The following is a 55275-nucleotide window of genomic DNA, read 5'->3' as shown; positions in this document are numbered from 1 at the left end:
GATCCGGCTGCCAGGCGGCGGACGGCTCACCGCGATCGCGATTGCGATGCTCGTGATCCTGGTGCTCTGCGCGTTGCTGCTGCATTTGACCCGGTTCGGCGCCAACGTCTACGCGCTCGGCGGCAGCCGTGTGGCGACAGCCCTGATGGGCATTCCGGTCGGGCCGATGACGATCCGCATCTATATGCTGTCGAGCGTGCTTGCGGGCCTCGCCGGCATCGTCTTCTCGTTCTACACCGCGGCCGGCTACTCGCTCTCGGCCGTCGGCGTCGAGCTCGATACAATCGCGGCCGTGGTGATCGGCGGAACCTTGTTGACGGGCGGACAAGGCTCGGTCATCGGCACCTTCCTTGGCGTCCTGATCCAGGGCATGATCCAGACCTACATCAACTTCGACGGCACGCTGTCGAGCTGGTGGACCAAGATCGCCACGGGGGTTCTGTTGTTCGTCTTCATTGCGTTGCAACAAGGTCTGATGGCGCTCGCGCGCCGCTCATCCGTCAAGCCCGCAGGGGCCAAGCCGATGGGGGCGCCGACATGACGACGTCGCACATCGTCTCGATTCCGACCCGGCGCGCGCATTCCAACCATGCCGAGGTCGCCCGCAGCATCGGCATCGACATCATCTCCGGCCGACTGGCCGAGGGGGCGCGGCTGCCGGGTGATGCCGAGCTGACCGCGACCTTCGGCGTCTCACGGCCGGTGCTGCGCGAGAGCGTGAAGACCCTCGTTGCAAAAGGTCTGCTGTCGACCAAGGCCCGCGTCGGCACCGTGGTGCGCGGACGCTCGGACTGGAACATGTTCGATCCCGACGTGCTCGCCTGGCACCTCGACGCGGGCATCGACAAGCGCTTCCTCGCCGACCTCGCCGAGATCCGGTTGGCGATCGAGCCGCGCGCCGCGGCGCTCGCGGCGGAACGCCGTACGGATGACGACGTCGCGGCGATGCGCAAGGCGATGGCGCAGATGGAGCGCGAGCCATCGACATCGGTGGCTTTCGCCGAGGCTGATCTTGCGCTGCACATCGCGGTCGCCAACGCCTCGGGCAATCCCTTCATGCGCTCGATCGGCGCTGTCATCGAGGCCGCGTTGCGCGCCTCGTTCGTCCTGAGCGCCCCGATCGAGACCGCCGATCGCGACACCGTGCTGGTCTGGCACCAGCGCATCATCGACGCGATCGCCGATGGAGACGCCGAGGGCGCCTCCGAGGCCATGATCGAAGTCATCTACAACGGCCGGCGGCGCCATGCCCAGTCGGCTGCACGAACGGACCGGGAATGAGCAACGACAACGAGAAGAAGACGCTGCGGAGCCAGGCGTGGTTCGGCCGCCAGGACAAGATGGGCTTCTATTATCGCTCGTTCCTGAAGAACAGCGGCACGCCGCAGGATCGCTTCGAGGGCCGTCCGGTCATCGGCATCTGCAACACCTGGTCGGAGCTGACACCCTGCAACGCGCATTTCCGCGTCATCGCCGAGCATGTCCGCCAGGGCGTGCTCGATGCCGGCGGCTATCCGCTGGAGTTTCCGGTCTCCTCGCTCGGCGAGGTGACGATGCGCCCCACCGCGATGCTGTTCCGTAACCTCGCTTCGATGGATGTCGAGGAGGCGATCCGCGCCCACCCGCTCGACGGCGTCGTGCTGCTGATGGGCTGTGACAAGACCACGCCGGCGCTCTTGATGGGCGCCGCCTCGGCCAACCTGCCTGCGATCGGTGTTTCAGGCGGGCCACAACTGCGCGGCGTCTATCGTGGCCAGATCATCGGCTCCGGTACCAACATCATCTCGATGAGCGAGCAGCTGCGTGCCGGCGAGATCACGCTGAAGGAATTCCACGAGGCCGAGGCCGGCATGAACCGCTCCGCCGGCAGCTGCATGACCATGGGCACGGCCTCGACGATGGCCTCGATGGTCGAGGCGCTCGGCATCGGCTTGCCGGAAAATGCGGCGATTCCGGCTGCGGATGCGCGGCGCAACCTGCTGGCCCGCATGGCCGGACGGCGCATCGTCCAGATGGTCGGCGAGGATCTCAAGCCGTCGGATATCCTGACGCGCCAGGCGTTCGAGAACGCGATCCGCACGCTGGCCGCGATCGGCGGCTCGACCAATGCCGTCGTGCATCTGCTCGCGATCGCCGGCCGTGTCGGCGTCGAGCTGACGCTCGATGATTTCGATCGGCTCTGCCGCGACGTGCATTGCCTGGTCGACCTGATGCCGTCGGGCCGCTTCCTGATGGAGGACTTCTATTACGCCGGCGGCCTGCCGGCGGTGCTGCGTGCGCTCGGCGAGCGCGGCCTGCTGCACAAGGACGCGCGCACCGTCAACGGCAAGACGTTGTGGGACAATGTCGCCGAGGCTCCGAACTGGAACGCCGAGGTCATCACACCGTTCGAGACCCCGTTCAAGACGGAAGCCGGCATCGCCATTCTCACCGGCAATCTCGCCCCCAACGGCGCTGTCATCAAGCCGTCGGCGGCCTCGCCGGAACTGATGAACCATACGGGACGCGCGGTCGTGTTCGAGAGCGTCGAGGAGATGCATGACGCGGTCGACGACGACAATCTCGACATCGATGCGTCCTGCATCATGGTGCTGAAGAACTGCGGGCCGAAGGGCTATCCGGGCATGGCCGAGGTCGGCAACATGCCGCTGCCTGCGAAAGTGCTGCGTCAGGGCGTGCGCGACATGATCCGCATCTCCGATGCGCGCATGTCCGGCACGGCCTACGGCACGGTGGTGCTGCATGTCGCGCCGGAGGCTACCGTCGGCGGGCCGCTGGCGCTGGTGAGGAACGGCGACATGATCACGCTCGACGTCGCCGCGCGCCGGCTGCATCTGCATGTCAGCGACGAGGAACTGGCCGCACGCCGCGCCGCCTGGACGCCGCCGAAGCCGCATGCGGCCCGCGGCTATCAGAAGCTCTACATCGATCACGTGCTGCAGGCCGATCGCGGCGTCGATTTCGATTTCCTCGTCGGCCGCACCGGCTCGCCCGTGCCGCGCGACAATCACTGAGAGGGGCCCATGACCGCTTCCGCCAAAAAGCTCTACAAGGGAGTCTTCCCGGTGGCGCCGACCGTGTTCGACGCCGACGGCCGTCTCGACCTCGAAGGCCAGAAGCGAGCGATCGACTTCATGATCGATGCCGGCTCGCACGGCATCTGCATCCTCGCCAATTTCTCCGAGCAGTTCGTGCTGACCGATGACGAGCGCGATCTGGTGATGACCACGGTGCTGGAGCATGTTGCCGGCCGCGTGCCGATCATCGTCACCACGACGCATTTCTCGACCTTTGTCTGCGCCGAGCGTTCGCGCCGGGCGCAGGAGAAGGGCGCTGCCATGGTCATGGTGATGCCGCCCTATCACGGCGCGACCTTCCGCGTGCCGGACACCTCGATCTATGAATTCTATCGCGGCGTCTCCGACGCGATCTCGATCCCGATCATGGTGCAGGACGCACCGGTCGCCGGCACGCCGCTATCGGTGCCGTTCTTGGCGCGCATGGCCAAGGAGATCGAGAACCTCGCTTATTTCAAGATCGAAGTGCCGCGTGCGGCCGACAAGTTGCGCGCGCTGATCGAGGCAGGCGGCCCGGCGATCGAAGGTCCGTGGGACGGCGAGGAGGCAATCACCCTGATGGCCGATCTCGACGCGGGCGCCACCGGCGCGATGACCGGCGGCGGCTATCCCGATGGCATTCGCAGGATCATCGATCCGTATTTCGCGGGCGACCGCGAGGCCGCGGCGGCGGCCTATGAGCGCTGGCTGCCGCTGATCAACTACGAGAACCGGCAGTGCGGGCTTGCCACCTGCAAGATCCTGATGAAGGCGGGCGGCGTGATCCGCCACGACACGCTGCGAGCGCCGCAGCCGCCAATTCATCCGGCGACCCAGAAGGGACTGATCGAGATTGCGCGCCGGCTCGACCCAGTCGTGCTGCGCTGGGGACGCTAGAGATGAGTGAGCTTCGTGTCGCCATCGTCGGCTTCGGTAAGATCGCCAGGGATCAGCACGTGCCGGCGATCGCCGCCACCGAGGGCGTGACCCTGACGGCGGTGGCGAGCCGCAACGCCTCTCTGCCAGGCCTGCCGCATTTCGGCACCATCGAGGAGCTGCTGCGCGAGGGGCCGGAGATCGACGCCGTCTCGCTATGCACGCCGCCGCAGGTGCGCCGCGCGCAGGCGCAGGCCGCGCTCGAGGCCGGCAAGCACGTGATGCTGGAAAAGCCGCCGGGTGCGGCGGTCAGCGAGCTCGATCCATTGATCGCGCTCGCGGCTGCCAAGCAGCGCACGCTGTTCGCGACCTGGCATTCGCGCTATGCGCCGGCCGTCGAGCCGGCGCGCGCGTGGCTGTCGTCGCGTCAGATCCGCAGCGTGCGGATCGACTGGAAGGAGGACGTGCGCGTCTGGCATCCCGGACAGGCCTGGATCTGGGAGCCGGGCGGGCTCGGCGTGTTCGATCCGGGGATCAACGCGCTGTCGATCTTGACCCGCATCCTGCCCGAGCCGGTGTTCCTGACCGAGGCCGAACTGTCGTTTCCGTCCAACCGCCAGGCGCCGATCGCGGCCAACCTGTCACTGTCGACAGCCAGCGACCTGCCGATCGCGGCCGAGTTCGACTTCCGCCAGACCGGGCCGCAGAGCTGGGACATCCGGATCGAGACCGACGCCGGGCAGTTGAAGCTGTCGCTCGGCGGCGCGCGGATGACCGCGGACGATCAGCCGATGGTCGACGAGAAGGAACGCGAATATCCCGGCCTCTATCGTCGCTTCGTCGAACTGACGAAGACCGGCGCGAGCGACGTCGATCTTGCGCCGCTGCGGCTGGTGGCCGATGCGTTCCTGCTCGGCCGCCGGCAATTCGTCGAGCCGTTCGAGGACTAGAGCGATGGCAGAAGCGCGGATCACCAGGGATGTGTTTGGCAGCCTGCCGGACGGCCGCGAGGTCGAGCGCGTCACCTTGCGTGGGGCTCACGGCTTCGAGGCGCGCATCATCACCTACGGCGCGGCGCTGCAGACGCTGCTGGTGCCGGATGCGCGGGGGCTTGTCGATGACGTGGTGCTCGGTCATGACGACTTGCTGAGCTACGTCAAGCTCCGAAAGTTCTTCGGTGCGACGGTCGGGCGTTACGCCAACCGCATCGCCAAGGCGCGCTTTTCGCTCGACGGTCAGGATCTGCGCCTCGACGCCAACAATGGTGCACATGCATTGCACGGCGGCCCCGACGGCTTCGACCGCAAGCTCTGGCAGATCGTCGCGACCGAAGACGGCGCCCAGCCCTCGGTCACGATGCTCTATGTCAGTCCCGACGGCGAGGCCAATTATCCGGGGCGGCTCGACGTTCGTGTCACCTATCAGTTGACCGGGCCGATGGAGTTGGCTGTCAGCTTCAGCGCCCGGACCACCCGGACGACGGTGGTCAACCTGACCAACCACAGCTTCTTCAATCTCGATGGCCTGGCCGCCGGCAGCGACATCCTTGATCATCGTCTGACCGTCGAAGCCGACCATTATCTCGCGATCGACGAGACCGCGATCCCGCTGGAAGGGCCGCCGCACGCCGTCGCCGGCACGCCGTTCGATTTCCGCGAGCCGCATGCGGTCGGTGCCCGCATCCGCGCTGACGACCCGCAGATCAAATGCGGTCGCGGCTACGATCATAATTTCTGCCTTCGACAGCAGGCGGGGGTGCGCTTGGCCGCCCGGCTGGCGTCCCCGCGTTCGGGGCGCGTCATGGAGTTGCTCACCGATCAGCCCGGCCTGCAGGTCTATTCCGGAAACTATCTTGACGGGACCGTGACCGGCAAGGGGCGTGTCTATCGTCAGTCCGACGCGCTCTGCCTGGAGCCGCAGGTCTGGCCGGACAGTCCGAACCGCCCGGATTTTCCCAGCGCGCGTCTTGCGCCCGACGACGTCTACAAGCACGAGACGGTGTATCGCTTCTCGACCGCGGGAGCGTCCGCATGATGGAGCAGGTGCCGACCACGATCCTCTGCGACGAGCGCTGCCATCTCGGCGAGGGGCCGACCTACGATCCCCACACCGACACCGCCTGGTGGTTCGACATTCGTGAAGGCCTGCTGTTCGAGGCCAAGATCGGCAGCGGCGAACTCCGCCGGCATGGCCTCGGCAGGATGGCGAGCGCGCTCGGCCGTATCGATGCCAACAGGCAGTTGATCGTGGCCGAGGACGGGCTCTACATCCGCAGCATCGCCGACGGTGCGCTATCCCTGTATCTGCCGCTCGAAGCCGACAATCCGGCGACGCGGTCGAACGACTCCCGGGTTCATCCCTCCGGGACGTTCTGGATCGGCACCATGGGCCGCAACGCCGAGTGCGGCCTGGGCTCGATCTACGCGCTGCATCGCGGCGAGATCATCCGCCTGTTCCCCAACGTCACCATTCCCAACGCGATCTGCTTCTCGCCGGATGGCACGATCGGCTATTTCGCCGACACCGACGAGAACGTCCTCTATCGTGTCGCACTCGACCCGGAGACGGGCCTGCCGCGCGGTGAACCGGAGGTGCTGCTGCGCCATGCCGGCGTCGGTGGGCTCGATGGCGCGGTCGTCGATGCCGAGGGACGCATCTGGAACGCACGCTGGGGCGGCGGTTGCGTCGATGTCTACAGCCCGCAGGGCGAGCATCTCCGCAGCATCGCGGTTCCGGCCAGCCAGGCGAGCTGCCCGGCCTTCGTCGGCCCCGGTCTGTCGCGCCTGCTGGTCACGTCGGCCTGGCAGGACATGGACGCGGCGGCCAAGGCGGCCGACCCCGGCCATGGCCAGACTTTCCTTCTCGAGGTCGGCGCTCACGGTCGCGCCGAGCCTGACGTCAAGCTGTCGATCTGAGAGGAGGAACAATCGAGTCGAGCGTCGTTCAGCCTAACAGCCATCTGGTATCAAGATACGCAATCGCGTATTCCTAGTTCAAATCTGAAAATCTTAGAGGGAGTGAAGCATGCTGAATTTCAAGACCATCATGGCCGCCGCGCTGGCCGGCCTCGGCGCCGTGGCCCTGTCCGGCGCTGCAATGGCCCAGAGCAAGCCGACGATCGGCATCGCGATGCCGACCAAGTCGTCGGCGCGCTGGATCGACGACGGCAACAACATGGTCAAGGTGCTGAAGGAGCGCGGCTACAACACCGACCTGCAATATGCCGAGGACGACATCCCGAACCAGCTCTCGCAGGTCGAGAACATGGTCACCAAGGGCGCCAAGGTGCTGGTCATCGCGGCGATCGACGGCACCACGCTGTCCGACGCGCTGAAGCAGGCCAAGGAGAAGGGCGTCACCGTGATCGCCTATGACCGCCTGATCCGCGACACGCCGAATGTCGACTACTACGCGACATTCGACAATTTCCAGGTCGGCGTGCTGCAGGCGCAGTCGATCGTCGACAAGCTCGGCCTGAAGGACGGCAAGGGCCCGTTCAACATCGAGCTGTTCGGCGGCTCTCCGGACGACAACAACGCCTACTTCTTCTACAACGGCGCGATGTCGGTGCTGCAGCCCTATCTCGACTCCGGCAAGCTCGTGGTGGCGTCCGGTCAGAAGGGCATGGACAAGGTCGCGACCCTGCGCTGGGACGGCGCCACCGCCCAGGCCCGCATGGACAACCTGCTCAGCGCCTATTACGGCAACAAGCGTGTCGACGCGGTGCTGTCGCCCTATGACGGCCTCTCGATCGGCATCATCTCGTCCCTGAAGGGCGTCGGCTATGGCAGCGGCAACCAGCCGATGCCGGTCATCTCCGGCCAGGACGCCGAAGTGCCGTCCGTCAAGGCGATCCTGCGCGGCGATCAGTACTCGACCATCTTCAAGGACACCCGCGACCTCGCCAAGGTGACCGCCGACATGGTCGATGCTGCGCTGAGCGGCAAGCAGGTGCAGGTCAACGACACCAAGACCTACAACAACGGCGTCAAGGTCGTCCCGGCCTATCTGCTCAAGCCGGTCGTCGTCGACAAGAGCAACTGGGAGAAGGTTCTGATCGGCAGCGGCTATTACAAGAAGTCGCAGGTCGAGTGATCTCAACCGGCCGGCGAGCGCGGCCATGCGCTCGCCGGCTACTCTCGTTTAGGGCGGCTCAAGTGTTGCGGGAAACAGGGCGATGACGGCAATCCTCGAGATGCGCGGCGTCAGCAAGAGCTTCGTGGGCGTGCAGGCGCTCCGCGACGTCAGCTTCACGGTCGAGGCGGGCGAGATCCACGCCCTGGTCGGCGAGAATGGCGCCGGCAAGTCGACCTTGATGAAGGTGCTGAGCGGCGTCTATCCCTATGGCCGCTATGAGGGCCAGATCATCTTCGAGGGCGAGGAGCGGCGCTTCCGCGACATCAACGATTCCGAGGCGCTCGGCATCATCATCATCCACCAGGAGCTCGCGCTGATCCCGCTGATGTCGATCGCCGAGAACATCTTCCTGTCGCATGCGCCGCAGCGCTTCGGCGTCATCGATCGCGACGAGGTCTACCGGCGCACCCAGCAACTGCTGGCCCAGGTCGGCCTGAAGGAATCGCCGGATACGCTGATCACCGATCTCGGCGTCGGCAAGCAGCAATTGGTCGAGATCGCCAAGGCGCTGTCCAAGCGCGTCAAGCTCTTGATTCTCGACGAGCCGACCGCGAGCCTGAACGAGGCCGACAGCCAGGCGCTGCTCGACCGCCTCGTCACCTTCCGCGAGCAGGGCATCTCCTCGATCCTGATCACGCACAAGCTGAACGAGGTCGCACGCGTCGCCGATCGCATCACGGTGCTGCGCGACGGCCGCAGCGTCGACAGCATCGACTGTCGCGCCGAGCCGGTCCTGGAGGACCGCATCATCAAGAGCATGGTCAATCGCGACATGGCGCACCGCTTCCCCGAGCGGCAGCCCAAGATCGGCGAGCCCGTGTTCACGGTCGAGAACTGGTCGGTCTACCACCCGCAGCATTCCGACCGCCAAGTGATCAAGAACGTCAACTTCCAGGTGCGCCGCGGCGAGATCGTCGGCATCGCCGGCCTGATGGGCGCGGGGCGCACCGAATTCGCCATGAGCCTGTTCGGCCGCTCCTGGGGCGTCAACATCACGGGCCGCGCCCGCCTCGAAGGTCATGACGTCAATCTCAACAGCGTACCGGCGGCCATCGATGCCGGCCTCGCCTATGTCACCGAGGACCGCAAGCAGCTCGGCCTGATCCTGGCCGACGACGTGCGCAAGAACATCACCCTGGCGAGCCTATCCCAGGTCGCGCCGAACGGCGTGATCGACGACATCGCCGAGCTCAAGGCGGCGTCCGGCTACCGCGGCCGGATGCGCATCCGCTGCTCCGACGTCTATCAGGAGGCCGGCCAGCTCTCCGGCGGCAACCAGCAGAAGGTCGTGCTGTCGAAATGGCTGATGACCGATCCCAAGGTCTTGATCCTTGACGAGCCGACGCGGGGCATCGACGTTGGCGCAAAGTATGAGATTTACTGTATTATCCAGGAGCTCGCGGATGCCGGCCGGGGTGTTGTCGTGATCTCATCGGAGATGCCGGAGCTGCTCGGAATCTGCGACCGCATCTGCGTAATGAATGACGGCGCCTTCGTCGGCGAGTTCGCCGGGCCGGAGGCGACGCAGGAAAAGATCATGCGCGCCATCATGCGTAACGAAACGATCAAGAACCAGGAGACGGCCGCGTAAGCGGTCGGGAGGACGCCAGCAATGACCGACAAGACGGTTTCGCTCCCGGAGGAGAAGTCGCATAGCGGCTTCCTGAAGAACAATCTGCGCAGCTACGGCATGCTGCTGTCGCTGTTCGTGATCATGCTGTTCTTCCAGTTCATGACCGACGGCACCCTGCTGCAGCCGCTCAACCTCACCAACCTGGTGCTGCAGAACAGCTATATCGTCATCATGGCGCTGGGCATGCTGCTGGTGATCGTGACCGGGCACATCGATTTGTCGGTCGGCTCGGTCGCGGGCTTCGTCGGCGCGGTCGCGGCCGTGCTGATGGTGCGTTATCACGTCGACTTCCCGCTCGCGATCATCGCCTGCCTGATCGTTGGGGGCGCGATCGGCGCCGCGCAAGGATATTGGGTGGCCTATTTCGGCATCCCGTCGTTCATCGTCACCCTGGCCGGCATGCTCGTGTTCAAGGGTCTGGCGCTGGCGCTGCTGCAGGGGCAGTCGGTCGGGCCGTTCCCGGGCACGTTCCAGAAGCTGTCGTCCGGCTTCATCCCTGAGTTCATGCCGAGCGCGGCGCACCTTTATCCCACGTCGCTCGCGATCGGCGCGGTGCTGACGCTCATTCTGGTCTATGCCAGCGTCAAGGGCCGCGCGCGCGAAGTGGAGCACGGCATCGAGGTCGAGCCGTTCGGCTTCTTCGCCGCCAAGAACGTCGTGCTGGCCGGCGCACTGATGTATTTCACCTATCTGATCGCCTCGCATCGCGGCCTGCCCAACGTGCTGGTCATCATGACGGCGCTGATCGCGCTGTACGGCTTCATGACGCGCCGCACGGTGGTCGGCCGGCAGATCTATGCGGTCGGCGGCAACGCCAAGGCCGCCAAGCTGTCGGGCATCAAGACCGAGCGGCTGGTGTTCATGACCTTCGTCAACATGGGCGTATTGGCTGCGCTGGCCGGCCTGATCTTCGCCGCCCGGCTCAACACCGCGACGCCGAAGGCCGGCCTCGGCTTCGAGCTCGACGTCATCGCGGCGTGCTTCATCGGCGGCGCCTCGGCCTATGGCGGCGTCGGACGGGTCGGCGGTGCTGTCATCGGCGCCATGATCATGGGCGTGATGAACAACGGCATGTCCATCCTCGGCATCGGTATCGACTATCAGCAGGTCATCAAGGGCCTTGTGCTGTTAGGTGCCGTCTGCATCGACGTCTACAACCAGCGCCGCTGAGTTCTGCGCGCAGCGTCGAGTGACGCTGTCACGATGCAGGATGGGCAAAGCGACGCCGACGGCGGGTGCCCGGGAAGTCTCGCGCCCGGGTGGCAGCGGTGGGCACGCGGCATTCGCGTCGCGAATGCGGCTTTGCCCGCCCTGCGCATTCACCAGAACTACACCACGTGGAAATTCGACACGCTGTCATTGGCGAGCTGAGCGACGAGCTGCAGCTCCCAGTCGATATAGGCCTGCATCGCTTCGGCGGCGTTGTCGGTGCCCTCATAGGGACGCTTGTAGACGTCGTCGGCAGGCGAGATCCATGAGGACCGATCGCTCTCCAGCACATGGCCGGCAGCCGTCCAGGCGCGCGTACCGCCGGTGAGCGCGCGGAGCTCACGCGTCGTTGCGGCACGTGCATCCGCAAGCGCAAAGGCCGCCTCGGCGCCGTCGTCACTGGTCAGCACGATCGGACCGTCGCCTGGCAGCTTGACGAGATCCGATGAAAAGCGCGACGCCAACACGAAATGTGCGCCCGGAATGTGTCCGGCCTTGTAGCTCGGACTGCGCGTGAGATCGACGATGGTCCACGCCGCCGCATCGGCCGCGAGTTGCTCGGCGCTGATCGCCGCGTCGCCAAGCTGCGGCAGCGGCGGTCGGCGTGCGGCGCGGATTTCGGTTTCGGTCGTTCCAACGACATCCGGTCCCACGACCGCCACGTCCCAGCCCATCTGCTTCAGCCATGACGCCGTCATGCGCGCGCGCACGCCGTCATCGTCGAACAGCACCAGGCGGGCGCCGCGCACGCCGACCCACTCGTCGGTCGCCTGCACCAGCTGGCCGCCCGGCGCCGACGCGAAGCCAGCCGGATGGCCGGCGGCGTAGTCCTCGGGCGTGCGAACGTCGAGGCAATACAGCGTGCGCGTCCCAGCCTCGGCCTGATAGCGCGCGAAGGTCGCGGCATCGAGCACGCCGACGCCGACGCGCTCGGCCCAGGCCTTGGCATCCGCCAGCGCGGTCGCGTAGCTCGCCTCTGGCCGCTCCAGCATGCGCGCGGTCCTGCCGCGTTCGACCTGATGGCCGGCAAGGGTCCAGCCGATGGTGCCGTTGCGCAACGCATAGATCTTGTTCGGCAGCCCGGCATTGATCAACGACTGCGTGCCGATGATCGAGCGCGTGCGTCCGGCGCAGTTGACGATGATCGTGGTGTCGGGCGACGGCGCGAGCTCGCGCGCCCGAAACGCCAGCTCGCCGCCGGGGACGCTGACCCCGCGCGGGATGCTCATGGTGCGATATTCCTCGAAGCGGCGGGCGTCGAGCACGACCAGATTCGACTCGCGCTCGATCAGCGCCTTGGCTTCGTCGGCCGACAGAGACGGCGTGTGCCGGATGGCCTCGACCAATTCGCCGAACGCCTTGCTCGGCACGTTGACGTCCCGGAACACCTCGCCATGGCGCGCATAGCCCGACAGCCCGCCAGCGAGCATCGCGACGTCGGTGTAGCCCAGTGCATGAATGCGCGGCACCGCGCGGGCGGCATAGCCTTCGCCGTCATCATAAACGACGACGGGTACATTCAGACGCGGCACGAGATCGAGGATGCGCAGCTCGATCTGCGACAGTGGCAGCGACACCGCGAAGAACGGGTGCGACAGCGAATAGGGCCCTTCCTCGCGGACGTCGAGCAGCGCCACCTCCTCGCCGGCGCGCCAGCGCCGCCGCAGCTCGGTCGGGGTCGTCTGGCGCGGCTGATCGGATGCATTTCGGGGCAGGTGAGAGGGCGTCGGCGATGTCATTCGGGAGTCCGCAGGTGAGGTCCGCCGCGGTCCCCGGCATCGTTCATGCGTCCGTGGAGCAGACCTGCGGCATGGACCCACAATCACGGTGCGCGGCCCGGGGCCGGGGCGCATGGAATCGCCCTTGTGTGGCGGCAGGACGACCGTTTGTCCAGCCCGCCGCCCCCGATTGCGCTCGGCGGCAGCGCCGGTCAGACGTGCGGCCCAAGCATGGCGATGTAGAACAAGTCCTCGCTCGAGAGCTCGGCGGACCGCGGCGGAAGAACGGCCGCGTTTCGTCCGGTCGTCCTCTGCTCCGCCATGCGCTCGGAACGGAAGGTGCCGAGCCAGCCTCCAAACCACGAGACGTAGCGCATGAGAACCTCCGCAACTGCTGTGGCCACTCGACTATCACGCGGCAGAATTGCGCGGACAAGGTCCGGTCATGCTGTCGCGCGACTTTGGCAAATCATGCTCGCTGCAACGCGTCATCGGCAAATTCCTTTCCCGCCGCGTCCCGCTCGCACGCATCGGTTTCTCCACCGGATGCGTCAACGTCGCCATTCCGGCCCATCAGGTCGTCATGCCAATGGGTACGGAACGCCATCCAAGAGGCGTGATCCTGAAAGGCGACCTCGGCGAACCACTCGACCGTGACAGCGCCGCTCGGCCAATACCGTTCCTGGTCATGCCAGCACACCACCGGCCAGCGCGGATTGCGATAGGAGCGGCCGGTCTCGTCATGCAGCGACGGACGGCCGAGGTGATCGATCAGCCACGCCATCACCTCGGGCAGGAACGTCGCGGCAAACGACACGCCGTGGCGGCCGAGCCGTTGCGGCATCCGCATGACGCGCTGATCGATGATGGCGAACGCCGGCGGCACGGCACCGACGTTGAACTGCCGAATCATCAGCAAGCGGAAGCCGCAGTCGCAGAGCTCGGCGGGAACGGCATGAATCGCGGTCGGCTGTAGCGGAGCCGTGATGTTCATCCCAGTGCTCCCCGCGCCTGGCCGAGCGTGAGATCGATGGCGTGCTGCAACGCTGTGCGCGTCAGCACATCGCTGCGTTTTAGATAGGCGGTCAGAACGCGTGCCATCCCTGTCTCCCGTCGGCATCTGCACATTGCTGGTCGCAGCCGTCGCAGATCGCCTTGCGTGGAGACGGACATCCGGTCCGAATCCGACGCGACGAAAATCAACAATCTCCGACATTGCTGCCGGTCAGGGAGGACACATCAAGTTTCGTGCCAGATGCGGCGGTCAGTGGAGGCGATGGCCGTCGGCGTCGTCTTCCGGCGTTGCGAGCTGCGCGATCGGGCTGGATTGGTGGTGGATCATCCGCCAGGCGCCGTCGATGCGCGCGAAGTGATTGGCCGCGGCGAGCGCCGCGCCGTCCACCAGCTCGATGCAGAGCACGTGACCATGATCGCCGTCGACGATCGCGTGCGGATCCGCGCAGACGATGTTCGGCCGACCCGGGTTGGCGAGGATGTCGCGCCAGCTGCCGATCACGGCGGCGCGGCCGACGATCGCCGGCCAGCCGGGATGAATGCAGGAGATGCCGTCGCGATCGGCCCAGAGGGCGACGAGCGCCGCGAAATCACCGTCCGTGAAGGCGGCATAGAAGGCCGCATTGGCGGCCAGGATCTCGCGGTCATCGCTCATCGTGATGGCGTGAGCCAAGCCGGTGCGAAAATCAAGCAATGTTTGGAAACGCACATCCGCGCGCCTGCGAAAACTTGCAAGCTTTTTGCAGGACGCGGTCGAGACGCGATCGCAACGCATCAGCCGAGGTCCTGCCATGCTCGAAACGGCCATTGTCGGAGGTGGATTGTGCGGAATGGCACTCGCGCGCAGCCTGCAGCAGCACGGCAGCACGTTCGCTTTGTTCGAAGCCCGACATCGCCTTGGCGGACGGGTGCTGTCGGCCAGGAGCAAGGCGGGGCTTGCGCTTGACCTCGGCCCGACCTGGTTCTGGCCGGACACCCAGCCGCTGCTCGCCGGCCTGGTCGCGGAGCTCGGCCTGTCCGACTTTGCCCAGCACGATGACGGCACGGTTCTCCATCTGGAAGAGGCGGACAAGCCGGCCGAGCAGATCAGCGGGCCGCCGGTCCACCAGGGCGCGCGTCGGCTCTCCGGCGGCATGACGAAATTGATCGAGGCGCTGGCGCGCGATCTGCCGCAGCCCTTCATCCATCTCGGCCATGAGCTGATGCGTATCGTCGATTGCGGCACGCATGTGCGGCTGATCTTCGCCACGGCAACGGAATCGGTCGCGATCGAGGCCAGGCGCGCCGTGCTCGCGCTGCCGCCGCGGCTGCTGATCGACCACGTCGGCTTCTTTCCCGCGTTGGACGACGCGACCTTCGAGGCGATGCGTGGCGCCGAGACCTGGATGGCGGCACAGGCCAAGGTCGTGATCGCCTACGACCAGGCGCATTGGCGCGACCAGGGCCGGTCCGGCAATGCGTTCGTCAGCCACGAGCAGGCCGTGATCGGCGAGATCTTCGACGCCTGCGATGCCGGCGGCGACCGTGCTGCGCTCGGCGGCTTCCTCGCCTTCCCGCCCGATCTGCGCGCGACCTTCAGTGTCGGGCTGCCGCTGCTGATGGACAGCCAGATGGTGCAACTGTTCGGCTCCGCGCTGGAAGGCGGTGAGCAGCACTATCAGGACTGGGCGGCCGAGCGCTTCACCTGCAGCGCACTGGATCGCACCACGCCGCGCGGCGAGCACAGCGAGATCGCCAATCCGATGCTGCGGCGGGCGCTGTGGGACGGGCGGCTGCATCTCGGTGGCGCCGAAACCGCAAGCCACGCGGCCGGCTATCTCGAAGGTGCCCTGAACGCCGCCAGGCGCATCGAGCGCGCGATGGCCCGGGTGATCGGCGAGACCGTCGGGCCGCGCCCGGCCGCGGCGATCGGCGACGGGCTGTCGGGCAACGCAGCGAGCCTCGCCTGGTTCGGCGCCTGGGTCGCCGCGCAGCGTGATGCCGCGTTCGACGACTATCGGCAGCGGCTCAACCGCAGCCTCGCCGCGCAGCAGCGCGAACAACTGACGCAGCTCGCTCTTCTCGGGGCCACCGAGCAGGTGTTCGCAGCGGCGCTGCAGGTGCTGGACGCACTGACCTTCGACATGCGCGACGTCGCCGTCGAACGCGGTCGCTCCGCCCTGATGCCCGAGATCCAGAAGCCGTTTCGCGATGTCATGCAGTCGCTGCTCGACGACGCTGTCGCGTTCAACCGCACCTCCTGCGCGCTGTCGAACTTTCCGTTCGAGCACAAGCCGTCGAAAGATTATCTGCAGACGATCCTGCGCGACATCGCCGCCGCCTGGCAGGAGTTCTCGCTCGCCGCGAACCGTCTGCTGCTGGCGAAGGCGGAAGCGGCGATGCGCCCGCCGACGAGAGTGTCGTCGTGAGTCGGACGGCATCGAGGTGCAAACCATGAAGCTGCAGATCGAACGCCCCACCATCGAGACGATGGCGGCGGCCTTTCCGCACCTCGCTCCGCTCATGGAGCAGTTGCGCTTCGGCGACAAGGTCGAGGTCAACCTCGCGCAGCTCGCGGGCGCCGAGCTCGACTTCCTGCGCGACAGCTACCGTGGAGCGGTGACCGATGTCCGGCGCGCGCCGTCGGCTATATCAGCCCCAGATGTGGTGCAGTGCGTGGTGGTGATGATCGACGACGGTCGAAGAATGCGCCGCTGCCGTGGTGTGGGTCGAGGTCGAGTTGTGGGCGGCGGCCGTCGTGTTGTTGTGGTGATGGTGCGAAGAGCCTTGAGTGGTCGTCTTGGTGGTCGTCGATGTCGTATTGCCGGTGGCGTTGGTCGCGGTCGTCGTCCCGGTCTTGGTCGTGGTTCCGCCGCTCGATGTCGCGGCCGTGGACGTGCTGGTACCGCCGGTGCCGTTTGCGATGTTCGGCGTGGCCGTGACCTTCGTCGTCCCCTGGGCGAGGCCGGCGACCGATGTCGCCTTGGAGACCGTCGTTGCCGATCCGACATAGGTCGCGCCGCCGATCGCGATGTTGTTGCCGCTGACGTCGTTCGCGTCGGCGACGAAGCCTTCGCCGGCAGCCGTCAGCATCGCGAGGTCCGAAGTGAGCGCCGCGCCGGTATCCCCGTTCAGGATGCCCTGCAGTCCTTTGATGGCGGTGGCGGAGTCCGCCTGCAGCGTGCCATTGTTGAGCTCGTTGTCGAAACGGCCCTGGAACACGGCGCCCTGGGCGGCATCGAAGCTGGCGCCGAAATTGTTGTAGTTCTCGATCTGCGTGATCAGCGCCTGGCTGGCCGTACCGCTGCCGTTCACGATCGCCATCAGTTGCGCGTTGATCGTGTTCGCCTCGGCGACGAAGGTGGCCCAGAAATTGGTTTGCGCCTGATTGTCTTGGAACCGCGTGACCGTGCCGGTGAGGCCGCCCGGATCCTCGGCGAAGCCGCCGGTGTGGCCCGGATTGCCGTTACCGCCGGCCGCGACGTTCAAAGCGGCGTCGTTCTGGACGATGTCGATGATGTCGAGCAGATTGTCCGCCGTGCCCCGCAGCGCGGTGGTGTTTCCGGTCGCGGCGGCGGCATCGTATTTCTCGAGCTGCAGCGTGACCTGATTCAGCACGGTCTGGAGGTGAAGCGTCGTGGCGGCTGCCGCGTTGGTGGTTTCTCCGGCTTCGATCTGCGCGAGCAGGGTCGCGTTGGCGAGGATGGCCGTGAGGCCCGATTGCACCGCCGTCAGGTCGTTGGTCACTTGGGTCAGATTGGTCGCGTTGATGCCGCCGGAGATGACGCTCACTGCGGCATTGAAGACCTCGCCGACCACCTTCAGGCTGGTGCCCGCCGTCGCGGCCGCGAGCGTGGTCGGATCGTCTGCGCCTGCCGGCAGGTTCTGGAACGCAACGTCGGTCGCGCCGGTATTGGCGGTGAAGGTGACGTTGTTGAGTGCCGCCGACAGATGCGCGTCGTTGTTGATCTCCGACAGGATCTCGGTCTGCAACGCGTGGATGGTCTGCGACGCCGCCGACAATGTCGTCGCATTCGTGGTCTGCGCGGCCGCGGTCAGCAGCGTGCCGAGCTGGGTCTGGACGTTGGTCAGCGCGGCGATGTCTGTGGAGTTCAGCGCAAACGTCTCGCCACCGATCGTCACGTCGTTCGGGTTGGCCAGGATGGCCGCGATATCGTTCTGCACCGCATGGATGTCAGTGGTGTAGTTCGACAGGAAGGTGTTCGAATTGCCGCTGCCTTGACTGCCGGAATAGAGGCCGAGCGAGATGCGAACGGCGTCGTCGAAGACGACGCCGGCTTGAACCAGATCGGTCGACAGATTGAGCGCACTCGCTCGCGTGAGCAGGTTGGACGTGCCGTTGGCGAGCGCAGTCGCATTGAAGTTGGTGGCCATTCGATCGTCTCCTCGCACTTTACTGCTGTCGCGGCATGACAATCCTGGTCGGCAATGCATCTGCGTTCGCCTGTATCGCTTCGATGCAGGTCGTCGGGATGGTGCATGTCGTGACGTGAGGAGCTTTGTAGTTACACAATCGGGCCGTCGGCCGCTGCAAAGTCGTCATCGAACGGGCAGCGGGCCGGCTTTCCAGTCTGTTTGTTTCTGTCTGGCGGAGGAGAAATATTCGTTGGGCGCGTGCGACGTTCTGCCGCATGCCTGATTGGGCGCTGCATCCTGCTCGTCGGTGAATAGAATCATTTGCAACTAACAGTGCCGCGCTTCGTGATGATGCGCGGCTGAAAGAATATAGCGTTGGCGTGCCCCGCCGCTGATGCCTCGTGACATGCCTGCGCTGAAGAGCGGCGCGCGACGGCTTGCAATATCTGCAGTTCGGATGTATGAGCGTCGCCCGTTTCAATACCCAAAGCGTTCAACGCGAGAGGCCATCAGCCATGTCAAGTCCACTGTGCGCGACACGATCCGTGCCGACGCCCGCAGTGCGTTCGGCTGACAGTCACTCCATCATGTTGAACGACCATGGCACAGTCATTGATGGCGCGCCGGCGGGAGGCCGAGCGCGCGCGGGTTGAAGCCTATCAGCTGACGCTGCGCCGCGCGGTGCGGCCGACGCGTTCGCCGCCGGATCTGCACAATGCGATCCGCGAGGCGCGGCGCGGCTTCGAGGCTGACATCATTCGCGATCCAGAAGGCTGGAAGCCCCAGTTGAAGACGCGCGACGCCGCGCGGCTGCGGCTGGCGGCTGCGCGTCATCTGTTTGGCCGCTATTCGGTGGCCCAGCACCTGGAGCTGATCTGGATCGATGACGGCGGGCTCGGCCGCGACGAGACGATCCTGCGCAAGCGCTGGTACATCGCGGTCGCCGGCGGCGGCTCGCTGTACAAGGCAGGCGCCTCGGCTTGGCTGTCGCGCAAGGAGGTTCACGCCTTTCTCCATCCGCTCGGGCAGGTCGGCTTCGACGAGGCGATATGGCAGGCGATCGCGCGGTCCTACACGAGCGATCCGGCGATCGTGTTGCGGATCGCCCGGTCCAGGATTGCGCGGACGCCGCGCGGCGAGATCGCGTTCTGGCGCGAGGCGACGCAGTTCTTCTGCGCACATCCGACGACGGGCGAGGAGATCGACGATCTCTGCGACTACATCGCGCATCGTCGCCGGCGCGAGCGCCAGTTCAGCCTCAAGGGCCGCTCGCTGGCCGCGCTGCGCCGGCTGATGAACGCATGGCATCGTGATCTCGCGGTGATCGCGCGCATCGAGGCGGCGCGCCGGCGGGCCGAGATCGCCCGTGGCCGCATGGCGGCACGGACCGCGGAGCCAGCGCATTGGCCGGGGGCCGCGCTGACGGACTGGTCATGGAGCCCGTCGAAGGGCTCGGCCACGCGCGACGCGTATGTCATCATGCAGTTGCGGACCGCCGAGGATCTCGTCGCGGAGTCCAGGGCGATGCATCACTGTGTCGCGAGCTACGCGGACAAGTGCATTGCCGGCCACGCCTCGATCTGGTCGCTGCGCTATCGTCACGCCGGCAAGACGCAGCGGCTGCTGACGATCGAGCTCAACCCGCGGCACCGCGCGGTTCAGATCCGCGGCTTCGCCAACCGCGTCGCTAACGCGGACGAGCGCAAGGTCCTGGAGCGCTGGGCCAAGGCGCGCGGGATCGAGCTGCCGCAGACATGAGCTGCGTCGCCCCTGCCGGGCGACGCAGCTCGTACGTCGCCATCAATGTCCGTCGATCGCGGCCGCCTTGGCGCCGCCGGCGACGGAGTAGCGCATCGGGACCTTGCGGGTCTTCAAAAAGGCTTCCAGCGTCTCGCCGCGGAAGGCTGCGTAGACCTCCGGGTTGGAGACGCCGATCACCGCCGCCATCTTCTCCAGCACGAAGAAGCTGACCCCCCGCCTGATCATCTCGATCCAGCGGCGGTTGCGGATCAGGTCGCGCTCCTCGTCCGTGAGACCGTGCTCGTCCGCCAGCGCGTCGAATTCCGCAACGAATCTCGCGCGATGCGCGGGGATCACGAGCCGGTGCAGGAAGTCGTTGATGCGGAAATTGGCCTGGCTGCGGCCATGGGTGAAGGGATAGGTGCCAGCCAGCGTCTCGGCGCCCGCGAGCTCATGTCCGATATGCGCGCGATAGGCCGCGACCTCCCGCGGGTCGGGCGCGCCGCCGAGATCGTCGAACACGAGGGTAGCGATGTTGGTCACCGACGGTGCGTAGGTCTGCCTGTGCACGAGCTTCACGTTCTCGGACAGCGCGCCGCGCATGATCAGCCACATGATCACCTCGGCGCCTTCCATGCCGCCCTTGATCGCATAGTCGGCGATCCGCATCGCAGTGAGCCGCTCCGGGTCCTTTTCCAGCAGATCGAGGAATTCGTTGTCCCAGTCCTCGTTGAGAAAGCCGGCGCGCTCGCCGTGAACCTGGTGCGACAGCCCGCCGGTGGCGAAGATCGCCACTTTCAGGTCTTCCGGATAGCTCTCGATCGCCTTGCGCAGGGTCTTGCCGAGCTTCCACATCCGCTTCGCATTGGGAATCGGCAGCTGCAGCACGCCGACCTGCAGCGGCACCACCATGCCCGGCCACGCGCCGCTGGCATCGCCCATCATCGACAGCGGCGACAGCAGGCCGTGATCGACCGGCTTGCCCTGGAAGAACGACATGTCGAACTCGTCCGCCATCATCGCCATCGCGATGTGCTGCGACAGGCCGAGATGGCCCTTCGCCGGCGGCACGTTGCGCGGTCCGCCGCCTTCGTCGGCGGCGACATAGCGGTCGTCAATGCCGAGCGCGAAGGCGGAGTAGTGATCGAAGAAGAACGAGGTGATGTGATCATTGTAGATCATGAACAGGACGTCGATGTCCTTCTGCTTCACCCAGTCGCGCACGACCGCGAAGCCGTCGAAGATCGGCTTCCAGGCCGGGTCGTTCTGCTTGTTGGTGTCGCGTGCGAAGCCGATGGTGGGCGAGTGCGATGCGCCGATGCCGCCGATGATCCGGGCCATGTGTCCCTCCGCGAATGGGCCGCCGCTGACTGTCACTCGCGGCCGCGCCGGGACGGACCATACGAAGTTTCCCCTGCTAGACAATCATGCTAACGTGCACGGATCGTTTCTCTCGATGAACGAGTGGCTCTCGGATGAAATGGCGGATCGAGGACATTCCTGTTTTCCATGCGGTGGTGGCGACCGGCGGCATGACCGGCGCCTCGCGGTCCCTGGGCATGCCGAAATCCTCGGTCAGCAAATCGGTCGCCCGGCTCGAACAGGATCTCGGCATCCGGCTGTTCGACCGCAACTCGCGGCGCGTCCGGGTGACCCGCGAGGGCGAGCTGTTCTTCCAGCAATGTCAGAAGATCCTGGATCAGGTCTCGGAGGCCGACGCGGTCATGACCGGGCTGGTCGGCGTGCCCAGCGGCCGGCTCTCGGTGGCGCTGCCGCCGGCGTTCTGCGAGGAGATCCTGGCGCCGCAGCTCGCCGAATTCCACCGCCGCTATCCGCGCATCGAGCTCGATGTCGAGGCAACCACGCGCGCGATCGACATGCTGGCCGACCGCTTCGACATCGCGGTCGTGGTCGGCGTGCAGGAGAATTCCGAGCTGGCGCAGAAGGTGCTGATCGGCGGCCGCCTGATCTGGGTGACCAGCCCCGCCTATCTCGCCGCGCACGACATCGGCGAGGACGTCCGCGCGCTGGAGCGCCATCTCATGATCTGCGAGCGGCGCTATGGCGATCGCACCCTGATGATCAAGCAGCACGGCCATCTCGTCCGCTTCGACGTCGGTGCGCATGTCGCCCGCATCAACAATCCGCTGGCGGTGCGCCGGGCCGTCGCCCACGGCGCCGGCATTTCCTTTCTGCCGGAGCACTATTGCGTCGAGTTGCTCGGCGAGGGCCGGCTGGTCGAGATCGGCAGGGGGGTCGCGTTCGACACCCGCGCCGCCCAGCTGACCGCGATCTTTCCGAGCCGCAAGCTGATCTCCTCGCGCGCCCGCGCCTTCCTCGACTTCCTCGAGGAGATCTGCGCCGCGTCCGCGCACACCCTGATCGGTCAGACCTGAGGTGCGCCGTCCGCCTGTCTCACGCAAGCCGATGGAATGACGGCGGCAATGGCTCTCGCACCAGCTCGCTCAGATTGAGCGTTTCACCGCTGTCGGCGATATCCGAGAACAGCACCTCGATGAAGGGATGCTGCCGGTTGGATGCGGCGCCGCGCCGATATTTCCTGCTCACGATCCGCTCGATCGCAGCAAGGTTCAATTGTCCCAGCGCATTGTATTGGACACGAAACAGGCTCTGCCGGCCGCCCGTGTGCTCGATCGACTCGGCCCAGATGTCCATCACCTTGCGGCTGACGAAGGCCTCGACGCCGACGGCGCCATCTTGGGCGAGCAGGCGCAATCCGTCCATCGTATGCGGCTGCTCATCGACGCGAAATTGGCTCAGCGACATCGGAGATCCCTTTCTGTTGCGTGCATCGGCGGTCTCACGGGAGAGTCGAGAACGGCGATCGGCGCGTCGAACGTGTAGGAGAGCCCTGACGGCGCATAGGTCAACTGAACCTCGCCGCCGAGCTGCACGCCGAGCGTTTCGATCAGCCGGGTTCCGAAGCTTCGGCTGGCGGGCTGTTGAACGACCGGGCCGTGTCTTTCGGTCCAGGCGAAGCGGACCCGGCGTTGGTCGACGGTCCAAAGCAGATCGACGCGTCCTTCCGGCACGGACAGCGCGCCGAACTTCAGGGCGTTCGTGCATAGCTCGTTGAGCGTCATCGCGAGGGCGATGACGGCATCCGGCGTCACCAGCACGTCGGGTCCGGTGATCGCAAAGCGTGAGTCGTCGGGCGTGTCGAAGGCCTGGACGGACGTACGAATCACCGTGCGGAGATCGCCGCTGGACAATTTCGCTTGCAGGAGGAGATCGTGTGCCCGTCCGAGGGCCAGGAGCCGCCCGGAGATGGCATGCTGTGCATCCTTGGTCGCCGGCACGTTGCGGAGGCTCTGGGAGACGATGGCGGTGACGGTCGCGAGCGTATTCTTGATGCGATGGTGCAGCTCCTCGAGAATGAGCTTCTGCAGCCTGCTCGCCGTCTCGCGTTCTCTCGCCTCGATTTCGGCCTGCTCGGACCGGGTCTTGGCATTGCTCTCGGCCTCGGCGAGCAGGCGCTTCAGCCCGATGATTTCCGTCAGCAGAAAGTCGGGATCCACGACCGTGCCGTGAGGAGGCTCTGTGGTGAGGTTGATCTCGAGCATTGGCTGACATGTCCTTGCACCGGATGCCGCCCTCGGCGGGCACGATGGTACGCAGGAGCAGGCCGCCCCAGCGTCACTTCGTTCGCGAACGGACACTTCCGTTGAAATGCCCGAGTATCTCGGCGGCGTTTGCGAGGATGGTCGCCTTCCTGATCGCGGCAGCGCGCTCGCCGCCTTGCTGCATCAGGCCCGCCGTCTCCAGCGCATTCTCCGCCCTGGTGGCGAGCGTCGCGTGTAGCGATGACCGCTCTCGCTTGGCCGGCTCAGACGGCTTGTCGGGGTGACCTGGCGCAAGCGCCCCGCTGCGAACGGCGGCCACCGGATCAGAATCGCGGCGACGATCGGCAGCCCAAAGAATGGCGGCGCCAGGAGCGGTCGCACCAACCACGCGCGCACTGGACGTGGTGGTATTCGAAGAGGTGTTCGAAGTTTTCGACATGCTGTCCGCCTTCTGGTCGCGGCGGGAGCGCATGGCTCTCAGTCACCGATGGCAGCCGGGGGACGCGCGGTGATCATCAACATATGGTGTGTGCGCGCGCAATAGCGAGGTCCAGCCGAAATTATTTGCCGTGAGGATCCGGTCGCCGCCATCGGCTGAAGCGAGAGCGAGTCTGGCCCTGCGGCTCATCCGACGTTCGTAGCATCGTTGCATCGACATGCGAACGTCGGACGCTTGGCTCATTTGTAGATCATGTGCAGTCCTGATCACGATGCCTTGGCATGAGTCAGACGTCGGACGTGTTATCGGCCGATTCCGACGCTCACGCCGGGCGCGTGGATGCCGATGCCGCCACGATCTTCATAGTCACGTCCTTCATAGCCACGCCGCTCGTGCCGGCCATAGCCGTAGGCGCCGCGGTCTTCGCGGATGATGACACGGCGTTCGCGGCCTTGGCGCCAGCAGCGGCCGTTCTCGTTGCAGACCATGCGAACCTGCTGGATGCTGCTCTCCGGGAGGACCGATATGCCGGCCGTGAGCGGGGCAGCGGAGGCGGCTGCGGCCATCAATGTGCTCGCGGCGGCTGCGAGCGTGATCGTAAGAATCTTCATGGTCATGACATGACTCCGGGTGCGGGGATTGCGTCATGGAACCAATCTGCTGGCAATCCCATGGTTCCCCGGCGGTGGCATTTGTTTTGGCGTCGAACGGCTGCCTGTGCGGCGCTGTGGCGACATCGGACAGGACGCTGTTGGTCTCGAGCGGCACACGGACGGGCATGCCCGTCAGGTAACGACCCGCGCCGCTGATGACTTGGGCGAGGAAGCAGTTTAAGAAGCGCGGCTCTTGAATCCGCAGGGTCGGGCGAGGAGGCCGCGATGAATTTGCGCGAGCAGTGGGAAGCAGAGGCCGGCCGGTGGCTCGCCTGGGCGAGAGCGCCGGGTCACGACAGCTTCTGGCGCCACCATCGCGAGCAATTCAGCCGCTTGCTGCCGCCGCCCGGTGCGCTCACGCTCGACATCGGCTGCGGCGAGGGCAGGCTGTCGCGACATCTCGCCTCCGAAGGGCACAGAGTGGTCGGCGTCGATGCATCGCCGTCGTTGATCGCCGCGGCCCGGGCGGCCGATCCCACGATCGGCGTCGTGCGTGCGGACGCGGCCGCGCTGCCGCTGGCCGATGCATGCGCGGATCTCGCGATCGCCTTCATGTCGCTGCAGGACGTTGACGCGATGCCGGCCGCGGTGCGCGAGCTTGCGCGGGTTCTCAGGCGCGGCGGCCGCTTCTGCATGGCGATCGTCCACCCGCTCAACTCGGCCGGGCGGTTCGCGAGCCTGGCATCGGATGCGCCCTTCGTCATCCAGGGCAGCTATCTGGACTCCTACACCTTCAGCGACGCAATCGAGCGCGACGGGCTCAGCATGACCTTCCACAGCGCGCATCGCCCGCTGCAGAGCTATTTCGAAGCGCTGGAAGCGGAGGGATTCCTGATCGAGGCGCTGCGCGAGCCGTCCATTCCCGAAGCGATTATCACCCGCGACAGCAGCCGGCGCTGGCTGCGCGTGCCGCTATTCCTGCATCTGCGGTGCCTGCGCCCGTGACGCCGGAGCGCGGCGATGCTGCGCTCCGGCTGGCGAGGGTCATCCCCGCCGCGCTGCCTCGATGGCGGCGACGTCGATCTTCTTCATCGTCATCATCGCGGCAAACACGCGCTTGGCCTCGGCTCCGCCGGCCGCCATCGCGTCGGTGAGCGCGCGCGGCGTGATCTGCCAGGAGATGCCCCATTTGTCCTTGCACCAGCCGCATTGGCTTTCCTGGCCGTCATTGCCGACAATGGCACTCCAATAGCGGTCCGTCTCCGCTTGATCGTCGGTGGCGATCTGGAACGAGAAGGATTCGTTGTGGGTGAACGCAGGTCCGCCATTGAGGCCGAGACAGGGGATGCCACACACCGTGAATTGCACCGTCAGCACGTCGCCGGCCTTGCCGGAAGGGTAGTCACCCGGCGCGCGATGGACCGCCGTCACTTCGCTGTCCGGAAACAGTTCGGCGTAGAAGCGCGCGGCGGCCTCTGCGTCCTTGTCGAACCACAGACAGATCGTGTTCTTGTGCTTTGCCATGGCAGACGTCCCTTCCTTCCAAGTGCAGGCCGCGTCGTTCGTTCACCGGGCGGTCCATTGGTTACGCTCGAGCCGGGTCGTTGCGATCCGGCTGATCCAAGGACGTTCGTGCATCGCCGGTGCCGACACGACCGGCCGCCGAGCGAGAAAAAAATCTCATCCCCCACGACTGACGATCATCGGTGGCACAGCCAAGGATTGAGGCGCTTGGCTGATCATACCTTTCCTCAGCGGCTGATCGGGGCCGAGCGACAATAGGCCACCCGGCGCGGGATCCGGCTCCAGTCTCGCGGCGAAGCCGGATACGCGCGTCGTGAGGACCTAGCCTCCGGGCGACTTTGGCGGCTCGGCGCCGCCGTGAGAGGCCTGATCGGCGCCATGGGATGACGTCGGAGCAGCCTGCAGTGCTGCAGCCGCCGGCGCCTGATCTGCCTTGGCGCCTGCCGTCTCGGCCTTTGCGGCGTTGTCGTCCGGGCTCTTCGCGCCCGAAACCTTGTCTTCCGAGCTCTTGTCGTTCGAGTTCTTGTTGCCCGAGCTGTTGGCGTTCGGCGCCTTGTCCGGTTTCGGCGGCTCGATCAATGCCGCGCGCGTGGCCAGCACGATCGGCGCAGCGGTGTCGGCGCTCACGTGGAAGAGATAGTCCTCCGCCGAACGCGTGAACAGATAGCCGCCACCGGCGTCCTTCTTGTAGCGATAGATGAGCTGGCTTCCATCGGTCCGCTTCAGCGTGACGGTGATGTCGGGCGCGTCGGTCTGGGTCAGCGCCGCCTTGCCCTTGCCGCGTACGCCATCGAAGAGAGGATGCGCCATCGCGCTGACCAGAGCATCGATCTTGTCGGGCCGCGGCTTCTCGTCCTTGCCGAGCCCCGCCAGCGTGAACTTGCCGTCCTTGCCCTCGATGGTGACGTCGCCGACATTGACGCTGGCGATCTTGTCGCGCGGCGTGTCCAGCATGTCGTGCTGCATCCAGGCGCTGGGCTCCGCGCCGATGTCGTAGGTCGCCAGCTCGACGGCGTAGACCGGAGAGGCATCGCCGGCCCGGACATGCACCTGGCGATAGGCCGGCGAGGTCCCGACCAGCAACTCGCCGACCCGGCTGCCGCCGCTCGTCAGCACCACGCGTCGCTCATGAACCTTTTCGGTGACCTTGAAGCGCTCGGCCGCGGCATCGGTCTTCGCGATCGGCCAGCCCTTCTTCAGGCCGGCGATGCGGTCGAGCAGGGCATTGACCTTGGTCGGGTCGGCGGGAAAGTCGGACAACGCTGGGATCACCCATTTGCCGTCCTTCCGCGCGAGCGTGACGGTGTGGCCGTCGTCGTCGTCGATCGCGACCTGATCGACCTTGGCCGGCGCGAACGCGACCAGCGGCTCCTTGGCGTCGAACGCGGCATGATCGGAGCGGTTGACCGCGAAGGTGAGAGCCAGCGCGAGCTGGCCACCCAGCAGCGCGGTGAGCAGGATGGGAAGCCCTTTCATGTCCGCGCCTCCGCTATGCCGAGCATGTTGAGATATCTCCGTTGGGCGCCGAGCCGCAGCACGCGGCGCACGATGTAGACGAGGGCGAGCCCTGCGAGCGCGAGCGCATAGTTCAGGTATTCCCAGAACATCTGGCCGCCGCTCTGCATCGGGGCGAGCGTGCGCGAGAACTGGCCGCCGCGGCTGCGCAGCGCCAGCAACCCGCGGTCCTCGAGCGACCAGTCGACCAGGTTCTGGGCGAAGTCGAGCGGTGCCAGATACTGCGTGCGGTCGACGCTGGAGGCGAGCTGCAGCACGTCGTCCGACAGGAACGTGCCCGAGCCGATCACGATCAGCCGCGCGCTTTCGGGCGAGCGGGAGATCACGCCGGTGATGCTGGGCTTGGCGTCTGCAGCCGCCGCCTTCGCCGCGTCATCGGGCTTTGCATCGGGTTTGGGCGGAGCCGCGTCCTTGGCGAGAGGCGATGGCTTGCCGGCGAAGAACGACGTGAACTCGCCCTCCATCATGGCCCCGAGCAGCTGGCGCCCCTGCTTCTCGGCAGGAGGGAATCCGGTGTCGGGATGCGCCTTGAAGTCCGGCACGACGTTGGTCGTCTTGGCGGTCCAGGAATGCGGCGAACTCTGGATCAGATCGACGATCTTCCGCTTCTTGCCGACCTTGTCGGCGTCGATCGTCAGCGGCGAGGCCCAGGACAGCGTCAGCTGCTGGGTGCCGGCCGAGGGCGCCGCGCCCTGCGCCAGCCCGTCGCTGCGGATGTCGGCGAAGAACGGGTAGTCCATCAGCCGGATCTGCCGCACCTTGATGCCACCGCCGACGTCGCGCTCGGTCGGGATCGGGAATGAGGCGTTCTGGCGGTCGAGCACCATGCTGTCGCCGACCTTCACGCCCTGGAACGCCAGCCAGTCCTCGAGGCCCGAGGGCGTCTTGGCCACATCGAGATTGCCGCGCAGCGACGGCTGGTAGGGCGAGGTGGCGACGATCACGGTGCCCCCCTTCATCAGGAACTGATCGACGGCGAACAGCTGCTTCTGATCGAGCTGCTGCGGCGAGGCGACGAACAGGATGTCGGCGCGCTCGGGGACGCGGCCGTCCTTCAACTGGGTGGCGTCGACGAGCGTGTTCTCCTGCAGCTTCTGCTGCAGCAGATCGAACGACGGCCCGCCGCCGCCGGGGATGCCGAGCTGCGGCTGCTGCGCCGGCGGCGTGTACAGCGCGACGGTCCGCAGCGCACCGGGCGTGAAGCGCTTCAGCTCGGCGTCGATGTTGCGCTTCAGGCCGTCCTTGTCGAGCTGCTCCGGCAGCTGGATCTGCTCGGTCTTGTCGCCGCTCTTCAGGATCAAATGGAACCAGAAGCGTTTCGGGTTGAGCAGGCCGACCGAGAGCGGCTCGAGGCCGTAATCGTCCTGCAGGGTCTTGGCGATCTGGCCGCCATCCGCGTCGGGATCGACGATCTTCGCGTCGAGCTTGCCCGGCGTCTTGCTCTGGTCGTCCTTGATCAGCTCCTGCAGCGCGGTCTTCAGCTTGGCGAGCGGCTCGGGCAGGTTCTTGGCAGAGATATAGGCCTCCAGCGTCACCGGGTGCGGCAGGCCGGCCAGCACGTCGCCGGAGCCGCGATAGCCGTTCAGCACCTTCTTGATCGCGCGGGTGATCGTGTATTCCGGATTGCGCAGATTGACGTCGAGCTCGCTGTCGCCGTCACCGCGCTCCTTGACCTCGATGAGGTCGCGGAAGCCGAGCGTCGTATATTCATCGCCATATTTGACGAGAATGTTGAAGTAGGAGTTGGTCACCGACGCCTGATACTTGCTCGACGTCTGGAACGGCACCGGCTGGATGCCGTACTGCTTGTTGGCCTCCGCCTCGAGCGCGGCGTTCTGCATCGGATCGACGAACTCGACCCGGACCTTGCCTTGTCCTGCGATCTCGTACTCCTTCAGCAGATCGCGCAGCCGCGGCACCAGCGGCGCCAGCAGCGGGTGGGTCTGGGCGCTGAAATAGCCGCGGATCAGCAGCGGCTCCTGCAGCTGGCCGAGATAGCTCCGGGTTTCGTCCGAGATCGAATAGATGTGTCCGGCGGTGAGATCGGCCCGCGCGGCGGGGAGCTGGCCGAGCCACAGGTTGACGGCGACGAGATTGGCCACCGTCAGCGCGGCCACCATGCGCCAGCGCCGGTGCTGCGGCGCGCGGCCCTGCGACGACCAGCGCAGGCTCTCCAGCACATAGAGGTTGAGCACCAGGAACACGCCGAAGATGCTGAGATAGTAGTAGAGATCGCGCAGGTCGATGACGCCGCGGGCGATCGACTCGAAGCGCGAGCCGGCCCCGAGCTGGCGCAACAGCTCTCCCCCTTCGTTGCCGGTGAGCGAGGTCAGCGTGTTGGAGCCGAGCAGGTAGAACGCGCCGCAGATCAGGGTGGAGACGATCAGGCTGATCACCTGGTTGTCGGAGCGGGCGCTGACGAACAGGCCGATCGAGATGTAGGCGGAGGCGAGGGCCAGCGCGGCGAGATAGCCGCCGGCCACCGGTCCCCAGTCGAGCCGGCCGATCATGGACACCGTGATCGGGAGCGGCAGTGTCAGCGCCAGCGCGATCGCGACCAAAGCGAGGCAGGCGAGGAACTTGCCGAGCACCAGCTGCAGCGGCGCGACCGGCGAGGTCAGCAGGAACTCCAGCGTGCCGGCGCGCCGTTCCTCGCTCCACATTCGCATCGTGACGGCCGACACGATGAAGATCATCAGCACCGGCATCCATTCGAACAGCGGCCGGACGTCGGCGATGTTGCGGGCGAAGAAGCGGTCGACCCAGAAGAACAGGAACAGGGTGACGGCGAGGAACGCGGCCATGAAGATGAAGGCCGCAGGCGAGGCGAAGAAGACGGCCAGCTCCTTGCGAGCGATACGAAGAACGTTATGCATGCAGGGCCTCCGGGGTCGGCGCGCCGGCGCCGGTGATGTCGGCAAACAGGGTTTCGAGATCGCGCTGTTCGGGATGCAGGGCGAACAGATCGAGCTTGTTGTCGGTGATGACGCGGGCGACGGCCGGCGCCACGGCGCTGGCCGCGTGGCCATTGAGATTGAGCGCATAGGCATGGCCGGGTTCGGCGGCCGTCAGCCGCTCCACGCTGATCACGAGGCCGAGCCCCGTGACCAGCCGCTCGACCAGTTCTGGCGGCCCGCTGGTGACGAGACGCAACCGGCCAGGGCCGCCGAGATCGCTCATCCGGGTGTCGAGCGCCAGCCGGCCGCGGTTGATCACCAGCACGCGCTCGCACACGGCGCGCACCTCCTGCAGGATGTGGGTCGACAGGATCACCGTGGCGGTCTTCGCGAGATCCCTGATCAGTCCACGCATCTGGGCGATCTGCGACGGATCGAGGCCGTTGGTCGGCTCGTCGAGGATCACGATCTTCGGCTTGTGCAGGATCGCCTGCGCGACGCCGGTCCGCTGCCGGTAGCCGCGCGACAGGCTCGCGATCGGCGCGGTGGCTTTTTCCCCAAGGCCGGTGGCGGCGATGGCGTCGCGCAGCGCCTGCGCCCGGGCGCCCGGCGGGATTCCTCTCAGCTCCGCGGCGTAGTCGAGGAATTCGACCACCGTCATCTCCGGATACAGCGGGCAATTCTCCGGCAGGTAGCCGATCAGCGCCTGCGCCTGACGGCGCTGCGTGCCGATGTCATGGCCATGAATGGTCGCCGTGCCGGCGGTCGGCTCGAGATAGCCCGTCAGCATCTTCATGATGGTGGTCTTGCCGGCGCCGTTGTGCCCGAGCAGGCCGACGATCTCGCCGTCGCCGACCTCAAAGGAGACGTCGTCGACGGCGGTGAATGACCCGTATTGGCGGGTCAGGTGTTCGGCGGAGATCATGCGGGGCGTCGCTCCTGAGTTGGCCGTCGCAGCGCCAGGTCCTGATCGACACGCAGGATCGATCACCGGCGGCACGAGCGTCGGATGCAGCTGAAAGGATCTGGCCGACCGAACCGGCGGTCGTCAGCGGGGAAAGCTGAGGTGGTCGGGTGCGCTGAGCGCGGCGGTTCAGAGCGGCCCGGCCTGTGCGATGGGGAGAGTCGTCATCCGGAAGAGCACATCGTACGACGAAGCCTTGTGCAAACCTTGGGAGGTCGTGAAACTGTGTTTCCGCCGTTCTGTTGGTTGCGGCTAACTAATCGGACGCGATCGAATGAATCAAGCGGGGGCCGCCGCCCTGGATCGATCACGACCGGTCAATTGGATGTGAGCGGGCAACTCGAACGCACGCGCTGCGCTGACCGCGATCCGCGCCGGTGCTCATGACTTCGCCGCGGCTGCGCGTGGCCTGGTAACCTTTCTTGGTCCGCCATCGTACCGTCGAATGGCAGCATCAGGACACGCCGGCGGGAGGTATCCAATTGCATGTGAGGCGCCCGCGCATCGTGCGCATTACCCATCGTCCGAGCGGCGAGGTGATCGCCGAGGGGCCGGTCGGCCTCTGGGACATCACGCCGCTCGAGGGCAACTTCTATATCCGGCGGCGCTGCCTGAGAACGTGCCATCTTCGTCCGAACTGGATCCCCGGACTCTGCATCTACAAGTTCCTGTACGTGTGGCTCGACCTGAAGCTTCCGGACGGCCGGCGCGAGCCGTCGATCGGATGGCTGTACTGGCTGCCCAATCCGCTGTTTTTCTTCATCGCGTTCCGGCCGGCCGTTCCGCAGTCCTCGCCCGCCCTCGCCGTCGAGGAACGGGCGGGATGATTGTTGCGACACGGCGCGAGGTGATCGGCGGTGTGTTGACGGCGCTCATGGCAGGCGCCGGCCCCGCTTCGGCAGGGTCTGCTGACGACGAGGTCCCGGCCTTCGCAGCCGGCCGTCATCAGCTCACGCTGCTGCGGCCGCAGCAGAGCCTGCCGGCGCTGCGGCTGTTTCGCCTCGACGGCGGTACGCTCGATCTGGCCGCGCTGCGCGGCGCGCCAATCGTGCTGAACTTCTGGGCCTCGTGGTGTACGGCCTGCCGCATCGAGTTGCCGGAGCTCGATCGGCTCGCGCGCAGCGTCGGGCGCGAGCGCCTGCACGTCGTTGCGGTGTCCGAAGACCGCAGCGATCGCGACAGTGTCGGTCGTTTCGTGCGCTCGTTGCGGCTGACGTCGCTGCCGATCTGCCTCGATCCGAACGGGTACGTGGCGCAATCCGGTGACGGTCGCGGCAGGCCTGCGCCGTTCACGCTGTATGGCATGCCGATCACCTATCTGATCTCGGCTTCAGGACTGATCGTCGGATACCTCCCGGGTGCGGCCGACTGGTCGTCGTCGGCGGCGGCCGATCTGCTCGACTATCTCGGGCGCAACTGAAAGATGAATCGCGAAGCAGACGACGTAACCTTCCAACGCACTGGAGCGAACCATCGTACAGGCGCGCCGATGGCCGCCAGACACCTGCAATGTCCGCAGGCTGAACCCGGAGAATGGAGGAACACGCATGTCCAATCGCACGCTGTCCGCAATGATCGTCGGTGCATTTGCGGTCGCTGCCGGCGCGCTCGCCGTCACATCCGCCTCGGCGGAGACGATGGCCAAGGGCAACATGGAAAAGATGATGAAGGCCAAGCAGGCCGAGACCATGAAGGCCATGAAGGACGGCAAGATGGAGAAGTGCTTCGGCGTCGCGCTGAAGGGCCAGAACGACTGCTTCGCCGGCGCCGGCACGACCTGCGCGGGCACCAGCATGACCGACTATCAGGGCAATGCGTTCAAGCTCGAGCCGAAGGGCACCTGCACGACGATGCAGACCCCCAAGGGGCCGGGTAGCCTGACGCCGAAGGCCTGAGACATTGCCGGCGGGCTGCTTGCAGCCCGCCATTTCTCTCGATCGGAGTCTTCGGGTGGCACGCGCACAATTCTCGACGGCCGGACGGATCCCCGCGCGGGGCGGCGTCGGCCTCAAGGCCGAGCACTATCGCGGCATCGTCGAAACGTGGCCCGATATCGGCTTCTTCGAGGTTCACGCCGAGAACTACATGGGCGCGGGCGGGCCACCGCACCACTATCTCACGGCTATTCGCGAGCGCTATCCGCTGTCGCTGCATGGAGTCGGATTGTCGATCGGTGCCGACCGCCCGCTCGACCAGGCCCATCTCGGCCGTCTCAAGCATCTGGTCGACCGCTACGAGCCGGGGCTGTTCTCGGAGCACCTGGCGTGGTCGACGCACGATACCGGTTTCCTCAACGATCTGCTTCCCGTTCCCTATACGGGCGAGACCCTGATCCGCGTCTGCGATCACATCGACGAGGTGCAGAGCGTGCTCGGCCGGCGGATGCTGCTGGAGAATCCATCGACCTATGTCGCGTTCGCCGAGAGCAACTGGTCCGAGCCCGACTTCATCGCCGAGATCGCGCGCCGTACCGGCTGCGGTCTCCTGCTCGACGTCAACAACGTCCATGTCGCCGCGACCAATCAGCAGTGGGATCCGCATGGCTATCTTGCCGCCTTTCCGCTCGCGCAGGTGGTCGAGATCCATCTCGCCGGCCACGCCCGCGAAGCCGATGAGCACGGCAGGCCGCTGCTGATCGACACCCACGACCGGCCGGTCGACGACGTCGTCTGGTCGCTGTGTGCGCATGCGATCCGCGCCACCGGCCCGGTGCCGACATTGATCGAGTGGGACGCCGAGGTGCCGCCATGGCCGGTGCTCGCGGCGGAGGCGCGCCGGGCCGAGGCCATCATGCTCTCGCCGACGATGGAGGTGGCCTGTGACGCCGCCGCTTGCTGAACGTCTTGGCGGCTTTGCCCGCGCACTGCTCGATCCGGCGCAGCCGGTGCCTCCCGGCCTGGTTGGACCGGATGGGACGCCGAGCGGACGCCGGTTCGGCGTCTATCGCAACAATGTCGTGGCCGGCTTGACGGCGACGCTGAAGGACGCCTATCCGGCGGTTCATCGCATCGTCGGGGAGGAGTTCTTCCAGGCCATGGCGCGCCGCCATCTGCTGTCCGAACTGCCGTGCTCGCCGATTCTGCTCGACTATGGCAGCGGCTTCGCAGCGTTCATTCGCGGCTTCGCACCGGCATCGGCACTGCCTTATCTGGCCGATGTCGCGGCGATCGAGCGCGCCTGGGCCGAGGCCTATCATGCGGCGGAAGCCCAGCCGGTCACGCCTGCGGCTTTCGCCGCCCTAGCGCCGGCCGATCTGCCGGCTCTCCGCCTGCGCCTGCATCCATCCCTGCGGCTGGTCTGCTCGGCGTTTCCCGTGCTCACGGTCTGGCAGATGAATGTCGCGGAGGGAATTCCTGGCCCGGTCGATCTCGACGCGGGCGGCGAGGCGGTTCTGATCGTCCGTCCCGAGGCCGACGTCGTGGTTCGCGCGATCCCGTCGGGCAGTTTCGCGTTCGTTCAGGCCTTGTCGGCCGGGCGGTCGATGCTGAGGGCAGTCGAAGATGCGCTGCGCGAGGACGTTGGCTTCGACCTCGCCGGCACCCTCCACGATCTGATCCATGGCGGAGCGGTGATCGGCTTCGACCGCGCGACGATGGGGGAGGCGTCATGAGCACGATCGCGGGCCGCCGGGCGCTCACCTTGGCCATGTCGGATGCGATCGATCGGCTCGCGCGACTGGCTCTCATCGTGGCGCCGCCGATGCTGCGCATCGCGCTCGCGGTGCCGTTCTTCAAATCCGGACTCACCAAATGGGATGGCTTGCTGTCGCTGTCGCCGTCCGCGGTGTATCTGTTCGAGGACGAATTCAAGCTGCACCTGTTCGGACAGACCTATGACTTTCCCTGGCCCGCAGCCTTTGCTCATCTTGATGGCGTGGCCGAGATCGTGCTGCCGGTGCTCCTGGTGGTCGGGCTGGCGACCAGGGTCAGCGCGCTCGGGCTGTTGGTCATGACCGCCTTCATCCAGCTCGTCGTCCCGGATGGCTGGGCCAATTTTCATCTGCCCTGGGCTGCGATGGCGGTTGCGATCATCGCGCTCGGGCACGGGCCCTTCAGCGTCGATCAACTCGTCGTGCCGCTCGGTCGAAAACTGGAGAGCGCCGATGGGCAGTGACCAGAGCGCTCCTGCGCCGCGGCTGAGGCTCGTCGCGGTGGACGCGCAGAGCGGGGCGGACGTCAAGCCGGGACGCCGCGCGCTCGATTGGGCGATTCTGATGGCGCATGCCCAGGAGGGCGATCGTGTCGCCTATCAGCGGCTGCTGCAGGAGATCACGCCCTACCTTCGCTCTCTCGCGGCGCGGCACTGCAGGCAGCGCAGCGACATCGAGGACGCGGTGCAGGACGTGCTGTTGACCATCCACTCGATCCGCCACACCTATGATCCGACGCGCCCGTTCGCGCCGTGGCTGGTGACCATCACGAACCGTCGCCTGATCGACCGAGTACGGCGGCAGTCGCGCCAATGGCGGCGCGAGACTGTGCTGTCTCCCGAGCACGAGATCGCAGCCGAGCCCGAGACCGGCGTGGAGGCGGCGCCCGACCGCCGCGAATTGGAGCTGGCGATCGACAATCTCCCGCCAGCGCAGCAGCAGGCCGTGCGCCTGTTGAAGCTCAGGGAGCTGTCGCTCAAGGAGGCCTCGGCGGCAACCGGAATGTCCACGACCTCATTGAAGGTGAACATGCACCGCGCTCTGAAGAGCCTTCAGAAGCTGCTCATTCCGCGGAACGAGCCATGATCAAGACCGACGATCTGATCAACTCTCTTGCGACTGACATGCGGCCCGTGAAGCGGCTGCGGCCCCCGCTGTTGCGCGCCTGCACTTGGCTGATCGGGGCCGGTGCCGTGGTGGCGCTGCTCGCCGTCAACCAGGGGATCCGTCCAGATCTGGTGCAGCGTCTGCACGATGCGCCATTCGTGACCAGCCTCGTCGGCTCGATCCTGACCGGCGTGCTGGCCGCGATTGCGGCATTCCTGGTCAGCCTTCCCGACCGCTCGCGGTGGTGGATGCTGCTGCCGCTGCCGGCGCTGGCGCTATGGCTGTCCAACATCGGCTATCAGTGCCTCACCGACTGGGTTGCGGTCGGTCCAGACGGCATGAGCCCCGGCGAGGCGGCCCGCTGCTTCACGACGCTCGCCGTGACGAGCCTGCCGTTGTCGCTGGCCCTGCTGGTGATGCTGCGCTACGCGGCGCGGCTGCGGCCGACCATCGTCGCCTTGACCGGCGGCGTCGCCGTATCTGCGATCACGTCGACGGCGCTCGCTCTGTTTCATACGATCGACGCCTCGGTGATGATCCTGATGTGGAACGTCGGAACGGCTGTCCTGCTGATCGGTGCGGGCGGCCTGTTCGGCCGTCGCATGTTCGGCTGGGTCGCGCCGCGCGTCTTCGCGCACGACTGAGCTCGCCGTTCGTCGACCGACGCGGACCGGTAACCTTCGTCGTGCCTGGAGCGAACAGTCCGCGGGCTCGGGCGCAGATAGCCCTGTCGCGACGCGCATCGCGCGTCGATGTTCACGGACGCGAGGAGAATGAGACCATGCAACGATCGAACCCCCTAGCCGGGTGGACAAGTGCGGCGCTGATGCTGGCGGCGCTCGCGCCGTCCGGCGCCAGCCGGGCCGCCGATGCGACCCATCTGTCGTTCGTCACGCACGCGGCGTTCTTCTCGGCGGAGACGAAGCAGCCGAAGCCGCTCGATCCCCATGCCTTCGTCGCCGACGCCGCGGCGCCGGCCGCTGTCGGTCCGCAGAACATTTCCCACGTCGCGGGGGTCCGGCCGGCCTTGATCGAACAGGATGCGAAGACCGCCGTTGTCGCCAACGCGAAGGGCGAGCCGATTGGCTTCACGCTCGGCGACTGGCTCGCGGCGAGCGGCAGCGTGACGTTCACTCCTTCGGCCAGCGGCAAGGTCGAGATCGCCATGAGCTTCGACCATCTGAAGCCGGGCGGACATTACAGCCTGTTCGAGAATCATTTCGATCAGAAGCCGGTCGGCTTCACGCCGCTCGATGGCATTGCAACGACGAACGATTTCGTGGCCGGGCCGGACGGCAGGGCGAAGCTGACGATCGTCGCGCCGCAGCCGCTGACCCACGACAACGCCGTGCTGCTGGTCTATCACAGCGACGGCACGGCGCATGGCGCGCAGCGCGGCGACATCGGCGTCAACGTTCATCACCAACTGATCGCGCGGATTCCGGAATAGATCATCGATGGCGATCCGGCGGCGTCAGGGCGCCGCGGGATCGTTGCCAGCGTGCCACCATCCCGTCGGTGTCGATCTTGCAGAGCCGGGTCGCGGGCCCTTCCAGCACCGTGGCGTTGACCTTCGCGAGCTCCGCGTTGAGCGCGGCGATCTCGCGACGGACCGCCGCTTCGTCCGGCAGCGCCTCGATGGTCGCCAACACCTTCTCCACCTTGCGCAGCAGTTCGAGCGATGGCGGCAGCATCGAGATCTGTTCGCGCCTGATGGGCTGCTTCACCCACCAGAGCGGATCATGCGCCTGATCGAGATCCGCCAGCCGCTTGCCGGCGCCGGCAGATTGTCGAATGCGCCATGGTCCTGGGCAGATGCGGATCTGCACCTCGACCCAGGACTCGCAGCTCGCGATCAGTGGCTTACGCTCCGTCATGCCCGGCCGGACCTTTTTTGTCGCAACGACGGCACGAGGCGATCACCGGCCGAGTTCGGCGGCAAAAATAGTGATTGCTGTTTTTCAGAAATCATGCTTATATCCGGTATCCCGCCTCGAGCAGAGGGACGTACGCGTCGTCACGAACGTGGAGGCGGGCTGCGATGGACGTGACGGCTGTGCCGACGAGCGCAGGCGTTACGTACGGCGAAGTCGTGTGGTCCTGGCCTCTCGGCGCTGAGGTCAAGCTCGCGGTCGTTGCTTGACGGCACGCGCGGGCGATGGGGGCAAGAGAGCCGATCCCCAGGGAGAGCACGAAGGACACCGTTAAAACCGTTGCGCGGGGAAGGCCGGGTCTGTCCGGCTGTACCTGTGGTACCTGCCGCCTGCATTCTTTTGAGCAGGCGGGCCACGGGCCTCAGCCGAGGTCCGGCCTTCCTCGCGCCCTCTCGTTGTTCAGAGGGACACGAATGCTGCATCACCCGGGCACGACGTGCTGCGGGATGAAAGATGCTTATCAGTTCGCCTCCGTGATGAGGTCGAAGGTGTCGACATCTACTCAACTGTCGTCCCGGACAAGCGCGCAACGCGCGCGCCGATCCGGGATCCATAACCCCAGGGAGATGTGCGAGGCACGATGGTCGACCATTCTCGCCCAGCCACATCCGCCGCGGCGTATGGATCCCGGGTCGGCGTCCGCCAACGCTCCGCGTTGTCGGACTTGCCCGGGACGACATCGAATGCTTGGCGCGTTTTGGACTTCATCACCAGCAATGTGAGTTTTGCAGCGCTGCTCCGATCCATGTATTCAGCAGCCGCGCAACACGGAGGAAATGCACATGACCAAGACCGCCACCGAGATCGAGGACGACCGTCAGATCCGCGAACTGTTGCAGAACTGGGCGATCTGGCGCGATGCCGGTGATTGGGAGCGTTTCCGCACGGTGTGGCATCCGGATGGGCGGATGATGGCGACGTGGACGCAGGGCACCGGTGACGAGTTCATCGAGATCAGCAAGGCGGCCTGGGCCAAGGGTGTCAACATCCTGCACTTTCTCGGCGGCATCTCGGTCGATCTCGCCGGCCATCGCGCGATCTCCCAGACCAAGATGACGATCTCACAGCGGGCCGAGGTCGAAGGCGTCGTGTGCGACGTGCTCTGCACCGGCCGCTTCTACGACTTCCTCGAGAAGCGCGCGGGCAAATGGGGCATCGTGCTGCGCCAGCCGATCTACGAGAAGGATCGCATGGACCCGGTGACGCCGGGCGCGGTGCCGGCGCTGGATCGCGCGCTGCTGGAGCAATTTCCCGTGGGGTATCGGCATCTCGCCTATCTGCAGACGCGCATCGGCTACACGGTGAAGCGCGACATGCCCGGGCTGAAGGGGCCGGAGGTCGAAGCGCTCTATGCGCGCGGCGCCGCGTGGCTGCGGGGCGAGGGGCTGTGATCATCGGCCCCTGCCTCGCCGGTGCCGCGCTCCGAACGGAACAGCTCTCGCCGAGGGGGCTGATCCGGGGAATCTCTGGGGCCGTTACCGAGCGGGTGAGTCTTTTCGGAGTGCCTAGCGGAATCAGCGCAAGTGCTTGAATCAGAAGGGATTGTCTGTCAGCCTTGTTCCTTGGAGCGGAACCGTCGTGCGGCTATTGTATACAGGATTGGCAGTTTTCCGCCGGGAGAAGGCGGAACTTGCGCCTCCTCCCTCGTTTGCTGTATACAATGACCAGCTAGAAGTATACCGCCACGAGGACACGCCATGGCCGCTTCTTTTCCGATGAATGCCTGGTACGCCGCGGCCTGGGACGCCGAGGTCAAGCAGGCCCTGCTGCCGCGGACGATCTGCGGCAAGCACGTCGTGATGTTCCGCAAGGCCGACGGCACCATCGCCGCGCTCGAAGATGCCTGCTGGCACCGGCTGGTGCCGCTGTCCAAGGGCCGGCTGGAAGGCGACACCGTCGTTTGCGGCTATCACGGCTTGAAATTCAGCCCGCAGGGCCGCTGCACCTTCATGCCGTCGCAGGAGACCATCAACCCCTCGGCCTGCGTACGGGCCTATCCGGCGGTCGAGCGGCATCGGTTCATCTGGCTGTGGATGGGCGATCCGGCGCTGGCCGATCCGGCTGCCATTCCCGACATGCACTGGAATCACGATCCGGCCTGGGCCGGCGATGGCAAGACCATCCACGTCAAATGCGACTACCGGCTGGTGGTCGACAATCTGATGGACCTCACGCACGAGACCTTCGTGCACGGCTCGTCGATCGGCAACGACGCGGTGGCGGAAGCGCCGTTCGACGTCACCCATGGCGAGCGCACCGCGACGGTGACGCGCTGGATGCGCGGTATCGAGCCGCCGCCGTTCTGGGCGAAGCAGCTCGGCAAGCCCGGTCTGGTGGACCGCTGGCAGATCATCCGCTTCGAAGCGCCGTGCACGGTGACGATCGACGTCGGCGTCGCACCGGCCGGCACGGGCGCGCCGGAGGGCGACCGCTCGCAGGGCGTCAACGGCATGGTGCTCAACACCATCACGCCGGAGACCGACAAGACCTGCCACTATTTCTGGGCGTTCGCCCGCAACTACCAGCTCCCCGAGCAGCGGCTGACGACGGAGATCCGCGAGGGCGTGTCGGGCATCTTCCGCGAAGACGAGCTGATCCTGGAAGCGCAGCAGCGCGCGATGGACGAGAATCCGGGACGCGTGTTCTACAACCTCAACATCGATGCAGGCGCAATGTGGGCACGGCGGATCATCGATCGGATGATCGCGCGCGAAACGCCGCTGCGTGAAGCCGCGGAGTAGAATGGAATGGCCGAGCGTGACAGCGAGCGTTCGATCTCGCAGACCGTACGTGCGCAGCTCACCTTGCGCGACCTGATCCTCACCGGCGGCTTGCGCCCCGGCGAGCGCATCTCCGAGCTGCAGGCGGTGGAGGCCGCCGGCGTCTCGCGCACGCCGGTGCGCATGGCGTTGGTGCGGCTCGAGGAGGAGGGGCTGCTCGAGGCCATTCCGTCCGGCGGCTTCATGGTGAAATCGTTCTCCGAGCGCGACGTGCTCGACTCCATCGAGGTGCGCGGCACGATGGAAGGACTGGCGGCGCGGCTCGCCGCCGAGCGCGGCGTGTCCGTGCGCGACACCGAGCCGATGCGCGAGTGCCTCGCCCAGATCGACGAGCTGATCGCGCCGGCCGAGCTCTCGTTCGACGCGTTCTCGGCCTATGTGGCGCTGAACGCGCGCTTTCATGCCCTGCTGGCCGAACTGTCGCGCAGCCCGCCGGTGATCCGCCAGGTCGACCGCGCCAGCGCGCTGCCGTTCGCCTCGCCGAGCGGCTTCGTGATGGCGCAATCGGCGCTGCCGGAGGCGCGTCACATCCTGGTGGTCGCGCAGGAGCATCACCGCATCGTCATCGATGCGATCGAGAACCGCGAGGGCGCCCGAGCCGAGAGCATCATGCGCGAGCATGCCCGGCTGGCGGCCCGCAACCTGCGGCTCGCCGTGAAGGCGCGTGGTCCGATGGACCTGGTGCCTGCGGCGGTGCTGATCAAGACGCAGATCAACGGCTGAGGAGGCGATCATGCGTTTCCAGGACAATTGGTCGCCTGCGACCCTGGTCTCGACACGCGACCTTGCGCCGGGCATCCGCGAATTCATCCTGCGGCCCGACGGCTATGTCTGCGCGCCCTATCCGGTCGGCAGCCACATCAAGGTCGGCGTCCTCGCCGCCGGCCAGCCCGATGTCCGCTCCTATTCGCTGGTCGGCGAGGCGGACCCGCGTGGCTACCGGATCGCCGTGCGCTTCGCCGAGGATTCCCGCGGCGGGTCGCGCTATCTGTGGTCGCTGCAGCCCGGCGCCCGGCTGGATGTGGCGAGCCCGACCTCGCTGCTGCAGGTCGATTGGCAGCGTCTGCATTATTGTCTGGTCGCCGGCGGCATCGGCATCACGCCGCTGGTCGGAGCAGCGCACGCGCTGCTGCGCAAGACGCCGAACGTCTCGCTGCACTATGCGGTGCGATCGCGCGGTGATGCGGCCTATGTCGATGAGCTCGCGGCGCTGCTCGGCGACCGTCTCACGGTGTATGCCGCGGACCAGTCGCAGCGGCTTGACCTGTCCGATCTTTTTTCGAGTCTGCCGTCCGGAGCAGCCGTGCTGTTCTGCGGACCGATGCGGATGCTGGATGCCGCGCGCAGCGCGTGGGCGGCGTGCGGCCGCGTGCCGGCCGATCTCAGCTATGAAACGTTCGGATCGAGCGGCCGGCTGTCGACCGAGCCGTTCAAGGTCCGGCTGCGCGACAGCGGCGAAGAGATCGTTGTGCCGCGCGACCGCTCGATGCTCGACGTGCTGAATGCCGCCGGTCACGAGGTCATGGCGGATTGCCGGCGCGGCGAGTGCGGCGTCTGCGCGGTCGATGTGGTCGAAGTCGAGGGCGAGATCGATCATCGCGACGTGTTCTTCAGCGCCGAGCAGAAGCACGACAGCCGCAAGCTCTGCGCCTGCGTTTCCCGCGCCCACGGCGTGGTCACGATCGACACGCTGGAGCGGGCCGACGCGCTGTGAGTGCGCCGCCGGCTACTTGTCGGCGAGGCTGACCGGCGTCGCCGACGGCGGCTTGCCTGAGGACTTCCGGCCGCTCTGCTGCGCTGCGACGGCGGCGCGTGCGGCCTTCAGACGTGCATCGGTCTCCTTGTCGGCCAACAGCGCGTCGGTGAGGTTCGCTTCGGCGGTGTACGCCGCCTCGGCCGCGGCCTTGGCCGCCGCGATGTTGGCTGCGGTGGGATTGGCCTTCGCCAGCGCCTCCGCCACGTCGCGGTCGGAAATGGCCTTCTCGTTGGCCGCCAGCGCCGCATCGAGATTGGCGTCGGCGACCGTCTCGGCAGCATCGGCAGCCGCCAACGTCGCCGCGGCGGGACTGAGCGGCGGTCGGGGGCGCAATGGTTTCGCTACCGCCTGCGGCTTGACGGCCTGAGCCTGGGGCGGGAGCGCGGGCCGAGAGGATGGTGGCAGTGCCGTTGGCTGCTGGATGGGAGGCGGCTGGAGCGATGGCATGGTCGGTACGAGCCCGATCGGCACCATCCGCGCAAACGAGCTGCGCGCGTCGCGCATCAGGCCGCCCATGATGTCGTCGAGCGGGTCGGCCATCGCGGTCCCGCTCGCCGCTGCGCCAGCAAGCATGCCGATCGCGGCGGCGACGTTCCTCGACGTGATGCAGACGGCCATCGGAGCCTCCCTCGCGACGAAATCGGGCCAGCCGACCCCCGGCGCTCACCGCCTGCCTTATTCCGGAAATGGGTTTGCAGGGTGGCGCCATCGTGGAGCGGTCGCGCCTGACATGCGCCGCATCTGCCACATTGGGCTTTCAGGCGAGCTCCTCGCGCACCCGCGCCGCCGCCGCGCACATCGCCTTCAATTTCCCGAAAGCGGTCGCACGCGGCAGATATTTCATGCCACAGTCCGGCGCCACGACCAGCCGCTCCGGCGCCACCACTTTGAGGCCGTTGCGGATGCGCTCGGCGACGACCGCGACCGGCTCGACCTCGGGATTGCCGAGATCGAGGACGCCTAGCACGATGGTCTTGGTCGAGAGATCCCTGAGAACGCCGAGGTCGAGCCGCGGCTGCGCCGCCTCGATAGCGATCTGCGCGGCGTGGCAATCGGCAAGCTCGGCCAGGAACGCATATCCGCTCGGTTTGCTGGAGCCCGGCACGATGGCGGCATAACCGAAGCAGACGTGAACGATGGTGGGCACCGTAATATGATCCAGAGCCCGGTTGATCGCTTTGACGGCATAGCGCCGCGCCGCCTGCGGATTGTTGCGGACCCAGGGCTCGTCGAGCTGGATGACGTCGGCGCCGGCGCGTTGCAGGTCGCGGGCCTCGGCATTGACGACCTCGGCGAAAGCCATGGCGAGTGCCTCGTCGTCGCCGTAGAAATCGTCCTGGGCCTGCTGGCTCAATGTGAACGGCCCGGGCAGCGTGATCTTGGCGGCACGCTTGGTGTTATGGCGGAGGAACTCCATGTCGCGCAGCTCGACCGGGTGCGTCCGCGTGATCGGACCGGCGACGCGCGGCACTGGCGTCTTGATCCCGGACGGCGAGATGATGATGGCGGGATTGTCGGCATCGACGCCGTCGAGCGCGGTCGCGAACCGGTTGGAGTAGCTTTCGCGCCGGATCTCGCCGTCCGATACGATGTCGATCCCCGCCTGTTCCATGTCGTGGATCGCGACGATGGTCGCATCGTCCTGAGCGTCGTCGAGCAGCGGCCGGGGAATGCGCCACATGCCCTGCATGCGAATGCGGGGAACGGACTTCGAGAGCATTGCGCGATCAACCAGCCAATCCGGCTGCGGGTAGCTTCCGACCACGGTGGTCGGCAGGAGATGTCGAGGCATATTCACGCAGTGGCCCTCCCGCGGGTCCGACTCAACCCCTGATATGACGGCAGACGGTCATCTCGGCGCCAGAATACAACCTAGCGTTTTGTTCGTCTTCGGATCGTCATGGAAATAGTTCGTATTTTCTGCAGTTTATCAGTTCATCCTTCGTCACGAGGCGGCATCACCGATGCAACACATCCTGATCCTCAACTCCGGCTCATCCTCGATCAAGTTCGCCTTGTTCGAGGAAGATGCCGACCTTGTGGAGACCGTGTATGGCCAGATCGAAGGGCTTGGCAGTGCCGCGCCGCATCTCGAAGCGAAGCTGAGGGGCGCTCCGCTGGCCGATGAACGCCTCGATGCAGCGAGCGCCACCGATCACGAGGCAGCTCTCGGCGTCGTGCTCGAGGTACTGCAGCGCGCCATCGGGCGCACCGAAGTCGACGCCGTCGGTCATCGCGTCGTCCATGGCGGGCTCGCTTTCACGCAGCCGATCGTCGTCAATGACGATGTTCTGAATGATCTGCAGAAGCTCATTCCGCGGGCGCCGTTGCACCAGCCTCACAATCTCTCCGGTATCCGCGCCGCCCATCGCGCCTTTCCTAGCGCCGTGCAGGTCGCATGTTTCGACACGGCGTTCCATCGTTCGCACCCCTGGGTCAATGATACCTATGCCTTGCCGCGTGAGTTCTACGACCAAGGCATCCGCCGCTACGGCTTTCACGGCCTATCCTATGAATACGTCGTTTCGCGATTGAAGGAGATCGCTCCGCTCGACGAGAAGGGCCGGGTGGTCGTGATGCATCTCGGCAACGGTGCCTCGATGTGTGCGATCCGGGATGGGCAGAGCATCGGTTCGTCGATGGGCTTCACGGCACTCGACGGCCTGCCGATGGGCACGCGCTGCGGTCAGCTCGACCCTGGCGTCGTTCTCTATCTGCTTCAGGAGAAGCGCATGACGGCTGAAGCGGTCACCGATCTCCTCTACAATCATTCGGGCCTGAAGGGATTGTCGGGATTGTCGCAGGACATGCGCGAATTGGAGGCCGCCGGCACGCCGGAGGCGCGGCAGGCGATCGACTACTTCGTCGACCGCATCAGGCGCGAGCTCGGCGCCATGACCGCGGTCCTCTCGGGCATCGACGCGGTCGTGTTCTGCGGCGGTATCGGCGAGCACGCATGGCACATTCGCCAGCGCGTCTGCCAAGGCTTCGAATGGCTCGGGATCGTGCTGGACGAGGACCGCAATCGTGCGAACCATTCCTTGATATCTTCGGATCGATCGCGGGTGCGCGTGCGCGTGGTCCACACCAATGAGGAAATGATGATCGCGCGGCACGCCGCGCGCCTGCTGAGGCCGCAATGACTGAGATGGCCGACCAGACCTGCTGATTTGCCGCTTGCATGTCCTTGCTTTTTGGTATCATCGAGGATGAAAGAACAACAAGGCCGGTGGGGAAGCGATGGAAGGCAGCGTGGTGTTGCGTGAGGCGGACAGTGAGTTCGACTACGTCGTGGTCGGTGCCGGCTCGGCCGGCTGCGTTCTCGCCAACAGGCTCAGCAGCGACGGCAAGCACACGGTGCTGCTGCTCGAGGCGGGTCCAAAGGACACCAACATCTGGATCCACGTCCCGCTCGGCTACGGCAAGCTGTTCAAGGAAAAGACCGTCAACTGGATGTACCAGACCGAGCCGGAGCCCGGACTCGACGGCCGCTCCGTGTTCCAGCCGCGCGGCAAGGTGCTCGGTGGCTCCAGCTCGATCAACGGCCTGCTCTACGTGCGCGGCCAGCACGAGGATTACGACCGCTGGCGCCAGCGCGGCAATGTCGGCTGGGGCTATGACGACGTGCTGCCCTATTTCAAGCGGGCGGAAAATCAGTCCCGCGGCGCCGACGTCTACCACGGCGTCGACGGCCCGCTGCCGGTGTCCGACTGGCGGCACGAGGACCCGTTGTCTGAAGCCTTCGTGAAAGCGGCGGTCGAGGCCGGGTTGCCCTTCAATGGTGACTTCAATGGTGCGAGCCAGGAGGGGGCGGGGTTCTTCCAGACGACGACCCGTCGCGGCCGCCGCGCCAGCAGCGCGGCCTCCTACCTGCGGCCGGCGCTCGGCCGCAGCAACCTCCACGTCGAGACCGACGCGCTAGCCCAGCGGATTTTGTTCGAGGGGCGCCGGGCCCGCGGCGTCACGTTCAGCCAGCGCGGCCGAATGCGGACGGCCCGCGCTCGCAAGGAGATTCTGGTGTCGAGCGGCGCCTACAACTCGCCGCAACTGCTGCAGCTGTCCGGGGTCGGTCCGGCCGAGCTGTTGAAGCAGCACGGCCTCGACGTGGTCCTCGATGCGCCCGGTGTCGGAAGTGACCTGCAGGACCATCTGCAGGTGCGCATCGTGATGCGCTGCAGCCAGCGCATCACACTGAACGACATCGTCAACAATCCGGTGCGCAAGGTGCTGGCTGGCGTACGCTATGCGGCCTTCCGCAACGGTCCGCTGACGATCGCTGCGGGTACGGCCGGCGCGTTCTTCAAGACCGATCCGCGGCTCGTGAGCCCGGACATCCAGATCCACTTCATCCCGTTCTCGACCGACAAGATGGGCGAGAAGTTGCACACCTTCTCCGGCTTCACCGCCTCGGTCTGCCAGCTCAGGCCCGAAAGCCGCGGTTCGCTGCGGATCAGGAGCGCGGATCCAACGGTGCCGCCGGAAATCCGCATCAATTATCTCGCCAGTGAAATTGACCGGCGGGCCAACATCGAGGGCCTCCGGATCCTGCGGAAAATCCTGGCGGCACCGGCGCTGAAGCCGTATGTCTCGGATGAAGCCTATCCCGGGTCCAAGATCGTGAGCGATGACGACATCCTGGCCTATTGCCGGCAGACCGGCAGCACGATCTACCATCCGACCTCGACCTGCCGGATGGGGACCGATGCTGCCGCCGTGGTCGATCAACGCCTGCGGGTGCGCGGCGTCGACGGCCTGCGCGTGGTCGATGCCTCGATCATGCCGGATCTGGTTTCGGGCAACACCAACGCGCCGGTCATCATGATCGCGGAGAAGGCCTCCGACATGATCTTGCAGGACGCGCGCTGACGCAGGAATGAGTTCGTGACACGTTTCCGGATCGGCACCCGCAAGAGCACGATGGCCTTGGCGCAGACGGAGGAGATCGCCCGTCGGCTGCAGGCGGCGATTCCGTCGCTCGACATCGAGATCGTCAAGTTCGAGACGACGGGCGATTCCGACCAGACCAGCAAGCTGCTCACCCACGGCGGCAAGGGTGGCGCGTTCGTGGCCGAGATCCGCCGTGCCATGCTGGACGGCCGGCTGCATGCAGCGATGCACTCGCTGAAGGACATGCCGGGCAATGAGGAGACGCCCGGTCTGGTGGTTGCCGCGCTGCTGTCGCGCGATCCGCCGGGCGACGTGCTGGTGCTGCGGCGCGGGCTGTCGCTGGACCAATTCCGCAACGATGGCGGCCGGGGCTTCAAGATCGGCACCAATGCCGTGCGCCGGGCCGCCTATGCGCGGCGGCTGTTTCCGCACGCCGAGCTGATCCATTTCCGCGGCGCGGCCGACACCCGCATCCGCAAGCTCGACAATGGCGAGCTGCAGCGGCTGCCGGATGGCGGCGCCGTGGGACCGGCCGATGCGCTGATCATGGCGCGCTCCGGGCTGGAGCGGGTCGGTCTTTCTGATCGCGCCTCGTACGACTTCCCGGTCGCCGACATGCTGCCGGCGGTCGGGCAGGGCATCGTCGCCGTCGAGTGCCCTGCCTCCGATTGGGAGACGCGGCGCATCCTGGCGACGATCGACGATGCAGCGGCGCGGACCTGCGCCGACGCCGAGCGCGAGGTGCTGTGGGTGCTCAACGGCCACTGCAACTCGCCGATCGCAGGATTTTCGACCATCGACGGCGGACAGCTGACGCTGACCGCCTCGGTGCTCGACGAGGACGGCGGCCGCTTCATTGAAGCACAGCGCTCGGCGCCGGCGGATCGCCCGCGCGAGCTCGGCCGGGCGGTCGGGCTCGAGCTGCTCGCCAACGGCGCGGCCGAGCTGATCGAGCGCAGCCGGCCGCGCTAGCAAGTCATCCCTTGTAGGCGCGCACCCGCGCCAGCATCTGCTCCACATGGGCGATCGGCGTCTCCGGCAGGATGCCGTGGCCGAGGTTGAAGATGTGCCGTCCACCGGAATAGCTCGCCAGCACGTCATCGACCGCCTGGTCGAGCGCCGCGCCCCCAGTGAGCAGCGCCAGCGGATCGAGATTGCCCTGCACCGCGACCTTGCTCTGCACCCGCTCGCGCACGAGGCCCGGCTCCGCCGTCCAGTCGATGCTGACGGCATCGATTCCGGTCTCGGCGACGTAGCCCGGCAGCAATGCACCGGCGCCGCGCGGAAAGCCGATGATCTTCGCATCCGGCCGCGCCTTGCGCACGCCCTCGACGATGCGTCGCGTCGGCGCGACGGACCAGCGCGCGAACTCGCGCGGCGACAGCACCCCGGCCCAGGTGTCGAAGATCTGCAGCGCGTCGGCTCCGGCCTCCAGCTGCTTCAAGAGATAGCCGATCGAGCTGTCGACCAGCGCGTCGATGATCGTGCCGAACGCCTCGGGATGGCGATAGGCCAGCAGCCGCGCCGGTGCTTGGTCGGGCGTGCCTTGGCCCGCGACCATGTAGGTCGCGACCGTCCACGGGGCGCCGCAAAAGCCGATCAGGGCAGTGCTCGGTGGCAGCTCGGCCCGCACCCGGCGCAGCGCCTCGAACACCGCTTGCAGCTTCGACAAATCTGCCTTCGCCGACAGCGTCGCGATCTTCTCCGGCGTATCGAGCGGGTCGAGCCGCGGGCCCTCGCCGACCTCGAAGCGGACGCTGCGGCCGAGCGCATGCGGGATCACCAGAATGTCGGAAAAGATGATTGCCGCATCGAAGCCGAAGCGCCGGATCGGCTGCAGCGTGACTTCGGCTGCGAGCTCAGGATTGAAGCAGAGGTCGAGAAAGCCGCCGGCCTTGGCGCGGACCTCGCGGTACTCCGGCAAATAGCGGCCGGCCTGCCGCATCATCCAGACCGGAGGCACGCTCTGGCGCCGACCGGCCAGCACGTCGATGAAAGGCTTGTTCACGGCAGTCTCACTCACGCTCGGGCTCCGCAACCTTCGGGAACAGTTTACCGTCCGTGATACATGCCCACGCGGTTCCGGCCAAGGTCATATCGGCTCGGGAGTCGCCGGAGATGCGATCGTCCCCACAGTTGCGGGACGTCACATCGAGGGGAACACGTCCGTCGCCCCTGCGTTGTCGTTCCACAGGGAGATTGATCATGGCTGAGAAATTCAATCCCGCGCCGCACGACAAGCACGCGGTTGATCCGCGCGAAGCTGCGCGTCTCGACCGTGCGACTGCAACGCAGCTCGACAAGGGACTGATGGACACGTTTCCGGCATCGGATCCGGTGAGCCTGCAGCAGCCCTCGACGATCCGCGTGAAGGGCGATGACGTTGACCTGGACCATTCGCCATCGCTTTGGGAAAAGGTGCGATCGGTGTTCGTTCGCTGAACTAACAGGCTGAACGCCCGCCTCGAGCGTGGCGCCGCCGTTGTTTGTCCGTAGTAGTACGGGAGCGGCCGTAGTCTTACGGGTCGGTGCGGACGCCCTCGGACCAATCGCATTTCAGAGTTAAATAAGATGTCCATGGGACTCTCGCGGCGTCCGGAGAGTCCCGCGGAATGGACATTGGTGCGACCAGAGTTGATCGAAGCCGCCTGCCAATGTGGGCGGCTGGCGTGCTTGCGCTCGTGTCGGTCACGATTCTCGCTTACAGCGTATGGGGCGAATGGACTTCCCGACAGGCGGAGGTACGCAATGCCGAAACCGATCTCGGCAACCTCGCTCACTCGCTCACCCAGCACGTCGAGGATACCTTCGAGCTTGCGGATTCGCTGTTGCGCGGCGTCGTCGCCGCGCTCGAGACCGATGACGGCAAGCCCGGTGCGATCGCCCGACTGCAGACGATTCTGAAGACGAGGAAGGCCAATCTCGGCCGCATCCGGGGCATCTTCGCCTATGGCGAAAACGGCGACTGGCTTGCCACCACCGAGGACGTCACGCTCACCAACTACAACAATGCCGATCGCGACTACTTCGCACACCACAGGATTTCGGCCGATCGCTCCCTGCTGATCGGTCGTCCGGTGCAGAGCAGGGCCGGCGGTCAATGGGTCATCACCCTGTCGCGGCGCTGGAATCACGCGGATGGCCGGTTCGGCGGCGTCGTGCTGGCAACCATCGACGTTGCCTATTTTGCTCAGTTCTACCGTCAGTTTGCCGTCGGTCGTCAGGGCACGATCAGCCTGATGAGCCGTGACGGAGCCGTCCTCGCCGACAATGCGGAACCGGACCCGCGGACGCTTGGGCGCCCCATACCTGAAGCGATACCCTATCATCCGGCGTCGGGGCCGTTGCATTTCCGGCGGCTCGGCGAACCGTCCGAACGCATCGGGTTCTATCAGCACGCGCAGCGCTATCCGTTCCTCATTCTCGTGACGCGCACCGAGGCGGAGGTCCTGGCGGAATGGACGCGTGACGCGCTGGTCCGGCTGACGGTGCTGGTCTGTCTGGTTGCGCTGGTCATCGCGATCGGCATCTTCCTCGCGAAGCAGTTGCTGCAGCGGCAGCAGCTCGCCGCGGCGCTGGCGGCAAAGGAGGAGAACTTCAGGTTGCTCGCCGAAGGCTCCAGCGACATCGTGACGCGGATCGAGCTGGACGACTGCATCGGCTACGTTTCGCCGTCGACCATGCGCGTGCTGGGCTGGCACCCGTCGCAGCTCCTGGGCAAGCGCGCGCTGTCCGGTGTGCATCCGCTCGATCGCCCGCAACTGCAGGAGATCCTCGATCAGCTCAGGAGGGGCGCCGTCGACGAGGCGCGCGCCACCTATCGCATGCGTCGCCGCGACAAATCTGAGATCTGGGTCGAGACCACGATCCGCGCCACCCGTCAGCCGGATGGCGCGCTCGACGGCTTCGTCGCCGTCACCCGCGACGTGACGCAGCAGAAGACGCTGCAGGGCCGGCTCGAGACGCTGGCCATCGAGGACGGCCTCACCGGGCTCGCCAACCGCCGCCGGTTCGACGAGCGGCTGCTGGAGGAGTGGGGCAGGGCCTACCGCGACAAGACTTCGCTGGCGCTGCTGATGATCGACATCGACCACTTCAAGGCCTTCAACGACGCCTATGGCCACCCGGCCGGCGACGAATGCCTGCACACCGTGGCCGGCATTCTGGCCGACGAGGCGCAGCGCAGCTCGGATCTGGCGGCCCGCTACGGCGGCGAGGAGTTCGCCGTCCTGCTGCCGAACACCGATGCCGGGGGCTGCGCCAGGCTCGGCGAGCGGATCAGGCGGGCACTGCACGAGGCCCGCATCGTCCACGATCACAACCCGGTGGGCATCGTCACCGCCAGCATCGGCGGCGCGGTGTGCCGGCCGGGCTTCGAGCGCTCCGCCGGCCCGGCCTCGCTGATCGAGGCGGCCGACCGCGCGCTCTATGCCGCCAAGGACGCCGGCCGCGACCGTCTGATCATGGCCGGCGAGGTGATCGATCTGCCCGCCGGCAAGGCGCCGGCGACCGTCCCGGCCTGAGATCGCCGCCCGCTCAGTAGTGCGGCGGAGGCTCATTGCGCGGCCCCTCGGCGTTGCCTTGCGCGTCCTCAAGCCGCTCGACCAGCAGGGCGATCCGCCGCTTCAGCGCGTCGATCTCGCGCCACTGCGCAGTGATGGTCTGGTTCAGCGTCTCGATCGTGTCGTCCTGGAAGGTGAGGCGCATCTCCAGCGTGTCGATCCGCTCGCCGAGCTCCGCGTTGGATGGCTCAGAACTGCTCATCGCGTGCGCCCTCCGGAACGGCCTTGATGGTGGCCTCGCTGTGCTCCCGCAGCCCGTGACCGAGCGCCACCCGTTCGTCGAACACGAAACAGCCGCCGCGCCAGCGGCTCTCGGATTCCGGGATCTCCTCGAGATACTTCAGGATGCCCCCCTTGAGGTGGTAGACCTCGGAAAAGCCGCGCGCCAGCAGCAGCGCGCTCGCCTTCTCGCAGCGGATGCCGCCGGTGCAGAACATCGCGATCCGCTTGTGCCTGGCAGGATCGAGTGCGCGTTCTGCAAAATCCTTGAACTGCCCGAAGCTCTGCAGGCCTGGATCGACCGCGCCTTCGAACGTCCCCATCGCCACCTCGAACGCATTCCGGGTGTCGAGCACGACGGTATCCGGCGCGGCGATCAGCGCGTTCCAATCGGCGGGATTGACATAGGTCCCGACCTGCCGGGTCGGATCGGCGGCGGGATCGCCGAGCGTCACGATCTCCCGCTTCAGCCGCACCTTGAGGCGCCGGAACGGCATGGCCGTGGCGCGCGAGTATTTCAGCTCCAGATTGTCCAGCCGGCCGGCGAACAGCGTTCCGTCGCGAAACGCGCCTACCAGGGCGGCAATTGCCGGCTCGGTCCCGGCCACGGTGCCGTTGATGCCCTCCTCGGCCAGCAGGACGCTGCCCCTGATGCCGCGCTCGGCGCAAAAGGCGAGGAGCGGCGCGCGCAGGTCGCGAAAATCCGGCAGGGTGACGAACTGATAGAAGGCGGCGACGGCGAGGGGCATGCGGCCGTTTACCAGCAGAGCTGACCATAGAAAAGCTGGTATCCCCGGGCATTGCCGAGCCTGGAAGGAATGTGCGATGTAGCCGGCCAGCACTGGTATTCCAACCACCACACGATCACGCAGCGAGCAACGATGAGAAGCTTCCACTTCCCAGGCAGGTCGACGGTCCACGCCCAGAACGGAATGATCGCGACATCGCACCCGCAGGCGGCGCTGGCCGGGATCGAGGTGCTGCGGGCCGGGGGCACCGCGGCCGACGCCGCGGTGGCAGCCTGCGCCCTGCTCGGCGTGATCGAGCCGCAATCGACCGGCATCGGCGGCGACTGCTTCGCCTTGGTACAGCCCAGGGGCGAAAGCCGGATCATGGCCTATAACGGCTCGGGTCGGGCGCCCGCCGCCGCGACCGTGGACTGGTACCTCGAGCGCAAGATCCATTCGGTCCCCCTGACCTCGGCCCATGCGGTGTCCGTCCCCGGCGCGATCGATGCCTGGGACCGCATCCTGCGCGACCACGGCCGGCTCGGGCTCGACCGGCTGCTGCAGCCCGCGATCCGCGCCGCGGAGGACGGCTATGTGGTGGCGCCGCGTGTCGCGTTCGACTGGAACAACCAGTTCGAGAAGCTCAAGAACGGCACCAACACCGCGCGCTACTTTCTGCCGCATGGCAAGGCGGCAGCGGTCGGTGACGTGATCCGCCAGCCGGAGCTGGCGCAGACCCTGCGCGTCATCGCCAAGGAGGGGGCGAAGGGCTTCTACACCGGCGCCGTCGCCGAGGACATGGTGCAGACCCTGCGCGGCATCGGCGGCCTGCACACCTTGGAGGATTTCGCCAACCACCAGACCGAGGTGACCTCGCCGATCGGCACCACCTACAAGGATTACGACGTCTGGCAGTGCCCGCCCAACGGTCCGGGCATCACCATGCTGGTGATGCTCAACATCCTTTCGCGCTTCGACCTCACGCGCATCGATCCGCTCAGCGTCGAGCGCTTCCACCTCGAGGCCGAGGCCGCCCGTATCGCCTACATGATGCGCGAGCAGCACATCGGCGATCCCGCGCACATGACGACCGAGGTCGCGAGCATCCTCGCCAAGGAGTTCGCCGACGAGTACATCTCGCAGATCAGCCTCGACAAGCTGCTCGACCTGCCGAACGTCGCGCCGCCGATGAATCCGGAGACCGTCTACATCACGGTCGTCGACCGCGACCGCAACGTCTGCTCCTTCATCAACTCGATCGCGCATTCGTTCGGCTCGGCGATCGTCTCCAACGAGACCGGCGTGCTGCTGCAGAACCGCGCCGGCGGCTTCCGCATCCAGCCGGGCCATCCGAACTGCATCGGCCCCGGCAAGCGTCCGCTGCACACGATCATTCCGGCGCTCGCCACCAAGGCGGGCCGCGCCCAGATGTCGTTCGGCGTCATGGGCGGCCAGTATCAGCCGGTCGGCCAGACCCACGTTCTGACCAACATCCTCGACTACGGCTGCGACGTGCAGGAAGCGATCGATATGGCCAGGGGTCTGCATTACGAGGGCGTCTATCAGCTCGAGGACGGCGTGCCGGCCGAGGTGGTCGAGGGCTTGCAGAAGATCGGCCACAAGACCACCAAGGTGGTGTCGCCGCTCGGCGGCGGTCAGGCGATCTGGATCGACTGGGACAAGGGCACGCTCACCGGCGGCTCCGACCCGCGCAAGGACGGCTGCGCGCTGGGGTATTGAGGCGGCGCCATTCGTCATCGCGAGCGCAGCGACGCGATCCAGAGCCGTGGCTGTCACTCTGGATTGCTTCGTCGCTTCGCTCCTCGCAATGACGATGGTGGCTACGCAAGCTGCATCCACACACCACTGTCGTCCCGGCCTTGCGCCGGGACCCATGACCCCAGGCAGTGGTTTGAGGCAGGCCAGCCGTTAGTTCTTCGCACGTCACGTCCGCCGCGGCGTATGGGTCCCGTATCGGCGCCGCGACACGCCGGCGCGCGTCACGGCTTGTCCGGGACGACGGCGGTGGACGGGGGCGGATACACGGCTCAAACAACGATCGACACATGGTCTCGTTCTCGCGGCACGGACGCCCGAGGTCTGCGATCAGTTCGTCCCTCTCGAAAGGCAGAGGGCGCAGGGAATGCCGGGTGAAGGCCTCACCCATGGCCCGCCTGCGAAAAAAATGCAGGCGGCAGGTACCACAGGCAAAGCCGATTCAACCGGCATTCCCTGCGCGACGGTCTTCACGCTTATACGCAGTCTCCCTGGTGCGCCGGGCTTGTTGGCCACCATTGCGACAATGCGCTTGCGCGCACTGCGCGTGATACCAGCATCGGGGTATCAGGACGCTGCGACTTCACGTCCGCGAGCTGCCGTTCGTCCGCGCATCCGAAAA

At 66.3% G+C, this 55275-nt stretch carries 53 protein-coding genes (1 of these 53 only partly in view); 33 read left to right on the top strand and 20 right to left on the bottom strand.

The window, feature by feature from the left end:
* From yjfF to mmsB, 10 genes are all read left to right on the top strand, one after another.
* Nucleotides 1–541: the 3' portion of a galactofuranose ABC transporter, permease protein YjfF gene (yjfF, locus tag ACQR0U_RS24390; protein ID WP_316171572.1), read on the top strand. 455 nt of this gene lie to the left of the window's left edge; only the last 541 of its 996 coding nucleotides appear in the window; the start codon falls outside the window, past its left edge; the stop codon is at nucleotides 539–541.
* Nucleotides 538–1281: a FadR/GntR family transcriptional regulator gene (locus ACQR0U_RS24385; protein WP_315827042.1), complete on the top strand. Its 744-nt coding sequence runs from the start codon at nucleotides 538–540 to the stop codon at nucleotides 1279–1281. The genes yjfF and ACQR0U_RS24385 overlap by 4 nt, the downstream gene beginning before the upstream one ends.
* Nucleotides 1278–3014, top strand: a complete 1737-nt coding sequence (locus ACQR0U_RS24380) for an IlvD/Edd family dehydratase (protein ID WP_316171573.1) — start codon at nucleotides 1278–1280, stop codon at nucleotides 3012–3014. The genes ACQR0U_RS24385 and ACQR0U_RS24380 overlap by 4 nt, the downstream gene beginning before the upstream one ends.
* A 9-nt stretch (nucleotides 3015–3023) precedes the next feature.
* Nucleotides 3024–3953 carry a dihydrodipicolinate synthase family protein gene (locus tag ACQR0U_RS24375; RefSeq protein WP_315750333.1) on the top strand — a complete coding sequence of 310 codons (930 nt, stop codon included), beginning with the start codon at nucleotides 3024–3026 and terminating at the stop codon, nucleotides 3951–3953.
* A gap of 2 nt (nucleotides 3954–3955) precedes the next feature.
* Complete coding sequence (locus tag ACQR0U_RS24370) at nucleotides 3956–4882, top strand: Gfo/Idh/MocA family protein (protein ID WP_315750334.1); 927 nt, start codon at nucleotides 3956–3958, stop codon at nucleotides 4880–4882.
* A gap of 4 nt (nucleotides 4883–4886) precedes the next feature.
* Nucleotides 4887–5966, top strand: a complete 1080-nt coding sequence (locus ACQR0U_RS24365; protein WP_316171574.1) for an aldose epimerase family protein — start codon at nucleotides 4887–4889, stop codon at nucleotides 5964–5966.
* Nucleotides 5966–6847, top strand: a complete 882-nt coding sequence (locus ACQR0U_RS24360) for an SMP-30/gluconolactonase/LRE family protein (protein ID WP_315750448.1) — start codon at nucleotides 5966–5968, stop codon at nucleotides 6845–6847. The genes ACQR0U_RS24365 and ACQR0U_RS24360 overlap by 1 nt, the downstream gene beginning before the upstream one ends.
* Nucleotides 6848–6956: 109 nt before the next feature.
* A complete protein-coding gene (gene chvE, locus ACQR0U_RS24355) occupies nucleotides 6957–8027 on the top strand; it encodes a multiple monosaccharide ABC transporter substrate-binding protein (protein WP_315750336.1) in 1071 nt (356 codons plus the stop codon).
* Nucleotides 8028–8109: 82 nt separating this feature from the next.
* Nucleotides 8110–9660, top strand: coding sequence for a multiple monosaccharide ABC transporter ATP-binding protein (gene mmsA, locus ACQR0U_RS24350; RefSeq protein WP_315750337.1), 1551 nt, complete (start codon nucleotides 8110–8112; stop codon nucleotides 9658–9660).
* Nucleotides 9661–9681: 21 nt separating this feature from the next.
* The gene (gene mmsB / locus ACQR0U_RS24345) at nucleotides 9682–10872 is read left to right on the top strand and encodes a multiple monosaccharide ABC transporter permease (RefSeq protein WP_434842894.1); all 1191 of its coding nucleotides are present in this window, start codon (nucleotides 9682–9684) and stop codon (nucleotides 10870–10872) included.
* Nucleotides 10873–11030: 158 nt separating this feature from the next.
* Here the strand turns inward: mmsB and ACQR0U_RS24340 are convergent, their stop codons facing one another.
* From ACQR0U_RS24340 to ACQR0U_RS24325, 4 genes are all read right to left on the bottom strand, one after another.
* Entirely contained in the window at nucleotides 11031–12650 is a 1620-nt protein-coding gene (locus ACQR0U_RS24340) for a rhodanese-like domain-containing protein (RefSeq protein ID WP_315827037.1), read from the bottom strand.
* Nucleotides 12651–12841: 191 nt separating this feature from the next.
* Nucleotides 12842–13006 (bottom strand): hypothetical protein, encoded by a 165-nt coding sequence (locus ACQR0U_RS24335; RefSeq protein ID WP_316226326.1) that lies wholly within the window; start codon nucleotides 13004–13006, stop codon nucleotides 12842–12844.
* A 92-nt stretch (nucleotides 13007–13098) separates the two neighbouring features.
* Entirely contained in the window at nucleotides 13099–13617 is a 519-nt protein-coding gene (locus tag ACQR0U_RS24330; RefSeq protein WP_315750449.1) for a hypothetical protein, read from the bottom strand.
* 276 nt (nucleotides 13618–13893) lie between these two features.
* Complete coding sequence (locus ACQR0U_RS24325; protein WP_315718215.1) at nucleotides 13894–14298, bottom strand: nuclear transport factor 2 family protein; 405 nt, start codon at nucleotides 14296–14298, stop codon at nucleotides 13894–13896.
* A gap of 136 nt (nucleotides 14299–14434) precedes the next feature.
* On the opposite strand from ACQR0U_RS24325, the gene ACQR0U_RS24320 reads away from it, so the two are divergent.
* Nucleotides 14435–16051 (top strand): flavin monoamine oxidase family protein, encoded by a 1617-nt coding sequence (locus ACQR0U_RS24320; protein WP_434842895.1) that lies wholly within the window; start codon nucleotides 14435–14437, stop codon nucleotides 16049–16051.
* A gap of 223 nt (nucleotides 16052–16274) precedes the next feature.
* Here the strand turns inward: ACQR0U_RS24320 and ACQR0U_RS24315 are convergent, their stop codons facing one another.
* Nucleotides 16275–18017: a hypothetical protein gene (locus tag ACQR0U_RS24315; RefSeq protein ID WP_434842896.1), complete on the bottom strand. Its 1743-nt coding sequence runs from the start codon at nucleotides 18015–18017 to the stop codon at nucleotides 16275–16277.
* A gap of 582 nt (nucleotides 18018–18599) precedes the next feature.
* On the opposite strand from ACQR0U_RS24315, the gene ACQR0U_RS24310 reads away from it, so the two are divergent.
* Nucleotides 18600–19757 carry a PcfJ domain-containing protein gene (locus ACQR0U_RS24310; RefSeq protein WP_316167697.1) on the top strand — a complete coding sequence of 386 codons (1158 nt, stop codon included), beginning with the start codon at nucleotides 18600–18602 and terminating at the stop codon, nucleotides 19755–19757.
* Nucleotides 19758–19799: 42 nt separating this feature from the next.
* Here the strand turns inward: ACQR0U_RS24310 and ACQR0U_RS24305 are convergent, their stop codons facing one another.
* Nucleotides 19800–21080: a gallate dioxygenase gene (locus ACQR0U_RS24305; protein WP_315827033.1), complete on the bottom strand. Its 1281-nt coding sequence runs from the start codon at nucleotides 21078–21080 to the stop codon at nucleotides 19800–19802.
* A gap of 134 nt (nucleotides 21081–21214) precedes the next feature.
* Between ACQR0U_RS24305 and ACQR0U_RS24300 the strand changes: the two genes are divergently transcribed.
* Entirely contained in the window at nucleotides 21215–22135 is a 921-nt protein-coding gene (locus ACQR0U_RS24300; protein WP_315750345.1) for a LysR family transcriptional regulator, read from the top strand.
* Between the two features lie 19 nt (nucleotides 22136–22154).
* Here ACQR0U_RS24300 and ACQR0U_RS24295 read toward each other — a convergent pair whose 3' ends face one another.
* From ACQR0U_RS24295 to ACQR0U_RS24280, 4 genes are all read right to left on the bottom strand, one after another.
* Nucleotides 22155–22526, bottom strand: coding sequence for a signal transduction histidine kinase (locus tag ACQR0U_RS24295; RefSeq protein ID WP_315750346.1), 372 nt, complete (start codon nucleotides 22524–22526; stop codon nucleotides 22155–22157).
* Entirely contained in the window at nucleotides 22517–23323 is an 807-nt protein-coding gene (locus ACQR0U_RS24290) for a sensor histidine kinase (protein WP_315718223.1), read from the bottom strand. The genes ACQR0U_RS24295 and ACQR0U_RS24290 overlap by 10 nt, the downstream gene beginning before the upstream one ends.
* Nucleotides 23324–23396: 73 nt before the next feature.
* Nucleotides 23397–23762 carry a hypothetical protein gene (locus ACQR0U_RS24285; protein ID WP_316172760.1) on the bottom strand — a complete coding sequence of 122 codons (366 nt, stop codon included), beginning with the start codon at nucleotides 23760–23762 and terminating at the stop codon, nucleotides 23397–23399.
* Nucleotides 23763–24064: 302 nt separating this feature from the next.
* Nucleotides 24065–24373 (bottom strand): hypothetical protein, encoded by a 309-nt coding sequence (locus tag ACQR0U_RS24280; RefSeq protein ID WP_316171619.1) that lies wholly within the window; start codon nucleotides 24371–24373, stop codon nucleotides 24065–24067.
* Nucleotides 24374–24640: 267 nt separating this feature from the next.
* Here ACQR0U_RS24280 and ACQR0U_RS24275 point away from each other — a divergent pair, with 267 nt between their 5' ends.
* On the top strand, nucleotides 24641–25360 hold the full coding sequence (locus ACQR0U_RS24275; RefSeq protein WP_315718225.1) for a class I SAM-dependent methyltransferase: 720 nt from the start codon (nucleotides 24641–24643) through the stop codon (nucleotides 25358–25360).
* 39 nt (nucleotides 25361–25399) lie between these two features.
* Here the strand turns inward: ACQR0U_RS24275 and ACQR0U_RS24270 are convergent, their stop codons facing one another.
* From ACQR0U_RS24270 to ACQR0U_RS24255, 4 genes are all read right to left on the bottom strand, one after another.
* Nucleotides 25400–25879, bottom strand: a complete 480-nt coding sequence (locus ACQR0U_RS24270) for a VOC family protein (RefSeq protein WP_315827031.1) — start codon at nucleotides 25877–25879, stop codon at nucleotides 25400–25402.
* Nucleotides 25880–26200: 321 nt separating this feature from the next.
* Nucleotides 26201–27355, bottom strand: coding sequence for a DUF4340 domain-containing protein (locus ACQR0U_RS24265; RefSeq protein ID WP_434842897.1), 1155 nt, complete (start codon nucleotides 27353–27355; stop codon nucleotides 26201–26203).
* Nucleotides 27352–30270 carry a Gldg family protein gene (locus ACQR0U_RS24260; RefSeq protein ID WP_434842898.1) on the bottom strand — a complete coding sequence of 973 codons (2919 nt, stop codon included), beginning with the start codon at nucleotides 30268–30270 and terminating at the stop codon, nucleotides 27352–27354. Before ACQR0U_RS24260 ends, ACQR0U_RS24265 begins: the two co-directional genes overlap by 4 nt.
* The gene (locus ACQR0U_RS24255; RefSeq protein WP_434842899.1) at nucleotides 30263–31216 is read right to left on the bottom strand and encodes an ABC transporter ATP-binding protein; all 954 of its coding nucleotides are present in this window, start codon (nucleotides 31214–31216) and stop codon (nucleotides 30263–30265) included. The genes ACQR0U_RS24260 and ACQR0U_RS24255 overlap by 8 nt, the downstream gene beginning before the upstream one ends.
* A gap of 527 nt (nucleotides 31217–31743) precedes the next feature.
* Here ACQR0U_RS24255 and ACQR0U_RS24250 point away from each other — a divergent pair.
* From ACQR0U_RS24250 to ACQR0U_RS24210, 9 genes are all read left to right on the top strand, one after another.
* Entirely contained in the window at nucleotides 31744–32082 is a 339-nt protein-coding gene (locus ACQR0U_RS24250; protein WP_434842924.1) for a hypothetical protein, read from the top strand.
* Nucleotides 32079–32675 (top strand): TlpA disulfide reductase family protein, encoded by a 597-nt coding sequence (locus ACQR0U_RS24245; RefSeq protein WP_316167702.1) that lies wholly within the window; start codon nucleotides 32079–32081, stop codon nucleotides 32673–32675. The genes ACQR0U_RS24250 and ACQR0U_RS24245 overlap by 4 nt, the downstream gene beginning before the upstream one ends.
* A gap of 127 nt (nucleotides 32676–32802) precedes the next feature.
* Nucleotides 32803–33150 carry a BufA1 family periplasmic bufferin-type metallophore gene (locus tag ACQR0U_RS24240; RefSeq protein ID WP_434842900.1) on the top strand — a complete coding sequence of 116 codons (348 nt, stop codon included), beginning with the start codon at nucleotides 32803–32805 and terminating at the stop codon, nucleotides 33148–33150.
* Between the two features lie 55 nt (nucleotides 33151–33205).
* Nucleotides 33206–34093: an MNIO family bufferin maturase gene (gene bufB / locus ACQR0U_RS24235; RefSeq protein WP_434842901.1), complete on the top strand. Its 888-nt coding sequence runs from the start codon at nucleotides 33206–33208 to the stop codon at nucleotides 34091–34093.
* Complete coding sequence (locus tag ACQR0U_RS24230; RefSeq protein WP_316187215.1) at nucleotides 34074–34865, top strand: HvfC/BufC N-terminal domain-containing protein; 792 nt, start codon at nucleotides 34074–34076, stop codon at nucleotides 34863–34865. The genes bufB and ACQR0U_RS24230 overlap by 20 nt, the downstream gene beginning before the upstream one ends.
* Nucleotides 34862–35368 (top strand): DoxX family protein, encoded by a 507-nt coding sequence (locus ACQR0U_RS24225; RefSeq protein ID WP_409977990.1) that lies wholly within the window; start codon nucleotides 34862–34864, stop codon nucleotides 35366–35368. Before ACQR0U_RS24230 ends, ACQR0U_RS24225 begins: the two co-directional genes overlap by 4 nt.
* Nucleotides 35358–35990 (top strand): sigma-70 family RNA polymerase sigma factor, encoded by a 633-nt coding sequence (locus ACQR0U_RS24220; RefSeq protein ID WP_316167707.1) that lies wholly within the window; start codon nucleotides 35358–35360, stop codon nucleotides 35988–35990. The genes ACQR0U_RS24225 and ACQR0U_RS24220 overlap by 11 nt, the downstream gene beginning before the upstream one ends.
* Entirely contained in the window at nucleotides 35987–36655 is a 669-nt protein-coding gene (locus tag ACQR0U_RS24215) for a DUF1109 domain-containing protein (RefSeq protein WP_315718237.1), read from the top strand. The genes ACQR0U_RS24220 and ACQR0U_RS24215 overlap by 4 nt, the downstream gene beginning before the upstream one ends.
* A 137-nt stretch (nucleotides 36656–36792) precedes the next feature.
* On the top strand, nucleotides 36793–37461 hold the full coding sequence (locus ACQR0U_RS24210; RefSeq protein ID WP_316187214.1) for a hypothetical protein: 669 nt from the start codon (nucleotides 36793–36795) through the stop codon (nucleotides 37459–37461).
* Between the two features lies 1 nt (nucleotide 37462).
* Here the strand turns inward: ACQR0U_RS24210 and ACQR0U_RS24205 are convergent, their stop codons facing one another.
* Nucleotides 37463–37888, bottom strand: a complete 426-nt coding sequence (locus tag ACQR0U_RS24205) for a DnaJ family domain-containing protein (RefSeq protein ID WP_316187213.1) — start codon at nucleotides 37886–37888, stop codon at nucleotides 37463–37465.
* 839 nt (nucleotides 37889–38727) lie between these two features.
* Between ACQR0U_RS24205 and ACQR0U_RS24200 the strand changes: the two genes are divergently transcribed.
* From ACQR0U_RS24200 to ACQR0U_RS24185, 4 genes are all read left to right on the top strand, one after another.
* Nucleotides 38728–39336, top strand: coding sequence for a nuclear transport factor 2 family protein (locus tag ACQR0U_RS24200; RefSeq protein WP_315750349.1), 609 nt, complete (start codon nucleotides 38728–38730; stop codon nucleotides 39334–39336).
* 306 nt (nucleotides 39337–39642) lie between these two features.
* Complete coding sequence (locus ACQR0U_RS24195) at nucleotides 39643–40686, top strand: aromatic ring-hydroxylating dioxygenase subunit alpha (protein WP_315750350.1); 1044 nt, start codon at nucleotides 39643–39645, stop codon at nucleotides 40684–40686.
* A 6-nt stretch (nucleotides 40687–40692) separates the two neighbouring features.
* On the top strand, nucleotides 40693–41448 hold the full coding sequence (locus tag ACQR0U_RS24190) for a GntR family transcriptional regulator (protein ID WP_315718241.1): 756 nt from the start codon (nucleotides 40693–40695) through the stop codon (nucleotides 41446–41448).
* A gap of 10 nt (nucleotides 41449–41458) precedes the next feature.
* Complete coding sequence (locus ACQR0U_RS24185) at nucleotides 41459–42439, top strand: PDR/VanB family oxidoreductase (RefSeq protein ID WP_315750351.1); 981 nt, start codon at nucleotides 41459–41461, stop codon at nucleotides 42437–42439.
* A 12-nt stretch (nucleotides 42440–42451) separates the two neighbouring features.
* On the opposite strand, the gene ACQR0U_RS24180 is transcribed toward ACQR0U_RS24185, so the two are convergent.
* Both ACQR0U_RS24180 and ACQR0U_RS24175 read right to left on the bottom strand, forming a co-directional pair.
* A complete protein-coding gene (locus ACQR0U_RS24180; RefSeq protein ID WP_315750352.1) occupies nucleotides 42452–43099 on the bottom strand; it encodes a hypothetical protein in 648 nt (215 codons plus the stop codon).
* A 139-nt stretch (nucleotides 43100–43238) separates the two neighbouring features.
* Nucleotides 43239–44273 (bottom strand): cobalamin-independent methionine synthase II family protein, encoded by a 1035-nt coding sequence (locus ACQR0U_RS24175; RefSeq protein WP_315750450.1) that lies wholly within the window; start codon nucleotides 44271–44273, stop codon nucleotides 43239–43241.
* Between the two features lie 172 nt (nucleotides 44274–44445).
* Here ACQR0U_RS24175 and ACQR0U_RS24170 point away from each other — a divergent pair, with 172 nt between their 5' ends.
* The 3 genes from ACQR0U_RS24170 to hemC all read left to right on the top strand — a co-directional run bounded on the left by ACQR0U_RS24170 (nucleotide 44446) and on the right by hemC (nucleotide 48340).
* Nucleotides 44446–45624 (top strand): acetate/propionate family kinase, encoded by a 1179-nt coding sequence (locus ACQR0U_RS24170; RefSeq protein WP_434842902.1) that lies wholly within the window; start codon nucleotides 44446–44448, stop codon nucleotides 45622–45624.
* A 97-nt stretch (nucleotides 45625–45721) separates the two neighbouring features.
* A complete protein-coding gene (locus ACQR0U_RS24165) occupies nucleotides 45722–47347 on the top strand; it encodes a GMC family oxidoreductase (RefSeq protein WP_316235202.1) in 1626 nt (541 codons plus the stop codon).
* A gap of 15 nt (nucleotides 47348–47362) precedes the next feature.
* Nucleotides 47363–48340 carry a hydroxymethylbilane synthase gene (gene hemC, locus ACQR0U_RS24160; protein ID WP_315718248.1) on the top strand — a complete coding sequence of 326 codons (978 nt, stop codon included), beginning with the start codon at nucleotides 47363–47365 and terminating at the stop codon, nucleotides 48338–48340.
* 4 nt (nucleotides 48341–48344) lie between these two features.
* On the opposite strand, the gene hemE is transcribed toward hemC, so the two are convergent.
* The gene (gene hemE, locus ACQR0U_RS24155; protein WP_410051246.1) at nucleotides 48345–49376 is read right to left on the bottom strand and encodes a uroporphyrinogen decarboxylase; all 1032 of its coding nucleotides are present in this window, start codon (nucleotides 49374–49376) and stop codon (nucleotides 48345–48347) included.
* 197 nt (nucleotides 49377–49573) lie between these two features.
* On the opposite strand from hemE, the gene ACQR0U_RS24150 reads away from it, so the two are divergent.
* Complete coding sequence (locus ACQR0U_RS24150) at nucleotides 49574–49810, top strand: hypothetical protein (protein WP_316235204.1); 237 nt, start codon at nucleotides 49574–49576, stop codon at nucleotides 49808–49810.
* Nucleotides 49811–49980: 170 nt separating this feature from the next.
* Entirely contained in the window at nucleotides 49981–51891 is a 1911-nt protein-coding gene (locus tag ACQR0U_RS24145) for a diguanylate cyclase (protein WP_315750357.1), read from the top strand.
* 13 nt (nucleotides 51892–51904) lie between these two features.
* On the opposite strand, the gene ACQR0U_RS24140 is transcribed toward ACQR0U_RS24145, so the two are convergent.
* Together ACQR0U_RS24140 and ACQR0U_RS24135 are read right to left on the bottom strand one after the other, a co-directional pair.
* The gene (locus ACQR0U_RS24140; RefSeq protein WP_315718252.1) at nucleotides 51905–52132 is read right to left on the bottom strand and encodes a SlyX family protein; all 228 of its coding nucleotides are present in this window, start codon (nucleotides 52130–52132) and stop codon (nucleotides 51905–51907) included.
* Complete coding sequence (locus ACQR0U_RS24135) at nucleotides 52119–52898, bottom strand: rhodanese-related sulfurtransferase (protein ID WP_434842903.1); 780 nt, start codon at nucleotides 52896–52898, stop codon at nucleotides 52119–52121. The genes ACQR0U_RS24140 and ACQR0U_RS24135 overlap by 14 nt, the downstream gene beginning before the upstream one ends.
* Nucleotides 52899–53030: 132 nt before the next feature.
* Between ACQR0U_RS24135 and ggt the strand changes: the two genes are divergently transcribed.
* The gene (gene ggt / locus ACQR0U_RS24130; RefSeq protein ID WP_315718254.1) at nucleotides 53031–54617 is read left to right on the top strand and encodes a gamma-glutamyltransferase; all 1587 of its coding nucleotides are present in this window, start codon (nucleotides 53031–53033) and stop codon (nucleotides 54615–54617) included.
* Nucleotides 54618–55275: the final 658 nt, after the last annotated feature.

The organism is Bradyrhizobium sp. HKCCYLRH3097 (assembly GCF_051167875.1).
GTDB lineage: Bacteria > Pseudomonadota > Alphaproteobacteria > Rhizobiales > Xanthobacteraceae > Bradyrhizobium.
This window is presented reverse-complemented; position numbering and strand designations above follow the sequence as displayed.

Excerpts from the sequence above, each read along its gene's own strand:
- ACQR0U_RS24385 (WP_315827042.1), top strand. The coding sequence starts at position 538 with ATGACGACGTCGCACATCGTCTCGATTCCGACCCGGCGCGCGCATTCC.
- ACQR0U_RS24380 (WP_316171573.1), top strand. The coding sequence starts at position 1,278 with ATGAGCAACGACAACGAGAAGAAGACGCTGCGGAGCCAGGCGTGGTTC.
- ACQR0U_RS24375 (WP_315750333.1), top strand. The coding sequence starts at position 3,024 with ATGACCGCTTCCGCCAAAAAGCTCTACAAGGGAGTCTTCCCGGTGGCG.
- ACQR0U_RS24370 (WP_315750334.1), top strand. The coding sequence starts at position 3,956 with ATGAGTGAGCTTCGTGTCGCCATCGTCGGCTTCGGTAAGATCGCCAGG.
- ACQR0U_RS24365 (WP_316171574.1), top strand. The coding sequence starts at position 4,887 with ATGGCAGAAGCGCGGATCACCAGGGATGTGTTTGGCAGCCTGCCGGAC.
- ACQR0U_RS24360 (WP_315750448.1), top strand. The coding sequence starts at position 5,966 with ATGGAGCAGGTGCCGACCACGATCCTCTGCGACGAGCGCTGCCATCTC.
- chvE (WP_315750336.1), top strand. The coding sequence starts at position 6,957 with ATGCTGAATTTCAAGACCATCATGGCCGCCGCGCTGGCCGGCCTCGGC.
- mmsA (WP_315750337.1), top strand. The coding sequence starts at position 8,110 with ATGACGGCAATCCTCGAGATGCGCGGCGTCAGCAAGAGCTTCGTGGGC.
- mmsB (WP_434842894.1), top strand. The coding sequence starts at position 9,682 with ATGACCGACAAGACGGTTTCGCTCCCGGAGGAGAAGTCGCATAGCGGC.
- ACQR0U_RS24340 (WP_315827037.1), bottom strand. The coding sequence starts at position 12,650 with ATGACATCGCCGACGCCCTCTCACCTGCCCCGAAATGCATCCGATCAG.
- ACQR0U_RS24335 (WP_316226326.1), bottom strand. The coding sequence starts at position 13,006 with ATGCGCTACGTCTCGTGGTTTGGAGGCTGGCTCGGCACCTTCCGTTCC.
- ACQR0U_RS24325 (WP_315718215.1), bottom strand. The coding sequence starts at position 14,298 with ATGAGCGATGACCGCGAGATCCTGGCCGCCAATGCGGCCTTCTATGCC.
- ACQR0U_RS24320 (WP_434842895.1), top strand. The coding sequence starts at position 14,435 with ATGCTCGAAACGGCCATTGTCGGAGGTGGATTGTGCGGAATGGCACTC.
- ACQR0U_RS24315 (WP_434842896.1), bottom strand. The coding sequence starts at position 18,017 with ATGGCCACCAACTTCAATGCGACTGCGCTCGCCAACGGCACGTCCAAC.
- ACQR0U_RS24310 (WP_316167697.1), top strand. The coding sequence starts at position 18,600 with ATGGCACAGTCATTGATGGCGCGCCGGCGGGAGGCCGAGCGCGCGCGG.
- ACQR0U_RS24305 (WP_315827033.1), bottom strand. The coding sequence starts at position 21,080 with ATGGCCCGGATCATCGGCGGCATCGGCGCATCGCACTCGCCCACCATC.
- ACQR0U_RS24300 (WP_315750345.1), top strand. The coding sequence starts at position 21,215 with ATGAAATGGCGGATCGAGGACATTCCTGTTTTCCATGCGGTGGTGGCG.
- ACQR0U_RS24295 (WP_315750346.1), bottom strand. The coding sequence starts at position 22,526 with ATGTCGCTGAGCCAATTTCGCGTCGATGAGCAGCCGCATACGATGGAC.
- ACQR0U_RS24290 (WP_315718223.1), bottom strand. The coding sequence starts at position 23,323 with ATGCTCGAGATCAACCTCACCACAGAGCCTCCTCACGGCACGGTCGTG.
- ACQR0U_RS24285 (WP_316172760.1), bottom strand. The coding sequence starts at position 23,762 with ATGTCGAAAACTTCGAACACCTCTTCGAATACCACCACGTCCAGTGCG.
- ACQR0U_RS24280 (WP_316171619.1), bottom strand. The coding sequence starts at position 24,373 with ATGAAGATTCTTACGATCACGCTCGCAGCCGCCGCGAGCACATTGATG.
- ACQR0U_RS24275 (WP_315718225.1), top strand. The coding sequence starts at position 24,641 with ATGAATTTGCGCGAGCAGTGGGAAGCAGAGGCCGGCCGGTGGCTCGCC.
- ACQR0U_RS24270 (WP_315827031.1), bottom strand. The coding sequence starts at position 25,879 with ATGGCAAAGCACAAGAACACGATCTGTCTGTGGTTCGACAAGGACGCA.
- ACQR0U_RS24265 (WP_434842897.1), bottom strand. The coding sequence starts at position 27,355 with ATGAAAGGGCTTCCCATCCTGCTCACCGCGCTGCTGGGTGGCCAGCTC.
- ACQR0U_RS24260 (WP_434842898.1), bottom strand. The coding sequence starts at position 30,270 with ATGCATAACGTTCTTCGTATCGCTCGCAAGGAGCTGGCCGTCTTCTTC.
- ACQR0U_RS24255 (WP_434842899.1), bottom strand. The coding sequence starts at position 31,216 with ATGATCTCCGCCGAACACCTGACCCGCCAATACGGGTCATTCACCGCC.
- ACQR0U_RS24245 (WP_316167702.1), top strand. The coding sequence starts at position 32,079 with ATGATTGTTGCGACACGGCGCGAGGTGATCGGCGGTGTGTTGACGGCG.
- ACQR0U_RS24240 (WP_434842900.1), top strand. The coding sequence starts at position 32,803 with ATGTCCAATCGCACGCTGTCCGCAATGATCGTCGGTGCATTTGCGGTC.
- ACQR0U_RS24225 (WP_409977990.1), top strand. The coding sequence starts at position 34,862 with ATGAGCACGATCGCGGGCCGCCGGGCGCTCACCTTGGCCATGTCGGAT.
- ACQR0U_RS24220 (WP_316167707.1), top strand. The coding sequence starts at position 35,358 with ATGGGCAGTGACCAGAGCGCTCCTGCGCCGCGGCTGAGGCTCGTCGCG.
- ACQR0U_RS24215 (WP_315718237.1), top strand. The coding sequence starts at position 35,987 with ATGATCAAGACCGACGATCTGATCAACTCTCTTGCGACTGACATGCGG.
- ACQR0U_RS24210 (WP_316187214.1), top strand. The coding sequence starts at position 36,793 with ATGCAACGATCGAACCCCCTAGCCGGGTGGACAAGTGCGGCGCTGATG.
- ACQR0U_RS24205 (WP_316187213.1), bottom strand. The coding sequence starts at position 37,888 with ATGACGGAGCGTAAGCCACTGATCGCGAGCTGCGAGTCCTGGGTCGAG.
- ACQR0U_RS24200 (WP_315750349.1), top strand. The coding sequence starts at position 38,728 with ATGACCAAGACCGCCACCGAGATCGAGGACGACCGTCAGATCCGCGAA.
- ACQR0U_RS24195 (WP_315750350.1), top strand. The coding sequence starts at position 39,643 with ATGGCCGCTTCTTTTCCGATGAATGCCTGGTACGCCGCGGCCTGGGAC.
- ACQR0U_RS24190 (WP_315718241.1), top strand. The coding sequence starts at position 40,693 with ATGGCCGAGCGTGACAGCGAGCGTTCGATCTCGCAGACCGTACGTGCG.
- ACQR0U_RS24185 (WP_315750351.1), top strand. The coding sequence starts at position 41,459 with ATGCGTTTCCAGGACAATTGGTCGCCTGCGACCCTGGTCTCGACACGC.
- ACQR0U_RS24180 (WP_315750352.1), bottom strand. The coding sequence starts at position 43,099 with ATGGCCGTCTGCATCACGTCGAGGAACGTCGCCGCCGCGATCGGCATG.
- ACQR0U_RS24175 (WP_315750450.1), bottom strand. The coding sequence starts at position 44,273 with ATGCCTCGACATCTCCTGCCGACCACCGTGGTCGGAAGCTACCCGCAG.
- ACQR0U_RS24170 (WP_434842902.1), top strand. The coding sequence starts at position 44,446 with ATGCAACACATCCTGATCCTCAACTCCGGCTCATCCTCGATCAAGTTC.
- ACQR0U_RS24165 (WP_316235202.1), top strand. The coding sequence starts at position 45,722 with ATGGAAGGCAGCGTGGTGTTGCGTGAGGCGGACAGTGAGTTCGACTAC.
- ACQR0U_RS24150 (WP_316235204.1), top strand. The coding sequence starts at position 49,574 with ATGGCTGAGAAATTCAATCCCGCGCCGCACGACAAGCACGCGGTTGAT.
- ACQR0U_RS24145 (WP_315750357.1), top strand. The coding sequence starts at position 49,981 with ATGGACATTGGTGCGACCAGAGTTGATCGAAGCCGCCTGCCAATGTGG.
- ACQR0U_RS24140 (WP_315718252.1), bottom strand. The coding sequence starts at position 52,132 with ATGAGCAGTTCTGAGCCATCCAACGCGGAGCTCGGCGAGCGGATCGAC.
- ACQR0U_RS24135 (WP_434842903.1), bottom strand. The coding sequence starts at position 52,898 with ATGCCCCTCGCCGTCGCCGCCTTCTATCAGTTCGTCACCCTGCCGGAT.
- ggt (WP_315718254.1), top strand. The coding sequence starts at position 53,031 with ATGAGAAGCTTCCACTTCCCAGGCAGGTCGACGGTCCACGCCCAGAAC.